52 protein-coding genes (1 of these 52 running past the window's edge) are annotated in these 56,082 nt (G+C 64.7%); 29 read left to right on the top strand and 23 right to left on the bottom strand.

From position 1 onward, the window contains the following. Positions 1–431: 431 nt before the first annotated feature. Positions 432–1,361 carry a 2-dehydropantoate 2-reductase gene (gene panE / locus AC0L3K_RS13465; RefSeq protein ID WP_219685575.1) on the top strand — a complete coding sequence of 310 codons (930 nt, stop codon included), beginning with the start codon at positions 432–434 and terminating at the stop codon, positions 1,359–1,361. Here panE and recG read toward each other — a convergent pair. Continuing rightward, positions 1,358–3,466 carry an ATP-dependent DNA helicase RecG gene (gene recG / locus AC0L3K_RS13470; RefSeq protein WP_354128245.1) on the bottom strand — a complete coding sequence of 703 codons (2,109 nt, stop codon included), beginning with the start codon at positions 3,464–3,466 and terminating at the stop codon, positions 1,358–1,360. The genes panE and recG overlap by 4 nt on opposite strands. A gap of 183 nt (positions 3,467–3,649) precedes the next feature. Between recG and AC0L3K_RS13475 the strand changes: the two genes are divergently transcribed. Next, positions 3,650–3,940 carry an FAD assembly factor SdhE gene (locus tag AC0L3K_RS13475; protein ID WP_009859479.1) on the top strand — a complete coding sequence of 97 codons (291 nt, stop codon included), beginning with the start codon at positions 3,650–3,652 and terminating at the stop codon, positions 3,938–3,940. Beyond that, a complete protein-coding gene (gene mfd, locus AC0L3K_RS13480) occupies positions 3,937–7,455 on the top strand; it encodes a transcription-repair coupling factor (protein WP_219685573.1) in 3,519 nt (1,172 codons plus the stop codon). Before AC0L3K_RS13475 ends, mfd begins: the two co-directional genes overlap by 4 nt. A gap of 111 nt (positions 7,456–7,566) precedes the next feature. Here mfd and AC0L3K_RS13485 read toward each other — a convergent pair whose 3' ends face one another. The 3 genes from AC0L3K_RS13485 to AC0L3K_RS13495 form a co-directional block, all read right to left on the bottom strand. Further along, positions 7,567–8,793: a hypothetical protein gene (locus AC0L3K_RS13485; RefSeq protein WP_007590861.1), complete on the bottom strand. Its 1,227-nt coding sequence runs from the start codon at positions 8,791–8,793 to the stop codon at positions 7,567–7,569. 85 nt (positions 8,794–8,878) lie between these two features. After that, positions 8,879–10,381 (bottom strand): class I adenylate-forming enzyme family protein, encoded by a 1,503-nt coding sequence (locus tag AC0L3K_RS13490; protein ID WP_219684368.1) that lies wholly within the window; start codon positions 10,379–10,381, stop codon positions 8,879–8,881. Between the two features lie 4 nt (positions 10,382–10,385). Then, on the bottom strand, positions 10,386–12,254 hold the full coding sequence (locus AC0L3K_RS13495; protein ID WP_219684371.1) for an extracellular solute-binding protein: 1,869 nt from the start codon (positions 12,252–12,254) through the stop codon (positions 10,386–10,388). Between the two features lie 259 nt (positions 12,255–12,513). On the opposite strand from AC0L3K_RS13495, the gene AC0L3K_RS13500 reads away from it, so the two are divergent. Then, positions 12,514–13,317, top strand: a complete 804-nt coding sequence (locus AC0L3K_RS13500; protein ID WP_219684367.1) for an invasion associated locus B family protein — start codon at positions 12,514–12,516, stop codon at positions 13,315–13,317. Between the two features lie 77 nt (positions 13,318–13,394). Here AC0L3K_RS13500 and hspQ read toward each other — a convergent pair whose 3' ends face one another. After that, positions 13,395–13,727, bottom strand: coding sequence for a heat shock protein HspQ (gene hspQ / locus AC0L3K_RS13505; RefSeq protein WP_007590865.1), 333 nt, complete (start codon positions 13,725–13,727; stop codon positions 13,395–13,397). Positions 13,728–13,833: 106 nt separating this feature from the next. Here hspQ and AC0L3K_RS13510 point away from each other — a divergent pair, with 106 nt between their 5' ends. After that, a complete protein-coding gene (locus AC0L3K_RS13510; RefSeq protein ID WP_219684366.1) occupies positions 13,834–14,787 on the top strand; it encodes an AEC family transporter in 954 nt (317 codons plus the stop codon). Positions 14,788–14,794: 7 nt separating this feature from the next. On the opposite strand, the gene AC0L3K_RS13515 is transcribed toward AC0L3K_RS13510, so the two are convergent. Further along, complete coding sequence (locus AC0L3K_RS13515; protein ID WP_219684365.1) at positions 14,795–15,979, bottom strand: UbiH/UbiF family hydroxylase; 1,185 nt, start codon at positions 15,977–15,979, stop codon at positions 14,795–14,797. Between the two features lie 87 nt (positions 15,980–16,066). Between AC0L3K_RS13515 and pcsA the strand changes: the two genes are divergently transcribed. The 3 genes from pcsA to AC0L3K_RS13530 all read left to right on the top strand — a co-directional run bounded on the left by pcsA (position 16,067) and on the right by AC0L3K_RS13530 (position 18,615). Then, complete coding sequence (pcsA, locus tag AC0L3K_RS13520) at positions 16,067–16,834, top strand: phosphatidylcholine synthase (protein WP_219684364.1); 768 nt, start codon at positions 16,067–16,069, stop codon at positions 16,832–16,834. Further along, positions 16,831–17,565 carry a TerC family protein gene (locus AC0L3K_RS13525; RefSeq protein ID WP_219684363.1) on the top strand — a complete coding sequence of 245 codons (735 nt, stop codon included), beginning with the start codon at positions 16,831–16,833 and terminating at the stop codon, positions 17,563–17,565. The genes pcsA and AC0L3K_RS13525 overlap by 4 nt, the downstream gene beginning before the upstream one ends. Positions 17,566–17,640: 75 nt before the next feature. Beyond that, complete coding sequence (locus AC0L3K_RS13530) at positions 17,641–18,615, top strand: quinone oxidoreductase family protein (RefSeq protein ID WP_007590887.1); 975 nt, start codon at positions 17,641–17,643, stop codon at positions 18,613–18,615. A gap of 97 nt (positions 18,616–18,712) precedes the next feature. On the opposite strand, the gene AC0L3K_RS13535 is transcribed toward AC0L3K_RS13530, so the two are convergent. Next, entirely contained in the window at positions 18,713–19,909 is a 1,197-nt protein-coding gene (locus AC0L3K_RS13535; RefSeq protein ID WP_219684362.1) for an acetylornithine transaminase, read from the bottom strand. Positions 19,910–20,312: 403 nt separating this feature from the next. Between AC0L3K_RS13535 and AC0L3K_RS13540 the strand changes: the two genes are divergently transcribed. The 3 genes from AC0L3K_RS13540 (at position 20,313) to AC0L3K_RS13550 (ending at position 22,193) form a co-directional block, all read left to right on the top strand. After that, a complete protein-coding gene (locus AC0L3K_RS13540) occupies positions 20,313–21,260 on the top strand; it encodes a hypothetical protein (protein WP_219684361.1) in 948 nt (315 codons plus the stop codon). Between the two features lie 125 nt (positions 21,261–21,385). Beyond that, complete coding sequence (locus AC0L3K_RS13545) at positions 21,386–21,817, top strand: MerR family transcriptional regulator (protein ID WP_219684360.1); 432 nt, start codon at positions 21,386–21,388, stop codon at positions 21,815–21,817. Beyond that, entirely contained in the window at positions 21,750–22,193 is a 444-nt protein-coding gene (locus tag AC0L3K_RS13550) for a carboxymuconolactone decarboxylase family protein (RefSeq protein WP_007590895.1), read from the top strand. Before AC0L3K_RS13545 ends, AC0L3K_RS13550 begins: the two co-directional genes overlap by 68 nt. 77 nt (positions 22,194–22,270) lie before the next feature. Here AC0L3K_RS13550 and rimO read toward each other — a convergent pair whose 3' ends face one another. Then, on the bottom strand, positions 22,271–23,596 hold the full coding sequence (gene rimO / locus AC0L3K_RS13555) for a 30S ribosomal protein S12 methylthiotransferase RimO (RefSeq protein WP_354128242.1): 1,326 nt from the start codon (positions 23,594–23,596) through the stop codon (positions 22,271–22,273). 111 nt (positions 23,597–23,707) lie between these two features. Here rimO and AC0L3K_RS13560 point away from each other — a divergent pair, with 111 nt between their 5' ends. The 5 genes from AC0L3K_RS13560 to AC0L3K_RS13580 all read left to right on the top strand — a co-directional run bounded on the left by AC0L3K_RS13560 (position 23,708) and on the right by AC0L3K_RS13580 (position 29,528). Continuing rightward, the gene (locus AC0L3K_RS13560) at positions 23,708–24,298 is read left to right on the top strand and encodes an ANTAR domain-containing response regulator (RefSeq protein WP_007610503.1); all 591 of its coding nucleotides are present in this window, start codon (positions 23,708–23,710) and stop codon (positions 24,296–24,298) included. Then, positions 24,295–25,458: a CmpA/NrtA family ABC transporter substrate-binding protein gene (locus tag AC0L3K_RS13565; RefSeq protein ID WP_219684357.1), complete on the top strand. Its 1,164-nt coding sequence runs from the start codon at positions 24,295–24,297 to the stop codon at positions 25,456–25,458. The genes AC0L3K_RS13560 and AC0L3K_RS13565 overlap by 4 nt, the downstream gene beginning before the upstream one ends. A 331-nt stretch (positions 25,459–25,789) precedes the next feature. Further along, complete coding sequence (locus AC0L3K_RS13570; protein WP_219684356.1) at positions 25,790–27,571, top strand: NirA family protein; 1,782 nt, start codon at positions 25,790–25,792, stop codon at positions 27,569–27,571. Next, complete coding sequence (locus tag AC0L3K_RS13575; protein WP_219684355.1) at positions 27,568–29,175, top strand: sulfite reductase subunit alpha; 1,608 nt, start codon at positions 27,568–27,570, stop codon at positions 29,173–29,175. Before AC0L3K_RS13570 ends, AC0L3K_RS13575 begins: the two co-directional genes overlap by 4 nt. A 200-nt stretch (positions 29,176–29,375) precedes the next feature. After that, positions 29,376–29,528: a hypothetical protein gene (locus AC0L3K_RS13580; protein WP_007590908.1), complete on the top strand. Its 153-nt coding sequence runs from the start codon at positions 29,376–29,378 to the stop codon at positions 29,526–29,528. Positions 29,529–29,631: 103 nt separating this feature from the next. Here AC0L3K_RS13580 and AC0L3K_RS13585 read toward each other — a convergent pair whose 3' ends face one another. The 3 genes from AC0L3K_RS13585 to pxpB are packed head-to-tail and all read right to left on the bottom strand — an operon-like array spanning position 29,632 to position 32,200. After that, a complete protein-coding gene (locus tag AC0L3K_RS13585) occupies positions 29,632–30,402 on the bottom strand; it encodes a LamB/YcsF family protein (protein ID WP_219684353.1) in 771 nt (256 codons plus the stop codon). 32 nt (positions 30,403–30,434) lie between these two features. After that, on the bottom strand, positions 30,435–31,472 hold the full coding sequence (locus AC0L3K_RS13590; RefSeq protein ID WP_219684352.1) for a 5-oxoprolinase subunit C family protein: 1,038 nt from the start codon (positions 31,470–31,472) through the stop codon (positions 30,435–30,437). Further along, positions 31,469–32,200, bottom strand: a complete 732-nt coding sequence (gene pxpB, locus AC0L3K_RS13595; protein WP_354128241.1) for a 5-oxoprolinase subunit PxpB — start codon at positions 32,198–32,200, stop codon at positions 31,469–31,471. Before pxpB ends, AC0L3K_RS13590 begins: the two co-directional genes overlap by 4 nt. 248 nt (positions 32,201–32,448) lie before the next feature. On the opposite strand from pxpB, the gene AC0L3K_RS13600 reads away from it, so the two are divergent. Beyond that, entirely contained in the window at positions 32,449–33,147 is a 699-nt protein-coding gene (locus AC0L3K_RS13600) for a ribonuclease activity regulator RraA (RefSeq protein ID WP_007590912.1), read from the top strand. 25 nt (positions 33,148–33,172) lie between these two features. Then, positions 33,173–33,577: a (R)-mandelonitrile lyase gene (locus tag AC0L3K_RS13605; protein ID WP_007590914.1), complete on the top strand. Its 405-nt coding sequence runs from the start codon at positions 33,173–33,175 to the stop codon at positions 33,575–33,577. Positions 33,578–33,714: 137 nt separating this feature from the next. Here the strand turns inward: AC0L3K_RS13605 and AC0L3K_RS13610 are convergent, their stop codons facing one another. From AC0L3K_RS13610 to AC0L3K_RS13620, 3 genes are all read right to left on the bottom strand, one after another. Further along, positions 33,715–34,065, bottom strand: a complete 351-nt coding sequence (locus AC0L3K_RS13610; RefSeq protein WP_007590916.1) for a hypothetical protein — start codon at positions 34,063–34,065, stop codon at positions 33,715–33,717. Positions 34,066–34,245: 180 nt separating this feature from the next. Beyond that, entirely contained in the window at positions 34,246–35,142 is an 897-nt protein-coding gene (locus AC0L3K_RS13615; RefSeq protein WP_219684348.1) for a DUF2147 domain-containing protein, read from the bottom strand. 172 nt (positions 35,143–35,314) lie between these two features. Beyond that, a complete protein-coding gene (locus tag AC0L3K_RS13620; protein ID WP_219684347.1) occupies positions 35,315–36,097 on the bottom strand; it encodes a transporter substrate-binding domain-containing protein in 783 nt (260 codons plus the stop codon). 138 nt (positions 36,098–36,235) lie between these two features. Here AC0L3K_RS13620 and AC0L3K_RS13625 point away from each other — a divergent pair, with 138 nt between their 5' ends. Continuing rightward, positions 36,236–36,733: a DUF1993 domain-containing protein gene (locus AC0L3K_RS13625; RefSeq protein WP_473366238.1), complete on the top strand. Its 498-nt coding sequence runs from the start codon at positions 36,236–36,238 to the stop codon at positions 36,731–36,733. 33 nt (positions 36,734–36,766) lie between these two features. On the opposite strand, the gene AC0L3K_RS13630 is transcribed toward AC0L3K_RS13625, so the two are convergent. The 6 genes from AC0L3K_RS13630 to AC0L3K_RS13655 all read right to left on the bottom strand — a co-directional run bounded on the left by AC0L3K_RS13630 (position 36,767) and on the right by AC0L3K_RS13655 (position 42,933). Then, positions 36,767–37,282: a hypothetical protein gene (locus AC0L3K_RS13630; protein WP_007590921.1), complete on the bottom strand. Its 516-nt coding sequence runs from the start codon at positions 37,280–37,282 to the stop codon at positions 36,767–36,769. 183 nt (positions 37,283–37,465) lie between these two features. Then, positions 37,466–38,455 carry a hydroxyacid dehydrogenase gene (locus tag AC0L3K_RS13635; RefSeq protein ID WP_219684345.1) on the bottom strand — a complete coding sequence of 330 codons (990 nt, stop codon included), beginning with the start codon at positions 38,453–38,455 and terminating at the stop codon, positions 37,466–37,468. A 33-nt stretch (positions 38,456–38,488) separates the two neighbouring features. Then, positions 38,489–39,589 (bottom strand): ABC transporter ATP-binding protein, encoded by a 1,101-nt coding sequence (locus AC0L3K_RS13640; protein ID WP_219684344.1) that lies wholly within the window; start codon positions 39,587–39,589, stop codon positions 38,489–38,491. A 6-nt stretch (positions 39,590–39,595) separates the two neighbouring features. Then, positions 39,596–40,507, bottom strand: coding sequence for a carbohydrate ABC transporter permease (locus AC0L3K_RS13645; RefSeq protein WP_219684342.1), 912 nt, complete (start codon positions 40,505–40,507; stop codon positions 39,596–39,598). Beyond that, the gene (locus tag AC0L3K_RS13650) at positions 40,507–41,445 is read right to left on the bottom strand and encodes a carbohydrate ABC transporter permease (protein WP_219684341.1); all 939 of its coding nucleotides are present in this window, start codon (positions 41,443–41,445) and stop codon (positions 40,507–40,509) included. The genes AC0L3K_RS13645 and AC0L3K_RS13650 overlap by 1 nt, the downstream gene beginning before the upstream one ends. A gap of 147 nt (positions 41,446–41,592) precedes the next feature. Then, positions 41,593–42,933: an ABC transporter substrate-binding protein gene (locus AC0L3K_RS13655; protein ID WP_007590930.1), complete on the bottom strand. Its 1,341-nt coding sequence runs from the start codon at positions 42,931–42,933 to the stop codon at positions 41,593–41,595. Positions 42,934–43,410: 477 nt separating this feature from the next. Here AC0L3K_RS13655 and AC0L3K_RS13660 point away from each other — a divergent pair, with 477 nt between their 5' ends. Both AC0L3K_RS13660 and AC0L3K_RS13665 read left to right on the top strand, forming a co-directional pair. Next, positions 43,411–44,196: a Spy/CpxP family protein refolding chaperone gene (locus AC0L3K_RS13660; RefSeq protein WP_007590931.1), complete on the top strand. Its 786-nt coding sequence runs from the start codon at positions 43,411–43,413 to the stop codon at positions 44,194–44,196. 111 nt (positions 44,197–44,307) lie between these two features. Next, entirely contained in the window at positions 44,308–44,685 is a 378-nt protein-coding gene (locus tag AC0L3K_RS13665) for a response regulator (protein WP_007590941.1), read from the top strand. A 62-nt stretch (positions 44,686–44,747) separates the two neighbouring features. Here AC0L3K_RS13665 and AC0L3K_RS13670 read toward each other — a convergent pair whose 3' ends face one another. The 3 genes from AC0L3K_RS13670 to glk all read right to left on the bottom strand — a co-directional run bounded on the left by AC0L3K_RS13670 (position 44,748) and on the right by glk (position 46,361). Continuing rightward, entirely contained in the window at positions 44,748–44,903 is a 156-nt protein-coding gene (locus tag AC0L3K_RS13670) for a hypothetical protein (RefSeq protein WP_007590942.1), read from the bottom strand. Between the two features lie 143 nt (positions 44,904–45,046). Next, positions 45,047–45,250: a hypothetical protein gene (locus AC0L3K_RS13675; RefSeq protein ID WP_007590943.1), complete on the bottom strand. Its 204-nt coding sequence runs from the start codon at positions 45,248–45,250 to the stop codon at positions 45,047–45,049. A 139-nt stretch (positions 45,251–45,389) separates the two neighbouring features. Then, entirely contained in the window at positions 45,390–46,361 is a 972-nt protein-coding gene (gene glk, locus AC0L3K_RS13680; protein ID WP_219684339.1) for a glucokinase, read from the bottom strand. Between the two features lie 256 nt (positions 46,362–46,617). Between glk and pncA the strand changes: the two genes are divergently transcribed. The 8 genes from pncA to AC0L3K_RS13720 all read left to right on the top strand — a co-directional run. Further along, positions 46,618–47,256 carry a bifunctional nicotinamidase/pyrazinamidase gene (pncA, locus tag AC0L3K_RS13685; protein WP_219684337.1) on the top strand — a complete coding sequence of 213 codons (639 nt, stop codon included), beginning with the start codon at positions 46,618–46,620 and terminating at the stop codon, positions 47,254–47,256. A 16-nt stretch (positions 47,257–47,272) separates the two neighbouring features. After that, positions 47,273–48,388, top strand: coding sequence for an alpha/beta fold hydrolase (locus tag AC0L3K_RS13690; protein WP_473366226.1), 1,116 nt, complete (start codon positions 47,273–47,275; stop codon positions 48,386–48,388). Positions 48,389–48,537: 149 nt separating this feature from the next. Continuing rightward, the gene (locus AC0L3K_RS13695; RefSeq protein WP_473366227.1) at positions 48,538–50,571 is read left to right on the top strand and encodes an NAD(+) synthase; all 2,034 of its coding nucleotides are present in this window, start codon (positions 48,538–48,540) and stop codon (positions 50,569–50,571) included. A 14-nt stretch (positions 50,572–50,585) separates the two neighbouring features. After that, on the top strand, positions 50,586–50,972 hold the full coding sequence (locus AC0L3K_RS13700; protein WP_007590950.1) for a GrlR family regulatory protein: 387 nt from the start codon (positions 50,586–50,588) through the stop codon (positions 50,970–50,972). A gap of 109 nt (positions 50,973–51,081) precedes the next feature. After that, complete coding sequence (locus AC0L3K_RS13705) at positions 51,082–52,362, top strand: DUF1236 domain-containing protein (protein WP_007590951.1); 1,281 nt, start codon at positions 51,082–51,084, stop codon at positions 52,360–52,362. A 456-nt stretch (positions 52,363–52,818) separates the two neighbouring features. Beyond that, a complete protein-coding gene (locus tag AC0L3K_RS13710) occupies positions 52,819–53,634 on the top strand; it encodes a sugar phosphate isomerase/epimerase family protein (RefSeq protein WP_007590953.1) in 816 nt (271 codons plus the stop codon). A gap of 30 nt (positions 53,635–53,664) precedes the next feature. Continuing rightward, positions 53,665–55,302, top strand: a complete 1,638-nt coding sequence (locus tag AC0L3K_RS13715; RefSeq protein ID WP_007590955.1) for an ABC transporter substrate-binding protein — start codon at positions 53,665–53,667, stop codon at positions 55,300–55,302. A gap of 3 nt (positions 55,303–55,305) precedes the next feature. Next, positions 55,306–56,082, top strand: partial view of an ABC transporter ATP-binding protein gene (locus AC0L3K_RS13720; protein ID WP_007590957.1) — the 5' portion only. It continues 207 nt past the right edge of the window; the window shows 777 of its 984 coding nt (coding positions 1–777); it begins with the start codon at positions 55,306–55,308; its stop codon lies beyond the right edge, outside the window.

Below are 56,082 nucleotides of genomic sequence, written 5' to 3' on the forward strand. Positions count from 1 at the left end.
CGCGCCCCCAACCCCGCGCCCGCCCGTTCGGGGCGCGGTGTGTAGCCGTTGCGAGGTGCTCGGCCGGGCGGGCGGCGGGGGGGTGGGGGGGTGGGCGCCCCCCCCCGCCGCCCCCCCCCGCTCCATGCCTATCGGAAGGGCACCTAAAGTGTGATGGCAAATGGTCAGGAAACCGAGATCGAAACACTCCGCATCGTCATCGCGCGTTACAGCGCGCCGCAATGATTGGAATTCGATCTGCGATCTCCATCAGGGCCCGCGGTCAATGGCCGCTTCTCGAGGCCGTATACATGACCGCTCCCCGATCCGTTTGCCGAAGCATCAAAAGCCCTTGCCGAGAGGGGGCCGTCCATACATGACGGGAAGGAGACGGCGCGTGGCCCATCTGTTATTCTTTGTGCGGAAGCGGTCACTCCGCATTGGGAGTTCGAATGAGAGTACTTGTGATCGGCGCGGGAGCGCTCGGAGGCTATTACGGAGCTCGCCTGGTCCGAGCCGGCGGCGACGTGACCTTTCTGGTGCGGGCCGGGCGGGCGGAGCAATTGCGGCGGAATGGATTGCAGGTCGTGAGCCCGCATGGCGACTTCGCCGTGCAGCCGAAGGTCATCCTGGCCAACGATCTCAAGGAAACGTTCGACGTCGTGCTCGTCGGGGTGAAATCCTACTCGCTCGACGATGCGATGGTCCAGTTTGCCCCGGCGGTCGGCGCCAACACGATGATTTTGCCGATCCTCAACGGCTTGAAACATGTCGACGCCCTGACTGCGCGGTTCGGTGCGAGATGCGTCCTCGGCGGGCTCGCGAATGTCAGTGCCGGGCTCGATGCGGATGGCCGTGTCGTTCAGTTCATGGCCAATCAGACGATTGTCTTCGGGGAGATCGAGGGTTCGCTGAGCGAGCGTGTGCTTGCCCTGGAGACGCTGCTGCACGTGCCCGGTATCGACGTGCGCGCCAGCGAAGCGATCATGCAGGACATGTGGGAGAAATTCGTCCAGCTCAGCACGCTCGCCGGCATCACCTGCCTGATGCGCGCGAGCATCGGAGACATTCTGGCCGTGCCGAACGGCGAGCAATCCATCTTCCGGCTGTTTGCCGAATGCTGCGCCGTCGCGACGGCCTCAGGTTTTGAGCCGCGAGCGCCTTTCATCGAGTTTGACCGAAAACTGTTTACGACCCCAGATTCCCCGCTCAAGGCCTCGATGCTGCGTGATATCGAGCGCGGCTCGATCACCGAGGCGGAGCATATCCTCGGCGATATGGCCAACCGGGCCCGTGCACTCGGCATCGACACGCCGCTGCTGGATCTCTCCCGGGCGCATGTGGCGGCCTATGAGATTGGGCGGCAACGAGCGGCCAGCTAACCCGCTCCGATCAGCGGGATCGCTTCATCCCGCTCATACAGATACAGCAGGCATCGCAGCGCCTCGCCGCGCTCGCCCTTGAGTTTCGGATCGTCCTTCAGGATGCGCAGCGCCTCGTCGCGGGCCTGCGTGATGAGCTGGCCGTGCACCTCCGAGCGGGCGATGCGGTAGCCGGGCAGGCCGCTCTGGCGCACGCCGAGCACATCGCCTTCGCCGCGCAGCTTCAGATCTTCCTCGGCGATGCGAAAACCGTCGGTGGTCTCGCGGATCACCTTCAGTCGCGCCTTCGACATTTCGCCGAGCGGCTCGGAGTAGAGCAGCAGACAGGTCGAGGCCTCCGAGCCGCGCCCGATGCGGCCGCGCAATTGATGAAGCTGGGCGAGGCCAAAGCGTTCGGCGTTCTCGATCACCATGATGGTCGCCGCCGGCACGTCGACACCGACCTCGACCACGGTGGTCGCGACCAGCAGCCCGATCTCGTGGGCGGCGAACTGGCCCATGACGCGGTCCTTCTCGGTGCCCTTCATCTGGCCGTGGACAAGGCCGACGCGGTCGCCGAAACGCTTCTGGAGGCTTTCGAAGCGCTTGGTGGCATTGGTTAGGTGCTCGGTGCCCTCGGCCTCGGATTCCTCGACCAGCGGGCAGATCCAGTAGACCAGCTTGCCGGATTCGAGCGCGCGGCCGATGCTGTCGGTGACCTCGCCGAGGCGGCTCATCGAGATGGTGCGGGTTTCGATCGGCTGGCGGCCGGCCGGCTTCTCCCTGAGCTCGCTGATGTCCATGTCGCCGAAATAGGTCAGCACCAGCGTGCGCGGGATCGGCGTGGCGCTCAGCACCAGCACGTCGACGGCCTCGCCCTTTGAGGTCAGCGCCAGCCGCTCGCGCACGCCAAAACGATGCTGCTCGTCGACGACCGCGAGGGCGAGATCGCGAAAGATCACGTCGTCCTGGATCAACGCATGGGTGCCGACGAGCAGGTCGATCTCGCCGGCTTCGAGCTGTGCCAAGAGTTCCCGCCGCTCCTTGCCTTTTTCGCGGCCGGTGAGGATCGCGACCCGCATGCCCGCACGCTCGGCGAGCGGCGCGATGGTCTTGATGTGCTGGCGCGCCAGGATTTCGGTCGGCGCCATCAGGGCGGCCTGCTTGCCGACCTCGGTGACGGCAGCGGCGGCGAGCAGCGCGACCACGGTCTTGCCGGAGCCGACGTCGCCCTGGAGCAGACGCAACATGCGCACCGGCTGTTGCAGATCGCTCGCGATGGCGGCTGCCGCGTCGCGCTGGGAGGACGTCAGCGCATAGGGCAGGGCGTCGATGATCTTGTTGCGGAGGTGCCCGTCGCCGGCGTTGCGCACGCCGGCCGGGCGGCGCAATTGGGCGCGAATCAGGGCAAGGGCGAGTTGCCCGGCCAGGAGTTCGTCGAACGCGAGACGGGACCAGAACGGCTGGTCGGGCAGAATGTCGGTGAGCTCAACCGGCTGGTGCACGCGGGTGAGCGCCTCGGCGATCGGCGGGAAGCCGCAGCGGCGCAGCACCTCCGGGCTGATCCATTCCGGCAGTGCCGGCAGCTTCAGCAGCGCCTGCGCGACCGCGCGGCGCAGCGAGCCGAGTGCAAGGCCTTCGGTCAAGGGATAGACGGGATCGATGCCGGAGAGTTTGGAAATCGCCTCCTCGTCCAGCACCCGGTCGGGATGCACGATCTGCGGGATGCCGTCGTACATCTGGAGCGTGCCGGAGACGAAGCGCTTCTCGCCGATCGGCAGCAGCTTCTCGACATAGCCGGGCTTTGCGCGGAAGAACGTCAGCACGACGTCGCCGGTATCGTCGCTGGCGTAGACGAGGTAGGGCGCGCGCGCATTGCGCGGCGGTGGCGGGCGGTGGCGATCGACGGTGACCTCCAGCGTCACCATGGTTCCCTGCGCGGCGTCGCGGATCTTCGGCCGCGCGCGGCGGTCGATGACCTGGCTCGGCAAATGCAGCAACAGATCGACCAGCCGCGGCGTCTCATTGCGGCTGAGCAGATATTGCAGCAGCTTGTCCTGCTTCGGACCGACGCCGGGTAGGCTGGTCACGGGGGCAAACAGCGGATTGAGCAGGCTGGGGCGCATCAGGCGAACCTAGGATCGTTTTCGCTCGTCATGCCCGGCTTTATGCCCGGCATCCACGTGTTTTTTCGTGTCCCTGCGGCGGCAGCGGCCATGACAAATCGAGGGCTGACAGGGCCCGCCCGAGTGGCTATATCACCCCGGCCCGGCACGTCCGGGCTTTTGGCGTTTGACTGGAATTGAGACATGACGGGAACGACACGATCGAGCGACGGGCTGGACGACCGCCGCAAGCGGCTTCTGTTCCGCTGCTGGCACCGCGGCACGCGCGAGATGGACCTGATCCTCGGCCGCTTCGCGGATGCCGAGATCGGCAATCTGTCCGACGACGAGCTGACGCAGCTCGAGACCCTGCTCGAAGAGGCCGATCCCGACCTCTACGCCGCCATCACCGGCGACAAGGTGCTTCCCGCCGAAGTCATCGGCCCGCTGTTTGCGCGCATCAAGGCGTTTCCGATCGCGGACCGCGACGTATGAAGCAGGGGATGAAATCGCCGGCCGAGCTGCTCACGCCCGGCCGCGCGCTGACGCTTGCCAATGTCGCCGAGGGTGCCGAGGGCCTCGTCGTCTCCGATCTGGCGCGCGCAATCGCGGCGCGGCCGAAGAAGCCGGCCGTCAGCCTCGCGGTGATCTGCCGCGACGGGCCGCGGATGCAGCAGCTCGAACGTGCCTTGCAATTCTTCGCGCCCGATTTGCCCGTGCTGACCTTCCCGGCCTGGGACTGCCAACCCTATGACCGCGTCTCGCCGCATGGCGGCGTCCTCGCGCAGCGCCTGACGACGCTGGCACGGCTGGCGTCCCTGACCGGTAGCGACAAGCCGCTGATCGTGCTGACCACGGTGAACGCCGCCGTGCAGCGCGTGCCGGCGCGCGAGCTCGTCGCGGCGCAGGCGCTGTCGGTCGCGCCGGGCAACGTCGTGCCGATGGACACCATCATCGCCTGGCTCGAGCACAACGGCTACAATCGCTCCTCGACGGTGCGCGAGCCCGGCGAATACGCCGTGCGCGGCGGCATTCTGGACCTGTTTCCGGCCGGACTGGACCAGCCCGTCCGCTTCGACTTCTTCGGCGACAGCCTGGAATCGATCCGCACCTTCGATGCCGAGACCCAGCGCACGCTGCTCGACATGCGCGCGCTCGATCTCGTGCCGATCTCCGAATTCCAGCTCGTCACCGACACCATCCGCCGCTTTCGCATGGGGTATGTCGCCGAGTTCGGCGCGCCCGAGCGCGACGATGCGCTCTACGAAGCCGTCAGCGAGGGCCGCCGTCATCCCGGCATGGAGCACTGGCTGCCGCTGTTCCAGGACCGGATGGACACGCTGTTCGACTACCTGCAGGGTGCGGCGATCGCGATCGAGCCGCAGGCCGAGGACGCCATCCGCGAGCGCTTCAAGCAGATCCTCGACTATTACCAGGCCCGCCGCGATGCGATGGAGCATCCGGGCGGCGGCGCCATCTACAAGCCGCTGCCGCCTGACCGGCTCTATCTGACCGAGGAGGAGTGGGGCAAGCGCGAGAGCGGGATGCCGCTGGTGCGGCTGACACAGTTTTCGGTGCCTGCCGATGGTACCAGTGTGGTCGATGCCGGGGCACGCAAGGGCCGCGACTTCGCGCCGGAGCGCAATGATAACAAGGTCAACGTCTTCGAAGCCGTCGTCGCACATGTGCATGGGCTGCTGACAAGCCGCAAGAAGGTGGTCATCGCGCTCTGGACGGAGGGCTCGCGCGACCGCATGACCTCGATGCTGCGTGATCACAAGCTCACCCCTGTGACCAGCGTCAACAGCTGGCGCACGGTGCAGGCGACCCCGCGCAACGAGACCATGCTTGCCGTGCTCGGCCTCGAAAGCGGTTTCGAGACCGACGAGATCGCTGTCATCAGCGAGCAGGACATTCTTGGCGATCGCCTGGTGCGGCCGCGCAAGGCGAGCCGCAAGCTCGACAATTTCATCTCGGAGGTGACGAGCCTCGCCGCCGGCGACATCGTCGTCCACGTCGACCACGGTATCGGCCGCTTCATCGGCCTGCAGACGCTCGACGTCGCCGGCGCGCCACATGACTGCCTCGAGCTGCATTATGCCGCCGAGACCAAGCTGTTCCTGCCGGTCGAGAACATCGAGCTGCTGTCGCGCTACGGCTCCGACCAGACCTCGGTCGAACTCGATCGTCTCGGCGGCTCCGGCTGGCAGACGCGCAAGGCCAAGCTCAAGAACCGCATCCGCGAGATCGCGGGCGAGCTGATCAAGATCGCTGCCGAGCGCCACCTCCACGAGGCGCCGAAGCTGCCGGTGCAGCCGGGCCTCTATGACGAGTTCTGCGCGCGCTTCCCGTATGACGAGACCGAGGATCAGCTCGGCGCGATCGAGTCCACGCTGAAGGACCTCGAGCTCGGCCGTCCCATGGACCGGCTGATTTGCGGCGACGTCGGCTTCGGCAAGACCGAGGTGGCGCTGCGTGCCGCCTTCGCGGTCGCGCTCGAAGGCAAGCAGGTCGCAGTCGTGGTGCCGACCACGCTGCTCGCCCGTCAGCACCACAAGACGTTCACCGACCGCTTCAAGGGTTTCCCGGTGCAGGTCGCACAGGCCTCGCGCCTGGTGCCGGCCAAGCAGCTCAATCTGGTCAAGAAAGGCCTCACCGACGGTTCGGTCGATATCGTCGTCGGCACCCACGCGCTGCTCAGCAAGTCGATCAAGTTCCGCGACCTCGGCCTGCTGATCGTCGACGAGGAGCAGCATTTCGGCGTCACCCACAAGGAGCGGCTGAAGCAGCTCCGCGCCGAGGTGCACGTGCTGACGCTGTCGGCGACGCCGATTCCGCGCACGCTTCAATTGGCGCTCACCGGCGTGCGCGAGCTCTCGATCATCGCCTCGCCGCCGGTCGACCGTCTCGCGGTCCGCACCTTCGTCGCTCCGCACGATCCCCTGATGATCCGCGAGGCGCTGCTGCGCGAGCGCTATCGCGGCGGCCAGGCGTTCTACGTGGTGCCGCGCATCGACGACCTCGCCGAGGTCAAGGACTTCCTCGACAAGAACGTGCCGGAGATGAAGGTCGCGGTCGCGCACGGGCAGATGCCGCCCGCGGTGATCGAGGACATCATGACCGCGTTCTACGACGGCAAGTTCGACATCCTGCTGTCGACCACGATCGTGGAATCCGGTCTCGACATTCCCAATGCCAACACGCTGATCGTGCATCGCGCCGACATGTTCGGCCTCGCCCAGCTCTACCAGCTCCGTGGTCGCGTCGGCCGTTCCAAGCTGCGGGCCTATGCGCTGTTCACGCTGCCGGCGCAGCAGAAGATCACGGCGCAGGCCGAGCGCAGGCTCACCGTGCTGCAATCGCTGGAGACGCTGGGCGCGGGCTTCCAGCTCGCCTCGCACGACCTCGACATCCGCGGCGCCGGCAACATCCTGGGCGAGCAGCAGTCCGGCCACATCAAGGAGGTCGGTTTCGAGCTCTACCAGTCGATGCTGGAGGAGGCGATCGTCAACCTCAAGGCCGGCGTGTCCGAGCCCGCCGCCGATCGCTGGTCGCCGACGATCACAATCGGCATGCCCGTGCTGATTCCGGAGGACTATGTCGGCGATCTCTCGGTGCGGCTGTCACTCTACCGGCGGCTCGCCGACCTCGACAGCGAGGAGGAGATCGAGAATTTCGGTGCCGAGATGCGCGATCGTTTCGGCGTGCTGCCGGACGAGGTGCGCTATTTGTTCAAGGTCGCCGCGATCAAGGCGTTCTGCCGCCAGGCTAATGTCGGCAAGATCGATGCCGGTCCGAAGGGCGCCGTCATCGCCTTCCGAGACAATTCCTTCGCCCATCCCGATCGGCTGGTGAGCTTCATCCGCAGCCACGGCCAGGCCGCGAAGGTGCGGCCCGACATGAAGGTGGTGTTCCTGCAAGACTGGGAGACGCCGGAAGAGCGTCTGGCCGGCACCACCGAGATCATGCGCCAGCTGGCGCAGCTCGCGCAGAGCAAGAAGGCGGCGTGAGCGAGGTGCCGTAGGGTGGGCAAAGCGAAGCGTGCCCACCACCATCGTCAACTTTGGAAAGGGCACGGCGCAAGTGCGCCTTTGCCCACCCTACGGCAGCTCGCGAGGTAATTACGACGCCGCCCGCGACGCGTCGGCCGACAGCCGCCCAAGTAGCGACCTTGCCGTATCCGACGGCGACAGCGAATCCACCGAGACCACGGGATCGCTGCGCATTTCGTGCTTGCCGTTCGACGTGTGCCGCATCACGGCAGAGAGGCGGCGGGCGATCATGTGGGCGGTGCGGAAGTCGGTTTCGGCGAACACGACGATGACCGACCCGTCCTTCTGCGCCACGCCAAAATCCATCTGTCGCATCAGGCGGCTGAGAATGCGCGCGGCATCGAGCTGGGCGCGGGAATTGCCGGGATCGAAGGCGAAGCGTGCGACCGAGAGGCCGCCGCCGCGGGCCAGCGTCTGCTCGACCGCCTTGGCAAAATCGCGGGCAAAGGCCTCCACCGTGAGCAGACCGCTGCGCGGGTCGAGCCAGCCGCCGGCATCCATCGAGCGCAGCGTGCGGCTCAGCTGGGCTTCCATCGCGTGCTGGCGGATCAGGGGCAGCGCGTTGGCGGCGACCTTCGCCGGCTCGCCCGGGATCAGCTCGAGATTGGGCAAGTCATAAGCCTGCGTCAATTGATGCGCGGTGACGACCACGGGCAGGCTGCGGAAGCGAGTGTCCTCGGCGAGCACCGTGAGGAAGGCATCGGTCACGCGGGCGGTAAAACCTTCGGCGAGCACGACGCCGTCGAGGTCGCGGGTGTTGAGATGCTTGGCCGCGGCCTCGATCGAGAGCGCGCCGACGACGCCAATACGCTCGCCTAGCGCAACGGAAAGCGCGGGGTAAGCCGCGCCGCGACCGATCAGAAGCACCGTAGCATCGCGAACGGGATCAGCGTCCGGCAGCGCGACTTTCACCTCGGGCAGCCGGCGCAGCACCGTGGCATGAAGCGTGCGAATCCGTAGCGCGGCGCGAAGCCGTGCGATCAGGCGTTCGGAATGGCCGGCGCGCGAGGAGGAGAAGGGCAGGGCGTTGTGCGGGAGCGCGCCCGCCGCATCCAACGCCACGAAGGGAAGGTAAGGCGATTGCTCGGCGATCTTCCTGGCGAGCAGCGCCAGATGCGGCTCGTGCCCGGCATCCATCGCGGCGAGAACAACGGCCGGCTGCACCTCTTCGACCGCGCGCGTCGCGCCGGCCCAGCCGGTGTCGATCACGGGGAAGAATCGCGCCTCGTCCAGCGCCGCGATGAAGGCCGGCCGCTCGCCATTGGACACAAACAGGATCGGGCCGGCCTGGGACATCGAGAGACTCTGATCACGCGACAGGTGCCGCGCAATCTAGTCCGGCCGCCTTAATGCAGCGTCAATGGAACGGTCGAAATGACCCTCAACCCGGTCCGGAACGGTCGCGAAAAGCTTCGACCATCAGGGGGTTAAGCCCGAGTTCACTGAGCGCCTCGCGGGCGCGGGCATTGTCCTGGGCTCGGCCCGCGAGCCGGTGACCGGAGAGTCGGTCGGGCAGCGCGGTCAGCAGGGCGCCCTGGCCGAGCCGGCGGGCCCATTCCTGGAGGTCGTTGGAGAGGAAGCGGTAGCCGCCGACGGCCATGATCCCTGAGGGCGGCGCGGTGATGCAGATCGCGCCGCTGGGGCGGTCGAGCCGCGCGGCATAGCCGGTATCGACATAGTCGCGTGGCGGCTGCGCGATCAGGGTGTCGCCGGCCGGCTGTGGCGGGGCGTAGGCCGCGATCGGCACCATCGGGCCGCGCAGGCCGAGCGTGCCCTTCGGCGTCAGCAGAATCTCGCCGGCGATCGATGAACCCGACTGCTCGCGTGGCGCGCCGTGCGGTCCCGGCATCACCGGTACCGGCATGCCGTCCTCGCCACGCCGGGCGCCGAACAATCCGGCCTCGCCGAACAGATAGACGTCCGTGAACGGCGCGTGCGGCGCGATCCATGCCTCGCTCGCCGCCACCTGCTCGGGCGCGCGCCACAGGCCGATGACGTTGCGCAAGGTCGGCATCCGCGCCGCCAGATCGGAATCGCCGAGCCGCTGGGCAAATTGCGCCGGTGCGATCAGCACGTCGCATTCGTGCGCGTTGATCTGCTGCTCCAGCACGTCGTTCTCGAACGGATGATGCAGCGCCAGCGTACCGCCGCACAGCAGCCACACCGCGAGCGAGGAGGCGAGCCCTGCGAACGACATCGGCGTGAACGCCGCCATCACGGTCGCGCCCTGCCTGACGTCGGCTTCCAGCGACATCGCGAGCCCACCGGCGATCAGGCTGAAATGCGGTCGCGGCACCGGACGAAAGCCTTCCGCGGTAACGTCGAAGGAGATCATCGCCGCCTTGCGGCCATCCTGAATCACGGCGCGCGAGGTGCCGGGCGGACGGGCCTGCACGTCGTCGAGCGAGGCCATGCCTTCGGGCAGGTTGGTGCCGAAGCCGCAGACATGGCGAATCGAGAAGGCTTCCGCGGCCGCATGCATGGCGAGATCGGCATAGCTGACGCCGTCGACCGTACTCATGGTGACGATGGCGCGCGCCGCGGTGCGGTTGAGAGCGGCGGTCAGTTCGGCATGGCGCCAGAGCAGCGGCAGCACGGCAACGACGAGGCCGGCGCGATGGGCGGCGAGAACGGTGAGCACGAACTCGACCGTATTCGGCAGCTGGATGGCGATGACGGAATTGGCCGGCAGGCCCGATTCGACGAAATAGGCGGACAGCGCCTCGATGGCCGTGTCAGCCTCGGCATAGCTCATCCGCCGCGGCTGGTGCCCGGTCACGCGGAACTTGTTCAGCGGGTCGAGCAGGGCAGTCGCGTGCGGCTGCCGCATCAGCGTGCGCTGAAACAACGTGTCGAGCGTCGGCGATACGGCTGGCTGGTTCACGGCGTCACTTTGCTTGATCAGCTTGCGGCTGCCCCTTCGACCACCAGGTCTCCGGCAAATAGCCGGACAGCGAGGTGGCCTCTGGCCGTTCTATCCGATTCCAGCGCGCGATCCATTGCTCGGATACGTTAAACAGGGGGATTGTATAGAAACCGGAGATCAAAGCGCGATCGAGCGCCCGTACCGCGGATACGAAATCCGTATGTTCACGGGCTTCCAGCAGTGCGGCGATCATCGCATCGACCGCGGGATCCCGGGCCCCCATGTAGTTGCGGGTGCCCGGATTGTCGGCGGCAGCGCTCCCCCAGTAGAAATATTGCTCGTTGCCGGGCGACAGCGACTGGTCCCAGCGGTTCTGGATCATGTCGAACTCGTAGGCGAGCCGGCGCTGGTCGAACTGCACGGGATCGACCGATCGCACGCTCGGCTCGATGCCGGCGCGCCTGAGGTCGCGCTGGAACGCAAGCGCGACGCGTTCCTGGTCGCGGGTCGTGACCAGGATCTCGAAGGTGAAGGGCGCCTTGGTCGCGCGGTTGTGCAGCACAGTGCCGTCGAGATCGTAGCCGGCTTCCGACAACAGCTTCAGGGCCGCGCGTAGCGTGGTCCGGTCGCGGCCCGAACCGTCGGTCACCGGCAGGCGGTAGCTGCCGTCCATGATGTCAGGCGGAATCTGCGCGGCGAACGGCTTGAGCAGCTCGCGCTCGCGCGTATCGGAGGGATGGCCATACGCTGACAGGTCCGAGCCGGCAAAATAGCCGGCGACGCGCGAGTAGAGGTTGAAGAAGTAGTTGCGGTTGACCAGCTCGAAATCGAACAGCAGCGTCAAGGCTTGGCGGACGCGGATGTCGGCGAAGATGGGACGCCGCGTGTTGAACACCAGAAATTCGGAAGGTTGCGGCACGCCCGGCTTGAAGGTGTCGCGGATCACGTCGCCATTCTTCGCCGCGGGAAAGTCGTAGCCGTCATGCCAGCGCAGCGGCTCGTGCTCGATGCGGAAATCATAGAGGCCGCGCTTGAAAGCTTCGAACTGGCCGTTGGCCTCGCGAAAATAGTCGAGCCTGATCTCGTCGAAATTGTAGAGCCCGCGATTGATGGGGAGGTCACGGCCCCAATAGTCGGGATTGCGGGTGAGCGTCACGCTGGCACCGGGCCTCACCGCGGTGACGCGATAGGGGCCGGAGCCGACCGGACCCGTCAGCGTCGTCTCCTCGAAAGCCGCGACGTCGACCGCGTGTTTCGGCAGGATCGGCATCAAGCCGAGGATCAGCGGCAGTTCGCGGTCATTGGCCCCCGCAAGGTCGAAGCGGACGGTGAGGGGATCCGGCGCCTCGGCGCTTGCGACCTTGCCGTAATATTGCCGGTGGTTGGGGCGGCCGTGGTCGCGCAGCAGCTGCCAGGAGAACAGCACGTCCTCGGCGCGGACCGGCTTGCCGTCGGAGAAGCGGGCGCGGGGATCGATGTGGAACGTGACAAAGCTCCGCTCGTCATCGGTCTCGACCGATCTGGCGAGCAGGCCGTAGAGCGTGAACGGCTCGTCATTGCCGCGCGCGAGCAGGCTCTCGATCACGTAGTTCCGCATCTGCTGCACGGCCAGTCCCTTGACGATGAAGGGATTGAGGCTGTCGAAGGTGCCAAGAACGCCCCAGGTCAGCCGGCCGCCTTTGGGGGCATCAGGATTGACGTAAGGCATGTGGGTGAAATCGGCAGGCATCGCCGGCTTGCCGTGCATCGCGATGGCGTGGGCCTCCTCTGCCCCCGCGCCGCTTGCCGGGAGCCCCAAGGCGAATGAGACCCCCAAGCCGAAAGCCAGGGTGCAGAGGCGGACGCAAAGACCTTCAGGGCGGCCCTCGAGAAGGCGCTGGAACATGAACATCTGCACACGTTGATTCGAGGACCGCGGGCCTGAATCCTATCACAGGGATTTTCCCGGGGGCGCACGCCGGCGCGCGGCCAAAGACGCTTGTCGGCATTGATCTTTTCGTCGGCCACGTTAAGAAGGCACGCAATCGCGCACGAGCGCCGAGCCGTCACTTATCCGCCTCATTTGACGGGGAGAGAGCCGCGCCCAAGGCGGCCAGGTTCGGTGCGTCGAAGCGGTTCGGGCACTTCCCGTTTAGAAAGGGTTTTCCGCAATGAATTTCCGTTACTTGGCCGCGTCCGTCCGGCCGCGCGGGCGACTTCTCGCCTTGTTGACGGCGACGGCGTTGGCCGTGCCGTTTGCCGCCGAGGCTCAGGCGCCAGCTCCGGGCGCGCCCGCGCCCAAGGCGGCTCCGAAGGCCGCTCCGAAGGCTGCCCCAAAAGCGCCGGCGCCGGCCGCTCAGGCACCCGCCCAACCGGCACCCGCCCAAGGCGCTCCGGCGCAGCAGGGCGCGGCCCAGCCGGCCGATCAGCAGATCCAGCTGATCTATGCCCCCTGGACCAAGTTCTGCCTCAAGGGCCAGGACGCCAACGCCAAGCAGGTCTGCTTCACCGGCAAGGATGGCCGTATCGAGTCGGGCCAGCCGGTCATCGCGGCCGTCATCATCGAGCCCGAAGGCGAGCCGAAGAAGATCCTGCGCGTGACGCTGCCGCTCGGCATGCAGCTGGTGCACGGCACCCGCATCATCGTGGATAACAATCCGCCGTTGCAGAGCCCGTATGTGATCTGCTTCCAGAACGGCTGCATGTCCGACTACGAAGCCACGCCCGAGTTCATCAACAACATGAAGAAGGGCCAGAACCTCGTTGTTCAGGCGATCAATGCCAACGGCGCGCCGCTGACGCTGCCGCTGCCGCTCGCCGGCGAATTCCAGAAGGCCTATGACGGTCCGCCGACCGATCCGAAGGTGTTCGAGGAAACCCAGAGGAAGCTGCAGGAAGAGCTCCAGAAGAAGGCTGAAGAGCTGCAGAAGAAGCAGCAGCAAGCGCCTGGCGCCGCTCCGGCCGGACAGAAGTAATCAGCGATCAATCCCGCACATGAAAAAGGCGCTCGGTTCGAGCGCCTTTTTTGCTGGCCAGTTGGTGGCGGCGAAACTCAGTTCAGCGATGGATTCCGCGGGCGGTAACCGCCGGTCTTGTCCTTGACGAAGATCTCGGCGACCTGGGAATGCCGGACCGGCTCGCCGGAATCGTCCGGCACGAGATTCTGTTCGGAGACATAGGCGACGTATTCCGACTCCGAGTTCTCCGCGAGCAGGTGATAGAACGGCTGGTCCTTGTGGGGCCGCACCTCCTCGGGGATCGACAGCCACCACTCCTCGGTGTTGTTGAATTCCGGATCGATGTCGAAGATCACGCCCCGGAACGAGAAGATCCGGTGGCGCACGACCTGTCCGATCTGGAATTTGGCGGTCCGCGCTTTAATCATTCCCCGTCGATAGACCAGGATTGTGGCCGATGCTAGTGCCCTGATCTGGAATTAACCCGCGGTTGCGGGGCAGATAACCCCCCAATCTTCAGAAAACACTTCATCAATGGTCGATATCCTCAATCTGGCTCTACCTTATTTCGGCTTAATCTTCGTTGGATTCGCCTGTGGCAAGGTCAAATCGCTTCCGGAATCGGGCCTCGCCTGGATGAACTTCTTCCTGCTCTATGTGTCGCTGCCGGCACTGCTGTTTGCGATCATGTCGAAGACGCCGTTCTCGGAATTGAACAACCCGCCATTCCTGGTCGCGACCACGCTGTCGACCGTTGCTTCGTTCACACTCGCGCTGGTCGTCGGCAAGGTTCTCGGCGGGCTGACGCTGCGCGAGGCGACGCTCGCCGGGCTCTCCGGCGGCTATGGCAATATCGGCTACATGGGACCGGGCCTGGCGCTCGCCGTGCTCGGGCCGAAGGCCTCGGCGCCGACTGCGCTGATCTTCTGCTGCGACAGCATCTTTCTGTTCACGATCGTGCCGCTGCTGATTGAGCTCTCCGACCGCGATCATCCCTCGATCGTGCATGCCTTCGGCGTCGTGCTGAAGCAGATCGTGCTCAACCCGTTGATCATGTCAGCCTGTTTTGGCGCGGCCTTCGCATCGCTGCATATCGAGATGCCGGTCGCGCTCGATCGCACCATCACCTTCCTCCAGAACGCAGCCGCCCCGACCGCGCTGTTCGTGCTCGGCGTGACCGTGGCGCTCCGTCCGTTCGATCGGGTCCCGTGGGAAGTGCCGGGCGTGATCGCGATCAAGCTCCTGATCCACCCGCTCGCAGCTTTCGGCCTGATGCTGGCGTTCGGCCCGTTCGCGCAGCCCTGGGCCGCGACCGCCGTGCTGATGGCCTCGCTGCCGCCGGCGTTGAACGTGTTCGTCATCGCCCGGCAGAACGACGCCTGGATCGAATCCGCCTCCGTCGCAGTGCTCCTTGGGACCTTTGCGTCCGTTGTCACGCTGACCAGCGTGATGTGGGCGATCCAGACCGGGCGGCTGGCGTTTCCTTGAGCGGCGGTTACTTCCGCCAAGTCGGCGTCAGCCCCTCGCGCATGGCGAAGCGGCGCAGCGGGCCGATCGCGCCAAGCAGGTGCATGCCGACCGCGCGGACAGGCTGGAGCGGCAGGAAATCGTTGAGCAGCGAGCGGTTGGCGATGTCGATCGCAAAGGTCCGGCTCAGGATGTCCGGGCGCCGGGCCCGGTCGTAACGCTTGAGCACGTCGGGCGCGCCGGGATCCTGGCCCGATGCGATGGCCTCGCCTGCGAGCCTCGCAATGTCGGCGGCATCGCGAAGGCCGAGATTGAGGCCCTGGGCGCCGATCGGGGGAACCACATGGGCGGCTTCGCCGACCAGCGCGATGCGGTCGCGACCAAAGGATTTTGGACGTTCGATCGCCAGCGGGAACAGATGGCGGCCCGGCTCGACCGTCATGCGTCCGAGGATCGAATGCGACTGCTTCTCGATCGCGGTGGACAATTCCTCGTCGCTCAGGCCGCGAAGTCGCTCTGCGTCCGCAGGCGCCGAGACCCAGACGATGCTGGAGCGATCGCCGGGCAGAGGCACGAACACGCAAGGGCCATGCGGGGTGTGGAACTCGGTCGAGACGTTGCGATGGGGCCGCGCGTGGCCGACATTGAAGGTCAGCGCCGTCTGGGTCAGCTCGCGCCGCGTCACCGCGATGCCGGAGGCTTGGCGGCACAGCGAATGCCGGCCGTCGGCGCCGACCACGAGGCGGGCCGAGAGAAATTGCGCAGCCGCGGTGCGGATCGCGACGTCATCGGCTTCGATGACGACAGTTTCGGCCTCGTCGTCGAAACGGACGACATCGGGCAGTTCGGCCGCGCGCGCCTCCAGCGCCAGCATCAGCGAGCGGTTGTCGATATTGTAACCGAAGGCATCGAGGCCGATTTCGTGGCAGGAGAACCGGACCTCGGGGCTGCGAAACAGCCGGCCGGTGTCGTCGACGAGCCGCATGATTTCAAGCGCGGCCGCCTTGTCCTTGCAGCGCGGCCAGACGTCGAGGCTCTCCAGCAGATCGACGGAGGCACCGAGTAGCGCCGTGGTGCGATTGTCGGCATAGGGCACGCGACGCGCCACCAGTGCGGTCCGTGCGCCTGCCTGCGCCAATGCGATGGCTGCGCCAAGTCCCGCCGGTCCGCCGCCGATCACGGCCGCGTCAAAAAGTGTCGATGCATCTGTCATGGAACGACATTTGACACGCCCCGCGGCAAATTCAAGCCCACTGATATTTCCCTGATTTTATGACGAATTGTGCGACCGGGCGACGCAATGGCTTATGTGCAAACCGGTGTCATTCTGATAGCAGAAGCCATGGAAAGCCAAGAGGATTCCCTGAAGCCCAGGCCCGCGATCCGCGCCGCTGCCTTCTCGGTGCACATCTTCACCGCGTTCGGTGCGGCGATCGCGCTGCTGGCGATGCTTGAGGCCGTGCGCGAGCACTGGGCGGCGATGTTTCAATGGCTGGGCGTCGCCCTCATCATCGACGCGATCGATGGGCCGATCGCGCGGCGGCTCAACGTCAAGGACGTGCAGCCGAACTGGTCGGGCGACGTGCTCGATCTCGTGGTCGATTTCGTCACCTACGTCTTCGTGCCGGCCTATGCGATCGTGGCCAGCGGCTTGCTGCTGCCGGTCGCAGCACCCTTGCTCGGCGTCGCCATCATCGTCACCAGCGCATTATATTTCGCCGATCTGCGCATGAAGGCGGAGGACAATCATTTCCGCGGTTTTCCGGCGCTGTGGAATGCGGCGGCGTTCTATCTGTTCCTGCTGCACTGGTCGCCGCTGCTCTCGACGCTGCTGGTCGCGGCCCTGGTGGTGCTGACCTTCGTGCCGTTCCACGTGCTGCATCCCGTGCGCGTCGTGCGGCTGCGTTGGCTGACGATGTCGCTGATCGCGATCTGGGCTCTGCTCTCCTTCTACACGCTGCAGATGGACTTTCGCGTCGGCACCGGCGTGACTGTCGCGCTCTGCGCGATCGCGCTCTGGATCAGCTTTAGCGACGCATTGATACGGCTGACAAGATCCTTCGCATGATGCACCTGTTGACCAGCCCCGAAGCCTGGGCCGCGCTCCTCACCCTGACCGCGCTCGAGATCGTACTCGGCATCGACAACGTCATCTTCCTGTCGGTGATCGTCTCGCGCATTCCCGAGAAGCAGGCGCACCGCGCCCGCCAGATCGGGCTGGCGCTGGCGCTGATCTTCCGCATCATCCTGCTCAGCCTCCTGGTCTGGCTGATCGGCCTGACCGCGCCGGTGTTTTCGTTTTCGGGTTACGGCTTCTCCTGGCGCGACCTCATCCTGATCGGCGGCGGCCTGTTCCTGATCGCGAAGGCGACGCACGAGATTCATGGCGAGGTCGAAGCCGATGACGGCGAGGGCGACGAAAAGTCCCCTCGTAACGCTTTCTTCTGGGTCATCGTCCAGATCGTGATCATCGACATGGTGTTCTCGCTGGACTCGATCATCACCGCGATCGGCATGGCGCAGGACCTCGAGATCATGATCGCGGCCGTCGTGATAGCCTGCCTGATCATGTACATTTCGTCGGGGCCGGTGTCGCGATTCGTCGCGGAGCACCCGACCACGAAAATGCTGGCGCTGGCCTTCCTGGTGCTGATCGGCGTCGCGCTGGTTGCGGACGGATTCCAATTCCACATCCCGCGCGGCTACATCTATTTCGCGATTGCGTTCTCGGCGGCGGTCGAGTTCTTCAACGTGCTGGCGAAACGCAACCGCAGGAAAACGGCCAAGCCGTCGGTCTAGGCATTCCAGCCGGCGTCGAGTTGACAAGGCGAGCGCGATGTCTTTCGCTGGCCCGCCAGAAGAGGAGGTCAGGTGATGACCAAAGCCGTCCGTGTGCACAAGGTCGGAGGCCCCGAAGCCCTGGTCTATGAGAGCGTCGATGTTCCGGCGCCGGGCCCCGGCGAGGTGCGCATCCGCCAGCATGCCGTCGGCCTGAACTTCATCGACGTCTATTACCGCACCGGCCTCTACAAGGCGCCGGGGCTGCCCTTCATCGCCGGCAACGAGGCCTCGGGCGAGGTTCTCGCAGTCGGGCCGGGCGTGACGAATTTCCATCCGGGCGACCGCGTCGCCTACTACCACAATCTCGGCGCCTATACCGGGGAGCGCAACATCCCCTGGGAGCGGCTGGTCAAGCTGCCCGACCACATCACCCACGAGCAGGGCGCCGTGCTGATGCTGAAGGGGTTGACGGTCTGGTATCTCCTGCACAAGACCTTCAAGGTCGAGCCCCATCATCGCGTGCTGATCCATGCCGCGGCGGGCGGCATCGGCCTGCTCGCCTGCCAATGGGCGAGGGCAATGGGCGCCCACGTCATCGGCACCGTCGGCTCGCGCGAGAAGGCTGCGCTTGCCGAGGCCAATGGCTGCGACCATGTCATCCTCTACAACGAGGAAGACTTCGTCGCGCGCGTCAAACAGATCAGCCGCAACGAGGGCTGCGACGTGGTTTATGACGGTGTCGGCAAGGCGACGTTCCCGGGCTCGCTGTCCTGCCTGAAGCCGCGCGGGATGTTCGTCTCCTTCGGCAATGCCTCAGGCCCGGTGCCGCCATTCTCGATCGCCGAGCTCAACACTCACGGCTCGCTGTTTGCGACCCGGCCCAAGCTCAACGACTATATCGGCACGCGCAAGGAATTGCTGGAAGGCGCCGACACGCTGTTCGCCGCCGTCATCAACGGCAAGCTGCACGTGCCGATCAACCATGCCTACGCGCTCAAGGACGCCGCCAAGGCGCATATCGATCTCGAAAGCCGCAAGACCACCGGCGCGTCGATCTTGAAGCCGTAGCTCGCCGTCATTGCGAGCGAAGCGAAGCAATCCAGAATCTTTCCATTGAGGCAGTCTGGATTGCTTCGTCGCTTCGCTCCTCGCAACGACGAACGCGTCACGCCACGCGCCGTGCCGCGCCTGCCCTGGTCAAAATCCCGTCCAGACAATCGATCATCTCGGCGATCTCGGCCCGCGTGACGTTCAGCGCCGGCATGAAGCGCAACGTGTCGACCTGCGGCGCGTTCAGCAGCACGCCGGCCTCGAACGCCTGCGCGACGATGCCGGGCGCGATCGGCAGCTTGAGGTCGAGCGCGAGCAGGAGGCCGCGGCCACGCACTTCGCCGAGCCCATGCCGCGCCGAGACCTTCTGCAATTCGCTTTCGAGCAGCAGCCCGGTTTCGGTCGCCGTCTTCAGGAACTCCGGCTTGTTGACCTCGTCGAGCACCGCGAGCCCCACCGCGCACATGATCGGGTTGCCGTTGAACGTGCCACCCTGGTCGCCGTGCTCGAAGCAGGCGGCGCGGTCGGTCGCGAGCAGCGCCGCGAGCGGCACGCCGCCGCCGATGCCCTTGCCGAGCGTCATGATGTCGGGGGCGATGCCGGTGTGCTCGTAGTGGAAGAGCTTGCCGGTCCGGCCCATGCCGGTCTGGATCTCGTCGAAGATCAGGAGGAGGCCGTGCGCGTCGGTGAGGGCGCGCAACTCCTGCAAGAACTGATCGGTCGCCGGCCACACGCCTGATTCACCCTGGATAGGCTCGAGCATCACAGCGACGGTGTTGTCGTTGATCAGCTTTTCGACCGACGCGATGTCGTTGAGCTTCGCCTTCTTGAAGCCGGCGACCTTCGGCTCGAACAGCGGCTCAAAGGCCTTCTTGCCCGAGGCCGACATCGTCGCCAGCGTGCGGCCGTGAAAGCTGCCTTCGAAGCTGATGATCTCGAATGCGCCACCTCTGTGGATGCCGCCATATTTGCGCGCGAGCTTGATCGCGCCCTCGTTGGCTTCCGCGCCGGAATTGGCGAAGAACACCTGGTCGAACGCGCTGTTTGCGACCAGTGCCTGCGCGAGCTTCAGGCTGGGCTCGTTGTAGAAGGCCGGGCTCGGCGTCAGTAGCCGCTTGGCCTGCGCGGCAAGCGCGTCGGCGATCGCGGGCGGGGAGTGGCCGAGGCAGTTGACGGCCCAGCCCTGCACGAAATCGAGATAGCGCTTGCGGTTGTCGTCCCAGAGGTAGGAGCCGGCGCCACGGACGAACACGGCCTTGGGCCGAGCGGTGATGTCCATCAACGCGTCATACGGATGGGTGGCGTTGGTCATGTCGAACTCCTCTGGAGGCGGGGGAAAAGGGCGCGCGAACAGCAAAAAGGCCGCACCTTGCGGGTGCGGCCTTCTCGAAAACTTACGCTGAATTCAGTGCTTCAGCGGCGTCGTCGGACATGGCGCACCCTCTCATCGTCGCGGGAGCGACGGCGGAGCATTTCGGTGCGCTGATGGGTCCGAGCGTTGATCATGGTGCGCGGCAATACATGCGAAAGGTGGGGCTTGTCAAGCGGGCGCTTTACAAACCACACGCGCAGCGTGCATGGGGCAGGTGAGAGATGCGCGCCTGGAAACCATTATGTCTCTAGCGCGTTTGTGATCACAGGACGCGAATTGGCTCGAACCGAACGCATGACGGTTCGGACCAAGAGGGGCGGGACCAACCAGATAGTTTTAAACCTTGTCCGACACGCCTTATCCGATCGACCTCGACAGCATTCGCGGCGCGTTTCCGCCGGGCATCGAGGCGCCGTCGCTGTTGCTGGACTTCGCCGGCTGGTTGGAGGGGCGCCCCTGGGGCAGCGTCGGCTGCTTCTCCTTGCAAGGCCAATTCTCCGATCACGCTCCGATTGTCGACGGCAGTCCCTTGCGCGACAGGTTTTCGCTGTTCATGCGGTTGCCGGATGGCTCGGCTGTTGGCGGCTGGTATGGCGCGGGTCTCGACCGTGACAATCCGCCGATCGTGGGGCTTGGGTCCGAGGGCGATTACGAGCTGCTGGCACCGAGCCTCGATGGCCTGCTCGCAAAACTGACGTCGCAACAATTCGACAAGGCCTGGAGCGATCTGAAGCCGCACGACGAAGTCGAATGCCAGACGGTCGAGCTTGCGCAATGGCTCACCGGACGGCTGAGCGGGGAGATGGCGGCGCCCGATGACGATCCGTCGGAGCTGCCCGACTTTCGCGGTTTCATGGAAAAATGGAGCCGGGATCGCGAAGACTACTGGGCCAATCATCGCTTGATGGCCGAACTCGGCTGGCGCCTCGCCGCGCATCTACCGAAGGGCAAGAAGCCCTGGGATAGGACGAGCTTCGAGATCGCGATCGTCGGCAGGCAATACCAGGCGCGTGTCCTGACGGGCGGACCGCAACCGTTCGAGGAAGCCGCCTCGATCGAGTCCCTGCTGCGCGATCTGCGCGAGGAGATGCGCCGCGCCCAGCCCGAACTCGGGCTGTGGTACGCGATGAAATTCGGCCTCTATGCCGACGGCCGCGTCATGCCCAACTTCGAATACGATGTGCGCCCGACCATCGACGGCGAGCCTGCGAAGCTGTCGGAGGCGCAAGCCGATCTTGCCCGCGCGCCGCGGCCGGAGCGCTGGGTGCCGAAATGGCTGGCGGAATCTTGAAGCCCGGATTGCCGCGACGCTGCCGCCCCGCCGGCGCGCCGAAATCTTTGCACCTTCGATCCCCCTTGACTTAGAGCGCGCTCGAAGGGGTATCTGTAGGCGCGTCAGTACGAGAACGGGCACACATGAAGATCGGCGACCTCGCAAAACGAACCGGCCTGTCGACGCACACGCTGCGCTACTACGAGCGCATCGGGCTGCTGCCATACGCCGACCGGGATCGCTCCGGCCAGCGTGACTTTGACGCATCGATCCTCACATGGATCGAATTCCTCGGTCGGCTCAAGACCACGGGAATGCCGATCCGGGACATGTTGCGTTACGCGGCGCTTCGTGACGAAGGCGACGCTACCGGCTCAAGCCGGCGGCAGATCCTGGAAGTCCACCGCGAACAGGTGCGCACGCAGATTGCCGAACTCCAGGAATGCCTGCTCGTCCTTGATACCAAGATCGCCGGCTATGCCAGCGACGAACAGAGGACGAAGGAAAATGACGCACGCCCAAACGCAAGACGAAAGCCGCTTCGATCGCGGACAGCGGGCCCTGTTACGCATTGACGGCAGAGCTGGTGAAGCGGTCGTCGCCTCACTCGCCGACATTGCTCCGGATTTCGCACGATACGTGATCGAGTTTCCGTTCGGCGACATTTACTGCCGCCCGGGCCTCGGCCTGCGCGATCGCGAGATCGCGACGATCGCCGCGCTGACGGCCCTCGGAAATGCCGCGCCTCAGCTCAAGGTGCATCTCGAGGCGGGTCTGAACGTCGGGCTGTCTCGCGACGAGATCGTGGAGGTCATCATGCAGATGGCCGTCTATGCGGGCTTCCCGGCGGCGCTGAACGGGCTGTTCGCAGCCAAGGAAGTGTTCGCCGCACGTGACGAACAGCAGGCGTCGGGAGAAGCGAACGGCGGGCGTGATGTTGCCGTAGCTTAGCGACGGCTCGCTCCCTCTCCCGCTTGCGGGAGAGGGAGCGGAGAGTTCGTCGCTGCACTGACCGCGACAGCGGAAGATCAGAATCCCGCGACGCTGCCGTGCAGGTCGTATTGGTCGGCGCGTTCGATCTTGGCGGTGACGATCTCGCCGACGCGCAAGGGGCGGCGGCTCGACAGGTAGACGGCGCCGTCGATCTCCGGCGCATCGGCCTTGGAGCGGCCCTTTGAGACGGTCGGGCCGACCTCGTCGATGATGATCTGCTGGCGGGTGCCCACCTTGCGCTTCAGCCTGCGCGCGGAGATTTTCTGCTGGCGCGCCATCAGCGCGTTGTAGCGCTCCTGCTTGATCTCTTCCGGCACGGGGTTCTCGATCGCGTTCGCGGTCGCGCCGGCGACCGGCTCGTACTTGAAGCAGCCGAGCCGATCGATCTCGGCTTCGTCCAGCCAGTCGAGCAGATAGGCAAAGTCCGCGTCGGTTTCGCCGGGGAAGCCGACGATGAAGGTCGAGCGCAGAGCGAGATCGGGACATTGCTCGCGCCAGCGCTTGATGCGCGCCAGCGTCTTGTCCTGCGCCGCCGGGCGCTTCATCGCCTTCAGCACCTCGGGGCTTGCGTGCTGGAACGGGATGTCGAGATAGGGCAGCACCTTGCCCTCGTTCATCAGCGCGATGACCTCGTCGACATGCGGGTAGGGGTAGACATATTGCAAGCGGACCCAGGCCCCTAATTCGCCGAGCTCGCGCGCGAGGTCGATAAATTTGGCGCGGACCTGGCGATCCTTCCACGGGCTCTCGGCGTATTTCAGATCGACGCCGTAGGCCGAGGTGTCCTGCGAGATCACCAGCAGCTCCTTGACGCCGGCGTCGACCAGGCGCTCGGCCTCGCGCAGCACGTCGTTGGCCGGACGCGAGACCAGGTCGCCGCGCAGCTTCGGAATGATGCAGAAGGTGCAGCGGTTGTTGCAGCCCTCGGAGATCTTCAAATAGGCGTAGTGCCGCGGCGTCAGCTTGATGCCCTGCGGCGGCACCAGATCGAGATGCGGATTGTGGGCGGGCGGCAGCGCGCGATGCACGGCGTCCAGCACGCTCTCATATTGCTGCGGGCCGGTGATGGAGAGCACGCCGGGATAGGCCTGCTCGATCTGCTCGGGTTCCGCGCCCATGCAGCCCGTCACGATCACCTTGCCGTTCTCGGCCATGGCCTCGCCGATCGCCGAGAGCGATTCCTGCTTGGCGCTGTCGAGGAAGCCGCAGGTGTTGACGATGACGATGTCGGCCCCGTCATGCTTGCGGGCGAGCTCATAGCCCTCGGCGCGCAGGCGCGTGATGATGCGCTCGGAATCCACCAAAGCCTTGGGGCACCCGAGCGACACGAAGCTGACCTTCGGCGCAGCCGTCTGATCCATATCCAAATCTGCCTGATTGACAGGGTTGAGCTAGTCCCAATTGCCCATAATTACAACCCTTTGCATGGCCGGCGGGCATGCTATGGATGAATCACTGGTGGTGAGTGAGCAATGAGCGCCGAACAGTCGCCCAAAATCGTGATCGTCGACGAAAGCCCGATCCGGGCTGCGATCCTCGAGGAAGGGTTGCGGGAGGCCGGATTCACGCAGATCGTTCATATCAGCGAGATGCAAAGCCTGCTCGCCCGTATTTATGCGGTCGACCCCGACATCATCCTGATCGACCTGGAAAACCCCAGCCGCGACGTGCTGGAAGCGATGTTCCAGGTCAGCCGCGCCGTGAAGCGGCCGATCGCGATGTTCGTCGACCAGAGCGATTCATCCTCGATCCAGGCCTCGGTCGAGGCGGGGGTCTCCGCCTACATCGTCGACGGGCTGAGGAAGGAGCGCATCAAGCCGATCCTCGACCTCTGCGTGTCGCGCTTCAATGCCTTCGCGAAACTCCAGGAGGAGCTGGAGCGTACCAAGTCGCAGCTCGAGGATCGCAAGGTCATCGAGAAGGCCAAGGGCATCCTGATGAAGGTGAAGGGCCTGACCGAGGACGAGGCCTATGTGCTGCTGCGCTCCACCGCGATGCGCGAGAAGAAGAAAATCGGCGAGATCGCCCAGTCGATCATCACCGCGTCGGAGATGCTGAAATGACCACTCCCCTCCGCATCGGGTTCATTCCGCTGGTCGATGCCGCAGCGCTGATCGTTGCCGTCGACAAGGGATTTGCCGCGGCCGAAGGGCTCGAGGTCGAACTGGTCCGCGAGGTCTCCTGGTCCAACGTCCGCGACAAGCTCAATATCGGCTTGTTCGACGCCGCGCACCTGCTCGCGCCCGTCGCGATCGCGTCCTCGCTCGGTCTCGGGCATGTCAAGGTGCCGATCGCGGCGCCCTTCAATCTCGGCATCAACGGCAACGCGATCACGGTCTCGCCGGCGCTTCATGCGGCACTGATGGAGGAGATCGACGGCGACCGCTTCGATCCGCTCGCCACGGCAAAAGCGTTGGCGCGTGTGGTCGCCAAGCGGCGCAAAGCGGGGGCCGACCCGTTGACCTTCGGCATGACCTTCCCGTTCTCGACCCACAATTACCAATTGCGGTTCTGGATGGCGGCGGCCGGCGTCGATCCCGACGAGGACGTGCGGCTGGTGGTGCTGCCGCCGCCCTATATGGTCGACAGTCTCGCCAATGGGCATGTCGATGCGTTCTGCGTCGGCGCACCTTGGAATTCGATCGCGGTCGATCTCGGGATCGGCCACATCCTGCATTTCGTCTCCGACATCCTGGCCCATGCGGCGGAGAAGGTGCTGGCGCTCCGCCAGGTCTGGGCCGACAAGAATCCGGACGTGGTCGCCAGCCTGGTGCGCGCGGCGGTGAAAGCCGCCGAGTTCATCGAGCATCCGGAAAACCGGACCGAAGCGGCGCAGATCCTGGCGCAGCCCGAGCGGATCGGTGTCGATGCCGAAGTCATTCAGCGCACCCTCACGGGACGCCTCAAGATTTCGCCCGACGGCACCTTTCGCGAGAGCGGCAGCTACCTTCTGGTGGGACGCGAAGAAGCAGGGCGTCCCGATCCGGTCCAGGCCGCCTGGCTCTATGCCCAGATGGTGCGCTGGGGGCAAACGACGCTGACGCCCGATGGGGTCAAGACGGCTATGGCCGTCTTCAGGCCCGACCTCTACGACGGCGCCCTCGGCCGCCGGCCGCCCGCTCAAGCCCCCGCGGCATTCGGCGCATTCGCCGGCCCCGCCTTCGATCCCGCCAATATTCGGGGGCATCTCGAAGCCTTCGCGGTAGGCCGCTGGAAGGTGTGATTCGGGCCTGCACCGTTTTTGAGCGCCGGAGATCCGAGTCTAAATTTTAGGCCGACTGCTCGAATTTCGTAAGAGCTCCAGAGCCCTGAGTTCCCTTTTGCGCTCTTAATTGCTTGATACGACACACATTTTCATTTCGTCGAAGCTGGCACGCAACTTGAATGTTGCAGTGCGGCCAGCCTGTCACAGATGCCTGCTGCGCCAGTCCCCAGCAACGAAGCTGATCGGACCGTTGGGTGCACAGCCGGCTCTCGAGCCAGCCGAGCTCCTCGCGGGTCGTGCACTTTCCGTCGATACCACCCAGGTGGCCGCAGGAGCTTCGTTACTGACCATGAAACTCGACACCGTCTCAGTCGACTTTACCGACGACCAGAAACGCTATCTCGAAGGCTTCACGACCGGTCTGCAGATCAGTCGCGTCGGTCGCGGTCTCGGCGGCGGCGCCGGCAAGGCGAACGCCGAGCCGACCGGTCCCGATGCCGTGCACATCAAGGCGCAGGACAAGGTCATCGCCGCGGGCAAGAAGCTCGCCGACCAGGAGAAGGTCAAGCGCGACGAGCATCCCTTCGATGCGTATCCGCGTCTCCGCCAGCAGGCGCTCGACAATACGCCGCCGAGCCCGGCGGACAATTTCCGCTGGCGCTATTACGGCATCTTCTACGTCGCGCCGACGCAGGACTCCTACATGTGCCGTCTGCGCATTCCGAACGGCATCATGAAGCATTGGCAGCTGACCGGCCTTGCCGATCTCGCCGATGAAACGTGCGGTCCCTACAGCCACGTCACGACGCGCGCCAACCTGCAGCTTCGCGAGATCCCGCCGAAGAACGCCGTGAAGCTGATCGAGGGCATTCAGGACCTCGGCCTGTGCTCGCGCGGCTCCGGCGCCGACAACATCCGCAACGTGACGGGAACGCCGACGGCGGGCATCGATCCGCAGGAGCTGATCGACACACGGCCTTATGCGCGCGAGTGGCACTACCACATCCTGAACGATCGCTCGTTGTATGGCTTGCCGCGCAAGTTCAACGTCGCCTTCGACGGTGCCGGCAGGATCGCCGTGCTCGAGGAGACCAACGACATCGCTTTCACGGCGGTCGAGGTGAAGGACGGCTTCGGCGTCGAGCCCGGGACCTGGTTCCGCCTCGGCCTCGGCGGCATCACCGGCCACAAGGACTTTGCCAAATATTCCGGCATCGTCGTGAAGCCTGAAAACGCGACCGCCGTTGCCGACGCCATCGTGCGCGTCTTCATCGAGCATGGCGACCGCACCAACCGCAACAAGGCGCGGTTGAAATACGTGCTCGACGCCATGGGCCATGACGGTTTCCTCAAGCTCGTCGAAGAGCGGCTGAAGACGCCATTCACGCGCGTGCCGGAAGAGGCGTTTGCGCCGCGACCGGCCGCGGACCGCATGGCGCATATCGGCGTGCACAAGCAGAAGCAGAACGGCTTGAACTGGATCGGCGTGTCGCTGACGCTCGGCAAGATCAGCTGCGATCAGATGCGGGGCCTCGCCAAGGTGGCGCGGGACCTCGGCGACGGCGAGATCCGTCTGACCGTCTGGCAAAACCTGCTGATATCAGGGGTGCGCGACGAGAATGTCGAACTCGCCATCGCGGCGATCAAGCAGATCGGGCTTGCGGTCGAGGCCTCGCATATCCGCGCCGGCCTGATCGCCTGCACCGGCAACGCCGGTTGCCGCTTTGCCGCCTCCAACACCAAACGCCACGCTGCCGAGATCGGCGACTGGTGCGAGCCGCGCGTCGAGATGGACAAGCCGGTCAACATCCACGTCACCGGCTGCCACCATTCCTGTGCCCAGCACTACATCAGCGACATCGGCCTGATCGGGGCGCGCGTGCCGGTGAACGACGAGGACACTGTCGAGGGCTATCATCTCTTCACCGGCGGCGGGTTCGGTCCTGACGCCGACGTCGGGCAGGAGGTCTACCACGACCTCAAGGCCGAAGACGCGCCGAAGACGGTCGAAGGGTTGCTCAAGGCCTATATCGCCCATCGCTCGTCTCCCGACGAGACGTTCCTGTCCTTTGCGCGCCGCCACGACGGCGAGACGCTGCGCAAGCTTGCCGATGCCGAGGTGTCTTCATGAACCAGATCAGCCCTCCACCCAAACTCGACATCATTCCCACGAGTGCCCCGTTCTCCGACGCGCAACGCTCCTGGCTGAACGGCTTCTTTGCCGGGCTGCTGTCGCCTGACGCGGCCACGCCGCTGTCGGCGGAGCAGGGCGCCGCCGTCATGCAGGCTGGTGATGGTGACGACGGTGAAGCGCCTTGGCACGACCAGACCATGCCGATCGCCGATCGGATGAAGCTCGCCGAAGGCCGTCCCGTGCGGCGCAAGATGATGGCGGCGATGGCGCAGCAGGATTGCGGGCAGTGCGGCTACAATTGCCACGACTATTCGGAGGCGATCGCGAGCCGCAGTGAAGCGCGGCTCAACCTTTGTGTCCCCGGCGGCAAGGAAACCGCGCGGATGCTGAAGTCACTACATGAAGAGCTGGACAAGGCGCCGGCGGCCAAGCCGGCTGACAAGCAAGACGCTGTGGCGGCCCCCGCCGTGACCGTGACGATCGCCGAGCCCGGCCGCTCGCGCGACAACCCTGTTGCGGCGACCTTCCTGTCGCGCCGTCTTCTCAACAAGGGAAAGTCGGAGAAAGAAACCTATCACGTCGAGTTCGATCTCTCCGAGAGCAAGCTCGACTATGTCGTCGGTGACAGTTTTGGCGTGTTCGCGCGCAACGAGCTCGGCCTCGTCGACCAGGTCATCGCGTTGCTCGGCGCCTCCCACACCACTGAGGTCAACGGCAAGACGCTGCGCGAGGTGCTGATCGACGACGTCTCGCTGTCGCCGGCGCCCGACACGCTGTTCGAACTGATCTCCTTCATCACTGGCGGCGCGCAGCGCGAGAGGGCGCGGGCACTGGCGCAGGGCGAGGATCCCGATGGGGATGCCGCCACACTCGACGTCATGGCGGCGCTGCAGAAGTTCTCGGGCACGCGGCCGCATCCCGAAGCCTTCGTGGAGGCGCTGGAACCGCTGCAGCCGCGGCTCTATTCGATCTCGTCGTCGCACAATGCGACGCCTGGAAAGCTGTCGCTAACGGTCGATTCCGTGCGCTACGTGATCGGCAAGCGCAAGCGTATCGGCGTCGCCTCGACTTTCCTCGGCGAGCGCATCGCGGAGGGCGAGAAGCTCAAGGTCTATGTGCAGAAGGCGCATAATTTCGGCCTGCCGCAGGATCCGAAGACGCCGATCATCATGATCGGCCCCGGCACCGGCATTGCACCGTTCCGCGCCTTTCTGTTCGACCGCAAGGCGACCGGTGCGCCCGGCAAGAACTGGCTGTTCTTCGGCCATCAGCGCAGCGATTGCGACTTCTTCTACCAGGAGGAGCTCAACGCGATGAAGACCTCGGGCCTGCTCACGCGCATGTCGCTGGCGTGGTCGCGCGACGGCGAGAAGAAGTTCTACGTGCAGGACCGCATGCGCGAGGTCGGCCGCGAGCTGTGGACGTGGCTTGCCGAGGGGGCGCATCTCTACATCTGCGGCGATGCCAAGCGCATGGCCAAGGACGTCGAGCGCGCGCTGGTCGATATCGTCGCCCAGTTCGGGGCGCGTTCGACCGACGAAGCCGTCAGTTTTGTCGCCGAGCTCAAGAAGACGGGCCGGTTCCAGGCTGACGTCTACTAGCTGTCATCTCACCGTCATCCGAGTCAGTTCCAACTGGCTCGGATTTGAACGAATAAGATTCTCGGAACCTGCACGCAGGGAGAATTTGCTCCTGCGCTGCGGGGTCTTCAGAGAACCTGCATCGCTATTTCCGCGGGACTCTTGCCCGCCACCCCGGTTGATCCCTCATAATCCCGCAAATGGGGCGTTGGAGATCGACCATGCGCGAGCTATCGGCGGAAGCCAGGCTGCACTTCTACGCGCGCTCGCTCTCGCGGCGGACCGGGGCGAGTGTGCATCATGCCGCGATGTACAGCGCCTTCGCGGTCATCGCCGCCATCGTGTTCGGCACGCTCTCGGTGCACCCGTTCTGATGACCCGCGTAGGGTGGGTTAGCCGAAGGCGTAACCTACCAACTTCGTTCCGCATGCGCTGAGCCAGGGTGGGTTACGCTTCGCTAACCCACCCGGACCAACCTCACGCCCCGCGCCTGAACGGCGCGACCTCGATCCCTGCGTCCTTCAAAGCCTGCCGCAGACCGCGCGCGATCTCGACCGCGCCGGGCGTATCGCCGTGGATGCACACCGTGTCGGTTCGCATCTTGATGACCTTGCCCGTGACCGAAACCACCGCACCGTCCTGCACCATGCGCACCACGCGGTCGGCGATCGCCTTGGCGTCATGCAGCACCGCGCCCTCCTTCTTGCGCGAGACGAGATTGCCGTCGTCCTCATAGGCGCGGTCGGCGAACACCTCATGCACCATCGGCAGATTGGCGGCTTCGCCGGCCTTCACCAGCTTCGAATTGGCGAGCACGACAAAGATCAAGCCGGGATCGACCGCCTTGATGCCGGCCGCGATCGCCTTCGCGGTCATATCGTCCTCGCAGGCGACGTTGGAGAGTGCGCCATGCGCCTTCACATGCGTGACCTTGTGGCCGGCTGCGGTCGCGATCGCCTGCAGCGCGCCGATCTGGTAGGCGACGAGGTTCTCGATCTCGGAGGCCTTCAGGCCCGCGATCGGATGGCGGCCGAAGCCATGCAGGTCGCGATATCCAGGATGCGCGCCGACCGAGACGCCGCGCGCCTTCGCCAGCTCGACCGTCCGGCGCATGATATCGGGATCGCCGGCGTGGAAGCCGCAGGCGACGTTGACTGAGCTCGCCAGTTCGATCATCGCGGCATCGTTGCCCATCTCCCACGCGCCAAAACCTTCGCCGAGATCGCAATTGAGATCGATCGTCTTCATGGGCTGCTCTCCATCTCTGGTCGTCTTGTCGTTTACGGCTCGGCTGCGACCTGCCAGGTCCCGGCGTCGACGGCACTGACAGCATAGCCCGCGACGTTGGCATCGCTGAGCGCTTCGATGTTGAGCGCGACGGTGTCGGCGGAGCGCAGGCGATCGGACAGGTTGCGGATCAGTTGCGAGAATTTCCTTGCCTCGTCCTGCGCCTCGGCCATGCTGACGGCCTTGAAGCGGAACGCCGTTCCTGCGGAGGTCTGCGCGAGACGGCCGACATCGGCCGTGATCACGGTCGCGATCTTTGGGTAGCCGCCGGAGGTGCCGCGATCCATCATCAGCGCGATCGGCGCGCCGTTGCCGGGCACCTGGATGCTGCCGTTGACCGTGCCGTCGGAGACGATGTTGTGGCCGTGCAGATGCTTGATCGCGGGACCTTCCAGCCGGTAGCCCATGCGATCTGACGTCGCCGAGATCTTCCACTCGCTGTCGAGGAACAGCGCCTTGTTGGCGTCGTCGAATTCGTCGTCCTGCGGTCCGAGCAGTACGCGAATCGGACCGCTCGATGGCTTCGGCAATTCGATACGCAGTTCCGGTGCACCGCTTGCGGCATCGACGGTGAATTCGTCGCCGGCCTGCAACGGGCGCGGGTAGGGGCTGCCGAGACCGGCACGGGCGTTGACCGCGAGACTGCCGAACACCGGCTCGCCCTTGATCCCGCCTTCGATCGCCAGATAAGTGAACGCACCGCCGCGAGCAAAACCCAGCGTCAGCGTCTCGCCGTCCTTCAGCGTCACCGATGTGTCCATGGCGACTGGACTGCCGGCGACGTCCGCATTGCGCGGCGCGCCTGAGATCGCGACGCGCACGGCACCGTCGCGCGCGGTGAACGAGGCGCCGAACGGGCCGACCTCGACAGCGGCTGCAAACGGTTCGTTGCCGACAAGCGTGTTCGCTGCCGCGAGCGAGAGGCGGTCCATCGCTCCGCTGACCGTCAGGCCATAGCGTTGCGCGCCATGGCGTCCGCCGTCCTGGACCGAGCTTGCGGGCCCGATGCTGGCGATCACGAGCCGGCTCATGCGATCACCTGCTCGGCAATGATCTCGCCGGCCTCGGCGGCGCGGTCCTGTTCCTCGAACGTCTTGTGGTCGATGGCGAAAAACGTCACGCGATCGCCGGGTTCGGTGAGGAAGGTCGGATTGCGGTGGAGCTGATAGGTCCGCACCGGCGTGCGGCCGAGCAGGTGCCAGCCGCTCGGGGCTGCCAGGCACTGGATTCCGGCCTGGATGCCGCCGATCGAGATGGTGCCGGCAGGCGTCAGCAGCCGCGGATTCTGCCGTCGCGACATCTGCAGGGATTTGTCGAGGCCGCTGAGATAGGACCAGCCCGGCGTGAAGCCGATCATGGCGACCTTATAGTCGCCGGCGACGTGGCGCGCGACGATGTCGTCGGGTGTGGTGTTCAGCGTCTTCGCGACGTCCTCGAGGTCGATGCCGTGCTCGCCGCCATAGGCGACGGGAATGCGCCAGCGGCGCGCCCTGGTGGCCGGCGGCAGCGGCTGGCTGGCGAGCGCGAGCAGCTTTTCGCCAAGTGCGTCGAAGCCGATCCTGCCGGGATCGTAATGCACCAGCAGCGAGCGATAGGTCGGCACGGACTCCGTGATGCCATCGATCGGGCTTGCTGCGAGCGCCTTGTCGAGCGCCAGCACGCGCTGGTTCGCGTCGTCGTCGATGGTACGGCTGAACTCGACCGTGACGGCGCTGTCGCCACTGGGCAGAAGGCGGGGCGGGGGAAGCGTCGCGGACATGGGCTGTCGAAATCGGGCTTCTGGAGATACGCGGGCTCGGCCTTGAGCTCCGCTTGTTCCTGCTTCGCGTAAATGCGCCCGCAAGTCCAATAAATTAATGCAGGGGGAGGCGATAAAGCCTTGTTATCGCGACGCATAACTGCGCTGCGGCCCTGCATGATTGGTAGCTTGTTGGCCCTTGACGCAAGGCCCGCACCCCGCAAGATGCGCGCGTTCTTTCCCGCCCATCCCGGAGCTCGTCTGTTTCCATGTCGCTGTCCCCCGAAGCCCGCAAGACCCTCGCCGGCATCACCACTGCTACCATCACCACGGTCCTGCTGAAGAAGGGCCTGCGCAACATCTGGATGCGCGGCGCGCGTCCGCTGCGCCCGGGTCTGCCGCGCCTGGTGGGACCGGCCTTCACGCTGCGCTTCGTGCCGGCGCGCGAGGATCTGGCGACGCCGGAATCCTGGTCGTCGCCGATCTCGACCCGCACCGCGATCGAGGCGATGCCGGAGGGCTGCATCGCCGTGGTCGATGCCATGGGCATCACCGACGCCGGCATCTTCGGCGACATCCTGTGCGCGCGCATGATGAAGCGCGGCGTCACCGCACTCGTCACCGACGGTGTCGTGCGTGACGTCGAGGGCGTGCTCGGCACTAATCTGCCGGTCTGGTGCGACGGCTATGCCGCGCCGCCGTCGGTTGCCGGCCTGACCTTCGTCGGCTGGGGCGAGCCGATCGGCTGCGGCGGCGTTGCGGTGTTCCCGAACGACATCGTGGTCGCCGACCAGGACGGCTGCGTGCTGATCCCGCAGGCGATGCTCGAACACGTGCTCAATGAGGGCGTCGAGCAGGAGCGGATGGAAGCCTGGATCGTCAACGAGGTGAACAATGGCGCGGTGCTCCCGGGCCTCTATCCCATGAACGCCGAGACCAAGGCGCGCTACGCCGCAAGCAAGAAGTAATCGGTAAGGAAACGAGGTAAATCCAATGGACATCACTGTAGCAGGCACGCGGCCGACACGCCGTGCGCCCGGGGAACACTTCACCGGCACCGTGTGGCAGGACCCCGTGATCATGGCGCCCGCCCCGGCGCGGCTGAACTGCTCGCGCGTCTCGTTCGAACCGGGCGCGCGCACCAACTGGCACCACCATCCGCTCGGGCAGACGCTCTATGTGATTTCGGGAGTCGGCCGGGTCCAGTCCAAGGGCGGGCCGATCAGGGAGATCCGTCCCGGCGACACCGTCTGGATTCCACCGGGCGAGCTGCACTGGCACGGCGGGTCGCCGACGAACGGCATGACCCACATCGCCATGCAGGAAGCGCTCGACGGCGTGTTCTCGACCTGGTTGGAGCCGGTGACCGACGCGGAGTATGGGGCGGCCGTCGGCTAGCCTCCCGGACAAGACGCATCGCTACAAGGCGATGCGGCGTCGATCCGGGACCCAGAGATTTGGGACCCACGAAGAACGTTGGGTCCCGGCTCTGCGGAGCAGCGTTGCACGCTGCACCGCGTCCGGGACACAGCACCCTACATCCGCTCCGCCGTCCACGTGCCCGTGCACATGCTGCCGCGCCAGGTGCCGGAGCCCGAAGTGCCGCTGAGCCGGCCGAAGCCGACGGCGCGCTTGATGCCGGTGCTCAAGGTAACGTTGATGCTGCCGGCATCTGCGACGCGGCCTGACGCCGTCACCATTGCGCTGCTCGAGGCGATCTGACCGTTGTTGATGCCGATGGCGACGGTCGAGCCGTTACCGCAGGTCTCGCTCGACGACGAGATGCGGACATTCCATGCGCCGTCGAAAGTGCTGGCGCTGGCCTGCGCGGCCGGCAACGCGATGACGATGATTGTGGCGAAGAGAGCCTTGCGAAATCCGTTCATGACACGCCCCTAGGGTTGATCATGCGGGATCGTGTCACGGACGCGGAACCGGCGATGTGAGGGTTGTCACGCGCGCGACGGGCTCTGTGATGTCGCGCACGTCGCAATCGATTTGACGACAAAAGCAAAAGGGACCCGCGCTGCGGGCCCCCTTGCGTCGGTCAGAGTGTCGCCCCGAAGTCAGTTCACCCGCGTCCAGGTCTGGCCGCCGCAGAACATGCCGCCGAAGGCGCAGCCCTGCACGCGCAGGCGATCGGTGCCCTTCAGCGCGATGGTTGAATCGTAGGTCGAGCCGGAGTTCGGATCGAGGATGCGGCCGGACCATTTTGGGTCCTTGTTCTGGTCCTTGCCGGGCTTCATGTTGATCAGAACCTGCTCGCCATTCTGGTTCGATTTCGAATCGACCGAATAGCCGCACAGATTGCTGCCGCATTGCTCGATCCGGACCTTGCCTTCCTTCTCCTCGGTGAGCCAGACGCCGAGCGGTGAATTGAGATCGCGCGTGGGTGCGGTTGCAGGAGCCGGCGGCGCGACGGCAGCCGACTGAGCAGGCGCAGGCGGCGGAACGGGAGGCGGAGACGGCGCCGGAGGCGCGGCTGCGACGGTCGGGGCGGGCGGTGGAGGCGGTGCGGGCGGTACTGCGGCCACCGTCGGGGCAGCACTTGGGGCCGGCTGAGGCGGCGGCACAAGCGCGTCTTCCGCCGGAGCATTGTTTGCCGTGGTGGCGGGAGGTGCCGGCGGGGCAGGAGGCGCGACGGCCACGGGAGCTTGGACGGGAGCTTGGACAGGGGCCTGCTCGGCCGCCGGGGGCGCGGTGACCAGTGCTGGATTGGCCGGCGGCTGCGGGTCAACCTTGGCTTGTTGCGGTGCCTGCGGGTCCGCTTTCGGAGCCCCCTTGGCATCGGTCTTGGCCTTCTTCGCCTTGCCCTGGCCGGTGTTGTCGTAGACGCCGGGGATTTGCACCGTGCCGCGGTCGGGATCGATGCGGATGGTGTGCCCGCCATAGTCGAAGGTGTACTGCGCCTGCGCAGCGGTGCTCGCCAAAAGGAATGCGGCCGTGGCCAACAGCTTCCTCATTTCGCATCTCCTGAAACAGGTGGTCCCCAAACCGACGCTTACGCCCCGGTTTGATCGCAAAAAGTGACCTAGATCACTGTCACGGTATGAGTCGTGCTTTCTCCGTTTCGGGTTCAATAGCACCGGAGCCGGTCCAAAGTTTGGCCGGCACAAGCGACTGGAGGACGCGGCCCTAATCGAACCAGGTGGCGTAGATCTTCTTGTAGCTGCCGTCCTGCATCGAAATGTGCAGCCATTGATCGACGAACGCCTTCAGCGCCATGTCGCGCTGGAGCCAATAGGCCTTCTCGGAGAAATCGAACGGATTTTCGGGATGCACCGCGCAGAGCACGCCTTGATGCTGCTTTTGCTGGTAGCGCGTCTCGGAGGCGTCCGTCATCATCAGGTCGGCATTGCCCTTGGCGATCTCGTCGAAGATCACGGTATTGTCCGGGAAGACTGTGATGTCGGCGTCCTTGATGTTGGCACGCGCGAAGCGCTCGTTGGTGCCGCCGGGATTGACGATGACGCGGGTGCCCTTCTTGTCGATGTCGGTGATGCTCTGGTATTTGCCGACATCGGCACAGCGCGCGATCGGCGTCTTGCCCTCGCGCATGATCGGCGTGGAGAAGAAGCCCTTCTTCTGCCGGTCCAGCGTGACCGAGACGCCGCCCATGGCGATGTCGAACTGATCGGCCTCGAAATCCTTCATCAGCTTCGGCCAGGCCGTCGGCACGAATTCGACCTTGACGCCGAGCGCCTTGCCGAGCGCCTCCGCCATGTCGACATCGAAGCCGTTGAACTGCTGCGTCGTCTTGTCGAGATAGGTGAAGGGCTTGTAGTCGCCGGTCATGCCGACGCGCAAAGTGCCGCGCTTGACGATCTCGTCGAGGCGGGACGGCGCCGCCTGCTGTGCCTGGGCCGAAAGGTTTGCCAGCAGGACCACGGCCAAAGTCGCCAGAATTCGACTGGTCATTCGAACGATCATCTCTTTTCCACCCATGCCCAAGCTGTCATTGTGCAGCTCTCGATGCCTGTCTTGAGGCTTGGATTTAGACCAGATGCCCGTCGCTGGCGAGGCGGAAGTGAAGGGAATTTTGAAGTGACGATCTCGATGTATGACGCCTCGGTCGGACTCTTCGTGCCGTATCTGCGCAACCTGTCCGCACTGCTCGACAAGGGCGTTGCCTATGCCGAAGCGCGGAAGTTCAATCCGGCCGTCCTGCTCGGCATGCGCTTGGCACCCGACATGTACGATCTGGCGCAACAGATCGGTGAGGCCTGCCGCCACGCCACGGTCGCCGCGGCCTTGCTGGCCGAGCAGGAGCCGGTGACGCTGCCGGTGCTGGAGCACGACATGGCCGGGCTCCAGGCCCGCATTGCGACGTCAATCGAGTTCATCGAAAGCCTGCCGCGCGCGGAGATCGATGCTGCGGCGGAACGGAACGTCTTCTTCAGGCTGAAGAACGGGACCGAGTTGCCGTTCACCGGGCGGACGCTGCTGCTGACCTTCAGCGTCCCGCAGTTCTTCTTTCACGTCACGACAGCCTACGACCTGTTGCGGCACGCAGGCGTCGAGCTCGTGAAGAAGGATTATCTCGGACGACGATAGGCCGAACCGGCATCCACGTCGCGCGAAAACGCGCTAGGCTTCGCCCTTGCGCTCGTAATCGGCGAGCGAGCTGCGGCCGGCGATTTCGCTGCGCAGCTCTTCGAAGCGCCGATGGGCCTCGTCCTCGTGCGCGTCGACGAAATGCACCGCGGCTTCGCCGGTCATCGGGCCGCTGACCACGGGCACGGACTGCTCGCCGATGGTCTCGTGGACGTAGAACTGGCCGTCATCGCCGCGATGGACCGTCCATTTCAGACGGATGGCCACCATCGGCCCGGGGCCGACCTTGCTGTAGCCGTCGGCATCGGTGTGCTCCGGCACCAGGGGCTGCTCCTCGACCACCGGATGCTCATCGACCGTCAGGTGCTCGTCGACGAACGCGTGCTCGTCCGCGACCCCATGCTCACCGGCAACCACCATTTCGGTCACGGTGACGGTCTCGGTTTCGCGCACGGTCTCGGTCTCGCGCACGACGAGGACGGGTTCAGGGTGCTCCAGGATGCTGGCAATGGTCGCCAACGCGTGGTCGGTCGGGTCGATCTCTGACAAGGGTCCATCCTCCAGCTCGACGCGGCCGGCAAGTCTGTCCCACTGCCGCCGCGGCCGGACCTATTACGCGGGTTTGATTAAGGCTGAGTGAGGGCTCGATCTGCACCAAAATGGGACTCATTCTGGCGTTCCGAAGGCGGGCGGACTGATCGTCCGCCCAGAAGAACCGCCCGGAAGACCAGCTCAGCCCAGGACATCCTGATTGATGATGTTCTGCCGGATGGGATCGCCGTCCAGCACACTCAGGATGTTGCGCGCGGTCTGCTCGCTCATCCGGCTCACCGCCTCGACCGTGACGCCGGCGACATGCGGGGCCATGATGACGTTGGGCAGCGCGAACAGCGCGTTGCTGACCGGCGGCGGCTCGACCTCGAACACGTCGATGCCGGCACCGGCGAGCTTGCCCGAGACCAGTGCGTCATACAGCGCCGCTTCCTTCACGATGCCGCCGCGCGCGGTGTTGATGAGATAGGATTTCGGCTTCATCCGGCCGATCCTGTCAGCATCGAACAGGCCGACGGTCTCCGGCGTCTTCGGGCAGTGGATGGTGACGAAATCGGCGTGCGGCAGTGCGGCATCGAGATCGGCGACCGGCTCGCAGCCGGCTGCCTTGATCTCCGCGGCTCCCTTGTAGGGATCATAGACCTGCACATTCATGTCCATCGCCAGGCAGCGCTTGGCGGTGCGGGTGCCGATGCGGCCGAAGCCGACGATGAGGACGGTCTTGCCGTACAGATCGAACGGCAGCATGCCGAGGCGCTCGGCCCATTTGCCGTCCTTGACGCAGGCGTGCATCTCCTGCGCGCGTTTGGCCAGTGTCAGCATCATGAACAGCGCCTGCTCGGCGACCGAGGGCGAGTTCGCGCTGCCCGCGACCATCAGCGGCACCTTGCGGCGGGAAAGGGCTGGGACGTCGACGGCGTCGTAACCGACGCCGATCCGGGTCACCACCTTCATGTCCTTTGAAGCTTCGAGCTCGGTCTCGCCGAAAGCGGTGGCGCCGAGCGCCACGCCATGGACCGGCGCGTGGCTCTTCAGCAGCGCTTCGAAGTCCTTGGCGGAGATCAGGTTCGGAAACTCGATGAGCTCGATGTCATCTCGCTGGGTGAGGAGGGCGCGGGCGCCTTGCGACAAAGTTTGCGTGACAAAGATTTTCTTCTTGTTGGTCGACATCGTCCCTACCTGCGCGAGTTTCTTGGCCGGCCGTCACAAGACGACGCCGGTCGCCTCGTTTAGCAGGTGCATATTGTTGAGGTCCATTGCCAAACGCATGGGTGCCCCGTCCTTGGCGCCCGCATTGGGATCGACGCGGCCGCAGACGGGCGTGCCTTCCAGTCCGAAATAGACCAGCGTCTCCATCCCCATCGGCTCGGTGACGTCAAGCACGGTGTCGAAGGTCTCGACACCCGGCTCCAGATGCGCATGCGATTCCGTGAGATGTTCGGGACGGATGCCGAGCAACAGGTTTTCAGATCGAGGCAGTGCGCTGTAACGGGCGGCGCGGGCCGGCGGCAACGGGAATGAGATGCGGTCCGTCAGGCGGATGTTGAGCTTGCCGCCGACCTCCTCGAGCCGGCACGGAATGAAGTTCATCGCCGGCGAGCCGATGAAGCCCGCGACGAAGCGCGTCGCCGGCTTGTGGTAGAGCTCGTTCGGCGTGCCGATCTGCTCGATCCGACCCTTGTTCATCACCACCACGCGATCGGCCAGCGTCATCGCCTCGACCTGGTCGTGGGTGACGTAGACCGTCGTGGTTCGGACCTTCTGGTGCACCTTCTTGATCTCGATCCGCATCTGCACGCGCAGCTTGGCGTCGAGATTGGACAGCGGCTCGTCGAACAGGAAGACTTTCGGGTTGCGCACGATGGCCCGCCCCATGGCGACGCGCTGGCGCTGGCCGCCGGAGAGCTGCTTCGGCTTGCGGTCGATCAGGTCGGTGATGTCGAGGAGGCGGGCGGCCTCGGTCACCCGCGCCTTGATCTCGGCCTTGGGATAGTGCTTGAGCCGCAGCCCGAATGACATGTTCTCCGCAACCGTCATATGCGGATAGAGCGCATAGTTCTGAAACACCATTGCGATGTCGCGGTCCTTCGGCGGCACGTCGTTGACGACGTCCCCGCCGATCATGATGTCGCCGTCGGTGATGTCCTCGAGCCCTGCGATCATCCGCAACGTCGTCGACTTGCCGCAGCCGGAGGGGCCGACGAGCACGATGAACTCATGATCGGAGATGTCGAGATCGATGCCGCGCACCGCCTCGACGTCGTCGTAACGCTTGACCACCTTCCGCAGCGCAACCTCAGCCATAAGACATCAACCCTTTGTCGCGCCGGCGGTCAGGCCGGCAATGTAATAGTCCATCAGGAAGGCGTAGATGACCAGCGGCGGGGCAGCGCCAAGCAGCGCGCCGGTCATGATCTGACCCCAGTTGAAGACGTCGCCCTTGATCAGCGTGGTGGTGATGCCGACCGGCAGCACGAGCTGGTCGATGGATGTCGTGAACACCAGCGGATAGAGGAACTGCGCCCAGGACACGGTGAAGGCGAAGATGGTCGCTGCGATCAGGCCGGGCAGGGCAACGGGGATGAAAATCCGCGTCAGGGTCTGCAGCCAGGAGGCGCCGTCGATCAGAGCCGCCTCGTCCAGCTCCTTCGGGATCGAGGCGAAATAACCGATCATGATCCAGGTGCAGAACGGCACGGTCAGCGTCGGATAGATGAACACCAGCACGTACCACCGGTTGAGCAGGGGGATGCCGGTGAACTCCTGGACGGTCGCGAGCACCTTGAACAGCGGAATGAACAGAAGGCTGTCCGGAATGAGATAGGTCAGGAACACGCCGGTCGCGAGCGTCGCCGAGCCCCAGAACTTCATCCGCGCCAATGCAAACGCCGCCGGAATGCTGATCAACATCGTCACGATCACGACCACGATCGAGATCATCGACGAATTCCAGAAGAATCGCAGGAACTGGTTCGAGGTCAGTAGCTCGACATAATTCGAGAGGGTCGGATGAAATACCCACCACGGATTGGTGGCGGCCGAGATCTCCGCGCTGCTCTTGAGCGAGGTGATCAGCATGTAGATCGGCGGGATCAGGAAGAAGATCGCAAACAGCACCAGGAAAAAGTAGGACCAGCGCAGCGCCCAGGTGCGGTCGCGGCTCATGCTTCGAAGCTTGACCTTGCGTGTCGGTCCGGCCTTGTCGATTGCGAGCGTGCTCATCAGGCTTCGTTCCCACGTTTGTTGACATCGCGCAGGATGAAGACCGCTGCGACGGCGAGGATCGGCACCATGAACAGCGAGACGCAGGCGCCGAGCGGAATGTCGCTGCTCTGGATGCCGACCTGGAACGCCCAGGTGGCGAACAGGTGCGTCCGGTCGAGCGGACCGCCGGAGGTGAGGATGCGCACGATGTCGAAATTGGCGAAAGTGACGATCAGCGAGAACAGCGTGGTGATGGCGATGATGTTGCGCATCATCGGCAAGGTGATGTGCCAGATCTTCTGCCACCAATTGGCGCCGTCGATTGCTGCGGCTTCGTAGAGCTGATCGGGTACGGATTTCAACGCGGCCAGGTACATGATCAGGAAGAACGGCGCGCCGTACCAGACGTTGACGAGGATGACGGAGAAACGCGCCCAGAAGGTATCACCGAGCCACGGGATGGGACCGATGCCGAAGAACGAGAGCGTATAGTTGAAGGCGCTGTAGGAGGGGTCGAACAGCCACAGCCATGCCAGCGTGCTCATCGCCGGCGGGATCACCCAGGGCACCAGCAGCATGCCGCGCCATTTACGTTGCTTCTTGCCGGGAATGTTGTGGACGAAATGCGCGACGATGAAGCCGATCAGCGCTTTGAAGACCACGGCGGTGATCGCAAAAATGCAGGACTGTCTCACCACCATCCAGAACGTTTCGCGCTTGAACAGAAAGGTGAAGTTGGTGAGGCCGACGAATTTTGTCATCGCCTTGTTCAGCGTCGCCAGGTAGACCGAGTAGAAGGCGGGATAAAGTACGAGCAGGGCGATCAGGAGGATCAGCGGCAGCGTCAGGAAGAACGCTACGGTCGATTTCCGTCCCATTGCATTGCGCAGGCTCGCCCGTTTGCGCGGGCTCGCAGCTCGAGCGGGACGGCCTTGCTCAACGACGACATCGGCCATGAATTTAGCCTCTTTGCAGGACACCTAGCAGGATATCTGGAACGGCGAAGCCGGCGCAGCCGTCGGCTTCATTCGGCAAGCGGATCGAGCGAGGGGTGCCTCGGCGGCCCACGCCCGAAGCGTGAACCGCCATGGCACATACCCGGCTCAGGTCCGCATGAAGCCTTCGCACTCGCCCTCGGCCCAGGCGAGCGCGGTTTCCAACTTCTCTCCTTGTGCAAAGCGCAGCGCCATCTTGGTCAGCGTCGCCTGGAAGTAGATCTGCTGGGCGATCTTCGGCGGCGCCGGAGACGCGGCGATCGACATCGTCTGCTGCTTGTAGGGATCCGGATAGTGGAAGAGTGTGCCCTTCGGCGGCCCTTCCTCGGCCCAAGTCTTGAACTTCGTCATGTTCGCGTAGGCCGGGAGATCGTACCCGCCGCTCGCCGCGACGAACTTCTCGATCGCCGCTGGCGAGGACAGGTGAACGAGCAAGCTCTTGGCCGCTTCCTTGTTCTTGCCAAAGGCCCAGACGCCCCAGAAGTATGGCAGGAAGGGCGCAAAACGGCCCTTCGGACCGGACGGGAAGCCGTGCGTCCAGCACTGTTCGGCGACTTGCGGTGCGTCGCGCTTGGCGACCGCCCAGGCGCTCGGCGGATTCAGGATCATCGCGCCGCGGCCTGAGATCAGCCATTTGTTGTTGGAGGCATCGTCCCAGGACGGCGCGTCGGTGGGCAGGACGGCGATCAGCTTCTTGTAGAATTCGAGCGCCTGCCGCACCGCGTCGGTCTTGACGGTGATATCGCCCTTGGCGTTGACGAGCTCGGCGCCGAACGACTGGAAGATCGCGCCGGCAGTGTCGACGCTGTCGGTGGTCTCGCCGAGACCGATGCCGAAGGGGAAGCCGGCCTTGTGGCAGGCCTCGGCCGCCTTCAGGAACGTCTCCATGGTCCAGTTGTCCGCCTTCGGCGGAGCGCCGACCGGATACATCTCCTGCACGTCGATGCCGGCGTGTTTCTTCATCAGATCTATGCGGGAGCAGGGGCCTTTGATCTGGCTTCCCGGCGTCGCGGGCACTGCGAGCCATTTGCCGCCCGACCGCCCGAGATATTTGACGGTGTCGTTCACCTCACCGTTCTGCTTGATGAGCGGCTCCATGACGTCGTTGAGCGGCTCGAGATTCTCGGAATAAGCGTGCGGCCACCAGCTCGGCATCTGGAGAATATCGTGACCGGACTTGGCCTGGGCTTCGGCCGCTGCGGTCAGCTCGATCTTCTTGTTGTTGCTGGTGATGTAGTCGATCGAAACCTCGACCTTCTCCTTCTCGCCCCATTCCTTGACGAGAGCGGTCGAGGCATCGTTGGCGCCGGGCACCCAGTGGTCCCAGAAGCCGATCGAAAGTTTGCCGGCAGCGTAAGCGCCCCGGACATAGGGCGCCGCGATCAGCGCCGTGGAGGACATTGCAGTGGCAGCCACAAATTGACGTCGCGTCAGTGTCTTGCGTGACATCTCGTTTCCTCGCTTGGGTGTTTTATTGTTCTGGCGTTTCCTCTGAACTCTTCCGAGTTCTGCGTTCTTTTTGAAAGTTTCTTGTTCGACGTTTCTTATTGATGCCGTCGGCTTCGAAGGCAAATTGGTAGCGCGATCAGATCATGATTGATTGCGTCTGTCGAGAAAACCGAACGACTTGCGCCTAGAACTAACGTTGTGTCCGGGAAGGTGGCAGTGCCCTCGATGTCCTGCGCAGGCCATGAACCACGATCGGTCATTTTGCGACGCACACTTTGCGCCGACCTGCCCGGCCGATGCATGCGCAATTACGCCGCAGTTTCGAATAAGCCTGCATAAGCGCCTCGGGCCAAACACTTTTCGGGCGTGGATAGCAATTGTCGGTGGCTAGACCTCGAAGCGGTGAAAACGATAGAGTTGCAACTGGCGAGTGGTTCTCACCCCCAACAGCCTAATCAGATCGAGATGGAGACCAGAATGATCAACCCGGCGCCGCTCGCGCGGCTTAACCTGCGACGATGGTTCGCGCTGGGGTCCGTTTTCGTGTTGCTGCTCGGCGCAGCCGCGGTGGCGAACGCTCAAGGCCTGGTCAAAGGGGTTCAGGAAGGAGCGGCGGCCGGGAACAAGGCGGCAGGTCCGGTCGGCGGCGTGCTTGGCGGCGCGATCGGCGGTGTGGTCGGCGTTTTCACCGGCGTGCTCGGCGTTGGCAATAATGGCAATCAGGCGCCTGCAGCCAAGGATGCGAGCAAGGACGCAAGCAAGGATGCGGCCAAGGACGCCAAGCAGGGCGCCGGCAAGGACAAGGATGCCAAGAGCGCCAAGGCGGGCAAGGGCGCCAAGGCGAGCAAGGAGGCGAAGAACGCTCCGCAGGATGTCACGGTCCTGACCCAGACCGGCGCGCCGCAATTGACCGCCGACCAGATCGTCACCAACAGCGACTCCTATATTGAGCGGATCAAGACCGAACTGAACCTCACGCCCGAGCAGGAGAAGCACTGGTACGGATTCTCGAGCGCCATGCACTACCTCGGGCATAACGGTGCTGAGCGGCTCAACCTGCGGGTTGCGCGCGCCAAGCGGGATCCTCCCGACGACATCGTCGAGCAGATGCGCAACGAGGCCCAATTTCTCATCGACCGCGCTGCCGACCAGCGCAATGTCGCCGACGCCGCCGAACCCCTCTATTCGAGCCTCGATGACAAGCAGAAGCAGGTCTTCGTACAGGAGATGGTGCGGCTCAGCCACGAACGAGGACTGGATTGATCAAGTTGAATCGGATCGGGCGTGTCCGAATTAACGGCCCCCGCCACGAATTCGTGAATCCTCTTCGCGATTCGGTTATGATTAGCTTTGGAAGCTGATGGCGGGGTTGATATGGCGGACGGACTCTCCGTTTTCCTGGTCGAAGACGAGACGTTGATCCGGATGATGATGGCGGACATGGTGGAGGAACTCGGCCACCACGTCGCCGCGGAAGCGGACAATGTGCGGGACGCCAGTGCTTTCGCCATGACCGCGCAGTACGATCTTGCGATCCTCGACATCAATCTCAAGGGCGTCTACGTCGATCCGGTCGCCGACCTGATCGAGCGTCGCGGCAAGCCGTTTTTGTTCGCCACGGGCTACGGTCCGGAGCTGCTGCCGTCCTTGCTCCGACGGCGGCCGATCCTGCGCAAGCCGATTTCGATCGATCAGCTCAGGGCGATGATCGATTCGATGTTTCCGGAAGCGGCAGCTAAGACGCCGCACTGAGACCAAAACAAAAATGGCCGCCCGTCAGGGGCGGCCACTTCGCGACGGAATCCGTCGCGGTCTCACATCAGGCCGGCGCCGAGATCGATGCCGCGCGCCATCAGGCCGAACGAGGCGACCAGGCCCGTGCAGCAAAACAGCAAGATGGTCTTGAATGAAGAATCGGCCAAACGGGTTTCGATGGTGGCCGGCATCGCGGCGATCGAAATCATGCTCATGTTCATTCCCCCCTTTGTTGCCCCTGAATTGGATCAGGTGGGGGGACTCCTAGAGCAAAAAGTTTGACGCGAGCTTTCGAAGGATCGTTAACGAAATGGCAATTGATGCCGCGTTTGCGGGCACCGTAGCGCAATCACTCGTTTCACTGGCGCCCGTTCTTTAGCACGGTAGCGATGGTGTGGGCCGTCATGGCGGCGCGGTCCGAAGCGCGCTGGGCGGCGAGGCGGTCACGCGCCTTTTCCTCGATCAAGAGCTCGATCAGGGCCAGCCGCTTGCCATCGTCGTCCGCCTCGAGCAGCAGGCGGTGATAGCGGTGATAGTCGAAACCCAGATCCTGCTTACGCATGTCACGCCCCCGCAACTACGCCACACACAAGCCAGGATTGTTTCTCATCCGGGACGTGCGCGCAAGCACGATCCCGCGTCGCGCGCGCGTGCTCGTTAATCAGCTGTGAATTACTGGGCGCGAACGGAGGCGCGCGCCGTTAAGGCTGGTTGTGCTCGGCGAACATCTTGAGGCCGAGGAAACTCGCATCGGGTTTGGTGACCAGCCGGGTCGGGATGTTGCGCAGATAATCCTGGAAGCGTCCCTTGGCTTCGAAGCGCGCCCGGAATGCGGAAGCTGCAAGGAAGTCGGGAAAGCGCGGCACGATTCCGCCGGCGATATAGACGCCGCCGCGTGCGCCGAAGGTCACCGCGAGATTGCCCGCGACCGAGCCGAGAATGGCGCAAAACATCTCCAGCGTCTTGCGGCTGAGCTCGCAACTGCCTTCCAGGGCGGCCTTCGTGATGGCGGCAGCATCGCGATGCGGCACCTGAGCGCCGTCAATCTCGGCCAGCGCCTCGTAGAGGCTTTGCAGGCCGGAACCGGACAACGCGCCACGCTCGATGGAGACATGGCCGAGGCGTCGGCGCATGCAGGCGATGACGCGTTCCTCGCGCTCGTCCTCCGCCGGCAGGGTCGCGTGGCCGGCCTCGGTGACGACAGCCAGTCGTGCGCCATGGCGCTCGACCAGGCAGGAAACGCCAAAGCCGGTTCCGGGGCCAACCACCAGCAACGGCTCTCCGGGAAGGCCATCTTGTCTGCCGAGCGGGATCAGGTCGGCGGGCTGCAGGGCGGGCAGGGACCAGGCCACCACCTCGAAATCGTTGAGCACATGGACGCTGTCGAAGCCGAAGGCCGGCTGGAGCTCGTTGCCGTCGATGACCCAGGGGCTGTTGGTCATGACGCAGCGGTTGTTGGTCACCGGGCCCGCCACGGCCAGCACGGCCCTTGGGGGCGGTAGGCCGTGGCAGCGACGCGCGAGAACATCGGCAATGGCTTCCCGGACGGTCGGGAAGTCTGCCACTTTGACGTAGTCGATCGGTCCGGTCTGGTCGCCCTGACTGAGCGCGAAGCGCGCATTGGTGCCGCCGATATCGGCGAGAAGAATCTGTCCTGTCTTGCCGATGGTCATGTGCGTATGGCTGCCGCAGCCCTTCCGGCTGCGGGAACCGCTTCCTCCGCTCTATCCGATCGCAAGACGCGAACGGCTGTCAGAATCCGTCCCCGGGTGGATCTAGTCAACACGTATCAGCCCAAACCGTTGCATCCCGGTCCCGACGGGGTGCATTCGCGCATATCGCCGCACCTTGTCGGTGGTTGCGAAGCAGCGCGGGAAGATCGACACTGGCGGCGTGGCCTTCGGCGCCGGTCGCGCGGGATGGCCTGGAATGGACCTTGCGATGAAGATTTCCGACCGCGACGTGCTCCTGGTCATCGACGTGCAGAACGATTTTTGCACGGGCGGGGCGCTCGCCGTGCCCGGCGGCGAGAAGGTTGTCCCCGCCATCAATCGGATCGCCCAAAAATTCGCCAATGTGGTGCTGACCCAGGACTGGCATCCCCGCGATCATGTCTCCTTTGCCCCGAACCATACGGGCAAACAGCCGTTCGAGACCATTGCGCTTGACTATGGCGTCCAGGTGCTCTGGCCGAGCCATTGCGTGCAGGGCACGGCCGGCGCTGAATTTCATCGCGATCTCGACGCCACTCGCGCAAATCTCGTGGTGCGGAAGGGGTTTCGGCGCGGCATCGATTCCTATTCGGCGCTGTTCGAGAACGACAGGAAAACGCCGACCGGCCTGCTCGGATATTTGCGCGAACGCGAGTTGAACACCGTCTTCGTCGCCGGCCTCGCGTTCGATTTCTGCGTCCGCTTCTCGGCGGAGGATGCCCGCAAGGCGGGGTTCGAGGTCGCAGTCATCGAGGACGCCTGCCGCGGCATCGATCTCGACGGCTCGGTGGCCGCGACCCATCAGAGTTTTCGGGAGCGCGGTATTTCGCTCGTCAGCTTCGAGGCCTTCCTGTGAGGACCGTGAGATAGCCATGGCGGAGAAGACCGGCAAACAGCAGCGCGCACCGGGCCCGGTCCCGGATGACCCGCTGCTGTGGCCGTTCGCAGCAGCTCGGCTTGCCATGGACGCCTGCTTCGGATGGCTCGACCGCGGTCCGCCGGAGCAGGCCGACAGCAGTCTGCCGTGGACCACGCCCAACTCCGTCGCGCTGGAGCTTGCGACCATGCGCCTGCGCGATTGCACGCGAACGGGCTCCGGCCTCCCGGCACTGGTCTGCGCGCCCTATGCGCTGCACCGGGCCCTGATCGCCGACTTCGCGCCCGGCCACAGCGTGGTGCAGTCCCTGCAAAATGGCGGCATCGACCGGGTCTATCTCACCGACTGGCGCTCGGCCGCACCCGACATGCGCTATCTCTCGATCGACAGCTATCTCGGCGATCTCAACGTCGCCGTCGACGAGATCGGCGCCCCGGTCGATCTCGTCGGCCTGTGCCAGGGTGGCTGGCTGTCGCTGCTCTATGCGGCGCGCTTTCCCGCCAAGGTGCGGCGGCTGGTGCTGGCAGGCGCGCCCGTCGACCTCTCGATCGAGTCCAGGCTGTCGCAGCTCGCCCGCAACGCGCCGGAGATGATCTATGACCAGCTCGTCGCCCGCGGCGGCGGCAATGTCAGCGGCGAGGAGATGCTGCGTGTCTGGTCGAAGGCGCCGAGCTGCGACGACATCGCGACGGCGCTGCAGAGCGACCTCTCCGGCGAGGAAGGTGCGGCGCTGCTGGCACGCTTCGAGCGCTGGAACGCCGAGCCTCTCAATCTGCCCGGCACCTATTATCTCGAGATCGTCAACTGGATCTTCCGAGAGAACCGGATCGCGCGCGGCCAATTCACGGCACTCGGCCGCGTGATTGATCTGAAGGACGTCAAGGCGCCGGTCTTCCTGCTGGCCGGGCTCGATGACGACGTCGTGCCGGCTGCGCAGGCGCTCGCCACCGCCGGTTTGCTCGGCACACCGCCGGCCTTCGTTGCGGCGGCCTCCGAGCCCAGCAACCATCTTGGCCTGTTCATGGGGGCGCGGACCCATGGCCATGCCTGGCCCCGGATCGCCGAATGGCTGTGCGACGATCTGCCCGGCATGCTGGTGCGCAGAGCCTGACACCGCCTCCAAGGGCCGGGCGCCGGGCAGCGAAGCTGCAAATCCGTTATGCATGCCGTCGAATGGCCTGCACGGGGCCATGTCGATGGGTTAAATGGAGTCCAGAGCTGGCGGAGGCCGGTCGCGACGAGACAAAGGGACTGTGCTCGATGAGTTTCCACTCGATCTATGCCCACGGATTTGCGCGCGTGGCGGCCTGCGTCACCACCTCTCATGTGGCCGATCCCACGGCCAACGCGACGGCGGTTCTGGCGGCGGCGAAGGACTGCCACGAACAGTCAGTGGCGGTTGCCGTGTTTCCGGAGCTGTGTCTGTCCGGCTATGCGATCGAAGATCTTGTGAAGCAGGATCCGCTGCTCGATGCGGTCGAGCGCGGGCTTGTGGCCATCGTTGAGGCATCCTCGGCCCTGATGACCATCCTGATCGTCGGCGCGCCGTTGCGCTTTGGCAATCGCATCTACAATTGCGCGGTCGTCATCCATCGCGGCAAAGTCCTCGGCGTCGTGCCCAAGAGTTACCTGCCGACCTATCGCGAATTCTACGAGGGACGGCATTTCGCCTCCGGCGCCGGCATCGTCGAAGAGATGGTCGCCTTTGGCGGGCTGCATGCCCCTTTCGGCGTCGACCTGCTGTTCGCGGCCGAGGACGTCCCGGGCCTGACCATCGGCGTCGAGATCTGCGAGGACATGTGGATCCCGGTGACGCCGGCTTCCGAGCTCGCGCTCGCGGGCGCGAGCGTGCTGATCAATCTCTCGGGCAGCCCGATCACGATCGGCCGCGCCCGCTCGCGCGCGCTCTTGTGTCAATCGACTTCGGCCCGCTGCCTCGCGGCCTATGTCTATTCCGCGGCGGGGGCAGGGGAATCGACCACGGATCTTGCCTGGGACGGCCAGACCTCGATCTACGAGAACGGCGTGCTACTGACCGAGGGCGAGCGGTTCCGCCAGGGCGGCCAGATCACGCTGGCCGACGTCGATCTTGACCTGCTCAGGCAGGAGCGCGCACTGATGGGAACCTTCGACGACAACCGCCGGCAGCGCGAGGCCTTCTTCCGGAAAGTGACTTTTACCCTGAAGCCGCCGGCCGCCGATATCGGCTTCCTGCGCAAGGTCGAGCGCTTTCCGTTCGTGCCGAGCGACGAGAGCCTGCTCGAGCAGGACTGCTATGAGGCCTACAACATTCAGGTCGCGGGCCTGGTCCAGCGTATGCGCGCGACAGGCACCAAGCGCGTCGTCATCGGCGTCTCGGGCGGGCTCGATTCCACCCACGCTTTGATCGTCGCCGGCAAGGCGGTCGATTTGCTTGGCCTGCCGCGCGAAAACATTCTCGCCTACACCATGCCGGGCTTTGCCACCGGCAGCGAGAGCAAGACCAATGCGCTGGCGCTGATGAAGGCGTTGCAGACGAGTTGGCAGGAGCTCGACATTCGCACCACGGCGACGCAAATGCTGAAGGACATCGGCCATCCCTTCGGCAAGGGCGAGAAGGTCTACGACGTCACCTTCGAGAATGTGCAGGCGGGCCTGCGCACGGACTATCTGTTCCGGCTCGCCAATCATCACGGCGGCATCGTGATTGGCACCGGCGATCTCTCCGAGCTCGCGCTGGGCTGGTGCACCTACGGCGTCGGCGACCAGATGGCGCATTATAACGTCAATGCCGGGGTGCCGAAGACGCTGGTTCAGCATCTGATCCGCTGGGTGATTGCTTCCAAGCAGTTCAGCGACGACGTCAACCAAACGCTTGGATCGATCCTGTCGGCGGAAATCTCGCCGGAGCTGGTTCCGGCCGAGCCGGGCGAGAAGCCACAGAGCACGGAAGCTTCCGTCGGTCCCTACGAGCTCCAGGATTTCAACCTGTTCTACACGCTGCGGTTCGGCATGCGGCCATCCAAGATCGCGTTCATGGCGCTGCAGGCCTGGAAAGACGTTGCTCAGGGCGAATGGCCGCCGGCATTCCCGACCGATAAGCGCAAGGCCTATGACCTTCCCGAGATACGCCGCTGGCTGGAGGTGTTTCTGCGCCGCTTCTTCGCTTTCAGCCAGTTCAAGCGCTCGGCGATGCCGAACGGCCCCAAGGTTTCGGCCGGCGGCTCATTGTCGCCGCGCGGTGACTGGCGCGCGCCGTCGGATTCGAGCGCGGCGGCGTGGCTTGAAGATCTCGAACGGAATGTGCCGGTTTGAACGGGAGATGAGCGATGTCGGCCGGCGATGAGCCCGAGCAGGGCGCCAACCCACAGAAGGTCCTCAACGGCCTCTACATCTTTGAGATTGAGATGCGCGACGGCAAGCGCGGCCAGGCCAAAGGCGTCGTCGTGCTCTGCGATGGCCGCATCATGGGCGGTGACAGCTATTTCTATTACACCGGCAGCTACACCTTCCGGAACGGGAAATGGCGCGGCGACATGACCGTCAATCAGCACACCGAGGCCGTCGGCAAGCCACTCGCGTTCGGCGGCAGGGAAGTGACCTGCGGCTTTTCGGGCGACTACTCCGCCGACGGCGCCGAGGTCGAAGGCATGGCGCTGGTTGGCAAGACCAGCGTGACATTCACGGCGCGGCTCACGCTGAAGGACCCGATGTGAGACCCGCCTGAGATGTGAGACCGCGTGATCAGCCCTCGTTCCTGATCAGGAACCTTCGCACCCACAGAACGTTCGCGTCTGTTGTTGCGAATTTCCGAGGAGAGGGACCATGCGCAAGCACTTGATGTTATCGACCGCAGCTATCGGACTGATGCTTGCTTCCGGCTTCGCCTACGCCCAGGCGCCCGGTGAGCGAAGGGACGAGCCGAGACGGACCGAGGAGCCGGCGAAAGGCGCCGCACCGCAACACGGCGGCGGCCAAGAGCGTGTTCAGGAGCGTGCTCAAGAGCGCGCGCAGGGCGCCCAGGAACGATTGCAGGGCGCGGGCCGCGAGGAGAAGGGCGGCGCTGCCAGGCAGGACGCGAGTGACGATAAGCGCCAGCCGGCCAGTTCTGCCGAGCGCAACCAGCCGAAATCGAAGGATCAGGCGCAAGAATCCCGCGAGCCCTCGCGCGATCGCAACCGCGATGCCGAGAGCACGAAACCCGGACGCGACAGCAAGAGCAGTGCTGAGACGAAGCAGGACAAATCCGCGCAGCAGAAATCAACGGCAGAGTCCGAGAAGTCCAAGTCAGGCACGTCTAGCCAGCAGAACGAGCGCACGGGTGCCGCAGCCAACCAGAACGAGCGCAACCAGACCCAGCCGCCGCGCAACGCGGCCGAGCAGCAGCCGCCGGCGCAGCAGAACAACCGGCCGGCCACCGCGACCGACACGAACCGGACGGCCCCGACCAACAATGCGCAGAGCGCACCTGCCAGTTCGGGCACGCAGACCAACCAAGCCAACCAGACCACGCAGACCAACACGCAAGCCAATCAGCAGGCGCAGGTAACCTCCGAGAAGCAGGTGCGGATTTCTGAAACGGTGAGCCGTGCACGCCTGGCGGAGCCGGAGCGCAATCTGAACATTTCGATCCGGGTCGGCGAGACCATTCCCTCGCGCGTGCGCCTTCACAGGCTTCCGCCCGAGATCGTCTCGATCGAGCCCGAATATCGCGACTACGAATATTTTGCGACCGGCGATGACGTCGTCATTGTGGAGCCGCGGACGCATCGCATCGTGAGCCAGGTGCCCCGCGATCCGTCGCGAGCACGTGCGCAAATGAGCGGCGGCACCTCATCGGGCATGGCTGCGGCAGGAGGGAGCGCGGCCGGGGGCAGCAATGTGAACTGCCAGATCATGCGGCGTGACGCCTCGGGCAATGTGGCCCAGGCAGAGCCCTCGACCGTAGGCTCGACCGCGCGAACCGATTCTCTGAGCGTGACTGTCCAGATGCCCGGCGGCGGCTCGTCCGCGCCGATCGCCCTCGGCGCTCCCGCGGGCAACATCGTGGTGGCGACGCAAGGGCAGGGCGACTGCACGGTGACGATCGAGCCCCAGACGCGCTAGCGCCCGTGTCGGCATAACGACGCCAAAACGACTTCGCGCCGCACGGCTGATCAAGCCGGCGGCGCGAAATCACGTTCAATCTAGAAAGTCCCGAGGTCCGGAGTGCCTAGGAGTCCGGACCTCGTAACCTTGCCCCAGCCTTTGATCCCCCCGCCCCATGTGGTCCCCCAACCCCATGTTGCGCGATCAGAGGGTGATGCCCTTGGAAGGCCGCCGATCGATGTCCCGCGATGTACGCGACATCAGAATAGGATTCCATTCCGGATCACTACGGATTTCATCGCACTTGATCCGAGCGCGGATGCATGCGTCTGCACTCGCCGCTGCCTGAATTCGATGCACGCGATCGCGGGGATGTCCACATCTCCTCAGCGCTGCGGAACCTGCATTTCACCGGCCTGTCATTGAACTGGTCTAGCGCTGCTCCCGTCATTGTTGACGGCCGAGGAGCAAGCCATGTCGAAGCCGGTACTGGGCGCCGCATTGTCCATCAAATCGATCCCTGCGCATCGCGACTGGCTTCTCGAACGGCAGCGCGATCTCGAAATTCAGGATTTTTTTCGCGCGGACTTGCTCGACGGCGACTGGCGAAGTGCTGCTAGCGAAATTAAGCAGATGCTCTCAGGTCACACCGGCCGGCTCGGCATCCACGGACCGTTCTGGGGCTTCGCGATCGGTAGCCACGACCCGATGATCCGCCAAGTCGTGACGAAACGCCTGCTTCAGGGCCTCGAAGCCGCCGAGTTTCTCGGCGCGACGCAGATGGTGATCCATTCGCCATTCACGACCTGGGACCACAACAACCTCGACCTCTATCCAGATAATCGCGGCAATCTCGTCGAACGCGTCAAGGCGACACTCGCCGAGGTGATCGTGCGCGCCGAAACCATCGGCTGCGAGATCGTCATCGAGAACATCGAGGACAAGGATCCGCGCGATCGCGTGCGTCTCGCCAAGGCGCTCGAAAGCAGCAAGGTGCGCGTCTCCCTCGACACCGGCCACGCCAACTACGCGCACATCTCCACCGGCGCGCCGCCGGTCGACTACTATGTCGAGACCGCCGGCGACATGCTGGCGCATGTGCATCTCCAGGATACCGACGGCTTTGCTGACCGGCATTGGGCGCCGGGCGAGGGCAACATCCCGTGGATCGCCGTGTTCCGCGCGCTGGGCCGGCTGACCTCAAACCCCCGACTGATCCTCGAACTTCGCAACCACGACGACGTCCGCGCTGGCGCAGCCCATCTGGCCGCGCTCGGTCTCGCCGAATAGCCGACAAAAAAACCGGCAGGGGTTATCATCATGAGCAAGCTCACGCGCCGTACCATCCTGAAGTCCGGCAGCATTGCCGCAGGCACGCTGCTGCTGCCGCGCTTTGCGATCGGGCAGGCCGACAACCGTCCCTCGGTCACCATCGCGGTGCAGAAGGTGACGAATTCGAACGTGCTCGACGTGCTGCGCGAGCAGTCCAATGTCGGCGAGCGGGTGTTCTTCTCCTCGATCTGGGAAGGCCTGATCTCCAAGAACTGGCGCGGCAGCCTTGAGGCCGTGCCGGGGCTTGCCACCGAGTGGCGCCGTATCGACGACCAGACCGTCGAGGTGAAGCTGCGCCAGGGCGTCAAATTCCACAATGGCGACGAGCTGACGGCGGAGGACGTCGTCTTCACGTTCAGCCGCGAGCGCATGTTCGGTGAGACCGAGGCCAAGAGCCGCAGCACCATCCAGGCCTTTGAGAAAATTCCGACGCCGCGGCCGGGCAAGGAACTGCCGCCGGACGTTCCGGCGGTTGCACGCCGGATCTGGCCGGATCTCGTCCGCGTCGATGCCGTCGATAAATACACCGTGCGCTTCTACAACGCGACGCCCGACGTCACGATCGAGGGTCGGCTGTCGCGCTACGGCTCAGATATCGCGAACCGCCGCGCCTGGGCTGAATCCGCGAGCTATCTCGACTGGGCGCGCAAGCCTGTTACCACCGGGCCCTACAAGGTTGTCGAACTCAAGCCCGACGTGTCGCTGACGCTGGAAGCCCACGACGAATATTGGGGCGGCCGTCCACCGCTCAAGCGCATTCGCTTCCTCGAGGTCCCGGAGGTCGCGAGCCGCATCAACGGGCTGCTGTCGGGCGAGTACCAGTTCGCCTGCGACATCCCACCGGACCAGATCGCGGGCATCGAGAAGAACGCGACCTTCGAAGTGCAGGGCGGCACCATCCTCAATCATCGTCTGACCGTATTCGACAAGAACCACGCCCAGCTCGCCAATCCGCTTGTAAGGCGCGCCTTCACCCATGCGATCGACCGCCAGGCGATCGTCGACAGCCTGTGGGCCGGTCGCACCCGCGTCCCGAAGGGCCTGCAGTGGGAGTTCTACGGCGACATGTTCAATGCCGATTGGAACGTGCCGGCCTACGATCCCAAGCTGGCGCAGGAGCTGCTGAAGCAGGCCAACTACAAGGGCGACCCTATTCCGTATCGCCTGCTCAACAATTACTACACCAACCAGGTCGCGACCGCGCAAGTGCTGGTCGAGATGTGGAAGTCGGTCGGTCTCAACGTCCAGATCGAAACCAAGGAGAACTGGTCGCAGATCATGGAACGTGCGCCGACGCGCGCGGTCCGCGACTGGTCGAACTCGGCCGCCTTCAACGATCCCGTATCGTCGCTGGTTGCCCAGCACGGCCCCAACGGCCAGCAGCAGCAGATCGGCGAGTGGACAAATGCCGAGCTGAACACGCTCTCGGAGTTCCTGGAAACCTCGATCGATCGTGCCGCCCGCAAGAAGGCGTTCCGCCGCATGCTGGAGATCGCCGAGCGCGAAGACCCGGCCTATACGGTGCTGCACCAGAACGCGACCTTCACGGCCAAGCCGAAGTCGATCAAGTGGAAGGCGTCGCCCGCCTTCGCGATGGATTTCCGCGCCGGCAATTTCGAGGCCTGATCGGTGGCGCCGCTGATCAGCATCAAGGACCTCAGCGTCGCCTTCCACGGCGTGCCAGTCCTGCGCGGTGTCGATCTCGCCTTGCACAAGGGCGAGGCGCTTGGCCTCGTCGGCGAGTCCGGATCGGGTAAGTCGGTGACGTGGCTTGCGGCCCTCGGCCTGTTGCCGCGGAATGCCCGCGTCTCGGGCTCCGTTCGTCTCGACAGTCGCGAGATCCTCGGTGCGCCCGCCGCCGAGCTCGACCGTATCAGGGGCGGGCGCGTCGCCATGATCTTCCAGGATCCCGCGAGCGCACTCAATCCCGTGCTGACCATCCGCAAGCAGCTCTGCGAGTCCTTGGCGCTGCATCGCGATATCTCGGGTGGCGCGGTGAAAGCGGAAGCGCGGCGGCTGCTCGATCTGGTCGGCATTCCCGACGCGACGCGCAGGCTCGAAGCCTATCCGCACGAATTTTCCGGCGGCCAGGTCCAGCGCATCATGATCGCGATGGCGCTCGCCGGAAATCCAGACCTGCTGATCGCGGATGAGCCGACTACGGCGCTCGACGCCACGATTCAGGCGCAGATTTTAGAACTGCTCTCGACTATCCGCCGCGAGATGGGCATGGCGATGGTCCTGATCAGCCACGATCTCGGCGTGGTCGCGGAAAACTGCGACCGCGTGGCCGTGATGTATGCGGGCCGCATTGTCGAGGAGGCGCCGGCGAACCAGCTATTCGCCGATCCCGTCCATCCCTATGCGCAGGGCCTGATCGGTGCGCTGCCGCCGCTCGACGGACCG

The organism is Bradyrhizobium sp. MI1.10, from assembly GCF_055811035.1.

Excerpts from the sequence above, each read along its gene's own strand:
- pcsA (WP_219684364.1), top strand. The coding sequence starts at position 16,067 with ATGGCTTATGTGCAAACCGGTGTCATTCTGATAGCAGAAGCCATGGAA.
- AC0L3K_RS13525 (WP_219684363.1), top strand. The coding sequence starts at position 16,831 with ATGATGCACCTGTTGACCAGCCCCGAAGCCTGGGCCGCGCTCCTCACC.
- AC0L3K_RS13690 (WP_473366226.1), top strand. The coding sequence starts at position 47,273 with ATGGCGGAGAAGACCGGCAAACAGCAGCGCGCACCGGGCCCGGTCCCG.
- AC0L3K_RS13710 (WP_007590953.1), top strand. The coding sequence starts at position 52,819 with ATGTCGAAGCCGGTACTGGGCGCCGCATTGTCCATCAAATCGATCCCT.
- AC0L3K_RS13705 (WP_007590951.1), top strand. The coding sequence starts at position 51,082 with ATGCGCAAGCACTTGATGTTATCGACCGCAGCTATCGGACTGATGCTT.
- AC0L3K_RS13560 (WP_007610503.1), top strand. The coding sequence starts at position 23,708 with ATGAGCGCCGAACAGTCGCCCAAAATCGTGATCGTCGACGAAAGCCCG.
- recG (WP_354128245.1), bottom strand. The coding sequence starts at position 3,466 with ATGCGCCCCAGCCTGCTCAATCCGCTGTTTGCCCCCGTGACCAGCCTA.
- AC0L3K_RS13580 (WP_007590908.1), top strand. The coding sequence starts at position 29,376 with ATGCGCGAGCTATCGGCGGAAGCCAGGCTGCACTTCTACGCGCGCTCG.
- mfd (WP_219685573.1), top strand. The coding sequence starts at position 3,937 with ATGAAGCAGGGGATGAAATCGCCGGCCGAGCTGCTCACGCCCGGCCGC.
- AC0L3K_RS13570 (WP_219684356.1), top strand. The coding sequence starts at position 25,790 with ATGAAACTCGACACCGTCTCAGTCGACTTTACCGACGACCAGAAACGC.
- rimO (WP_354128242.1), bottom strand. The coding sequence starts at position 23,596 with ATGGATCAGACGGCTGCGCCGAAGGTCAGCTTCGTGTCGCTCGGGTGC.
- AC0L3K_RS13515 (WP_219684365.1), bottom strand. The coding sequence starts at position 15,979 with ATGACAGATGCATCGACACTTTTTGACGCGGCCGTGATCGGCGGCGGA.
- AC0L3K_RS13495 (WP_219684371.1), bottom strand. The coding sequence starts at position 12,254 with ATGTTCATGTTCCAGCGCCTTCTCGAGGGCCGCCCTGAAGGTCTTTGC.
- AC0L3K_RS13535 (WP_219684362.1), bottom strand. The coding sequence starts at position 19,909 with ATGACCAACGCCACCCATCCGTATGACGCGTTGATGGACATCACCGCT.
- AC0L3K_RS13700 (WP_007590950.1), top strand. The coding sequence starts at position 50,586 with ATGTCGGCCGGCGATGAGCCCGAGCAGGGCGCCAACCCACAGAAGGTC.
- AC0L3K_RS13635 (WP_219684345.1), bottom strand. The coding sequence starts at position 38,455 with ATGTCGACCAACAAGAAGAAAATCTTTGTCACGCAAACTTTGTCGCAA.
- AC0L3K_RS13485 (WP_007590861.1), bottom strand. The coding sequence starts at position 8,793 with ATGTCCCAGGCCGGCCCGATCCTGTTTGTGTCCAATGGCGAGCGGCCG.
- AC0L3K_RS13670 (WP_007590942.1), bottom strand. The coding sequence starts at position 44,903 with ATGAGCATGATTTCGATCGCCGCGATGCCGGCCACCATCGAAACCCGT.
- AC0L3K_RS13675 (WP_007590943.1), bottom strand. The coding sequence starts at position 45,250 with ATGCGTAAGCAGGATCTGGGTTTCGACTATCACCGCTATCACCGCCTG.
- AC0L3K_RS13545 (WP_219684360.1), top strand. The coding sequence starts at position 21,386 with ATGAAGATCGGCGACCTCGCAAAACGAACCGGCCTGTCGACGCACACG.
- AC0L3K_RS13695 (WP_473366227.1), top strand. The coding sequence starts at position 48,538 with ATGAGTTTCCACTCGATCTATGCCCACGGATTTGCGCGCGTGGCGGCC.
- panE (WP_219685575.1), top strand. The coding sequence starts at position 432 with ATGAGAGTACTTGTGATCGGCGCGGGAGCGCTCGGAGGCTATTACGGA.
- AC0L3K_RS13715 (WP_007590955.1), top strand. The coding sequence starts at position 53,665 with ATGAGCAAGCTCACGCGCCGTACCATCCTGAAGTCCGGCAGCATTGCC.
- AC0L3K_RS13600 (WP_007590912.1), top strand. The coding sequence starts at position 32,449 with ATGTCGCTGTCCCCCGAAGCCCGCAAGACCCTCGCCGGCATCACCACT.
- AC0L3K_RS13620 (WP_219684347.1), bottom strand. The coding sequence starts at position 36,097 with ATGACCAGTCGAATTCTGGCGACTTTGGCCGTGGTCCTGCTGGCAAAC.
- AC0L3K_RS13590 (WP_219684352.1), bottom strand. The coding sequence starts at position 31,472 with ATGAGCCGGCTCGTGATCGCCAGCATCGGGCCCGCAAGCTCGGTCCAG.
- AC0L3K_RS13665 (WP_007590941.1), top strand. The coding sequence starts at position 44,308 with ATGGCGGACGGACTCTCCGTTTTCCTGGTCGAAGACGAGACGTTGATC.
- AC0L3K_RS13530 (WP_007590887.1), top strand. The coding sequence starts at position 17,641 with ATGACCAAAGCCGTCCGTGTGCACAAGGTCGGAGGCCCCGAAGCCCTG.
- hspQ (WP_007590865.1), bottom strand. The coding sequence starts at position 13,727 with ATGATTAAAGCGCGGACCGCCAAATTCCAGATCGGACAGGTCGTGCGC.
- pxpB (WP_354128241.1), bottom strand. The coding sequence starts at position 32,200 with ATGTCCGCGACGCTTCCCCCGCCCCGCCTTCTGCCCAGTGGCGACAGC.
- AC0L3K_RS13475 (WP_009859479.1), top strand. The coding sequence starts at position 3,650 with ATGACGGGAACGACACGATCGAGCGACGGGCTGGACGACCGCCGCAAG.
- AC0L3K_RS13650 (WP_219684341.1), bottom strand. The coding sequence starts at position 41,445 with ATGGCCGATGTCGTCGTTGAGCAAGGCCGTCCCGCTCGAGCTGCGAGC.
- AC0L3K_RS13510 (WP_219684366.1), top strand. The coding sequence starts at position 13,834 with ATGGTCGATATCCTCAATCTGGCTCTACCTTATTTCGGCTTAATCTTC.
- AC0L3K_RS13640 (WP_219684344.1), bottom strand. The coding sequence starts at position 39,589 with ATGGCTGAGGTTGCGCTGCGGAAGGTGGTCAAGCGTTACGACGACGTC.
- AC0L3K_RS13660 (WP_007590931.1), top strand. The coding sequence starts at position 43,411 with ATGATCAACCCGGCGCCGCTCGCGCGGCTTAACCTGCGACGATGGTTC.
- AC0L3K_RS13605 (WP_007590914.1), top strand. The coding sequence starts at position 33,173 with ATGGACATCACTGTAGCAGGCACGCGGCCGACACGCCGTGCGCCCGGG.
- AC0L3K_RS13615 (WP_219684348.1), bottom strand. The coding sequence starts at position 35,142 with ATGAGGAAGCTGTTGGCCACGGCCGCATTCCTTTTGGCGAGCACCGCT.
- AC0L3K_RS13500 (WP_219684367.1), top strand. The coding sequence starts at position 12,514 with ATGAATTTCCGTTACTTGGCCGCGTCCGTCCGGCCGCGCGGGCGACTT.
- AC0L3K_RS13550 (WP_007590895.1), top strand. The coding sequence starts at position 21,750 with ATGACGCACGCCCAAACGCAAGACGAAAGCCGCTTCGATCGCGGACAG.
- AC0L3K_RS13585 (WP_219684353.1), bottom strand. The coding sequence starts at position 30,402 with ATGAAGACGATCGATCTCAATTGCGATCTCGGCGAAGGTTTTGGCGCG.
- AC0L3K_RS13575 (WP_219684355.1), top strand. The coding sequence starts at position 27,568 with ATGAACCAGATCAGCCCTCCACCCAAACTCGACATCATTCCCACGAGT.
- AC0L3K_RS13655 (WP_007590930.1), bottom strand. The coding sequence starts at position 42,933 with ATGTCACGCAAGACACTGACGCGACGTCAATTTGTGGCTGCCACTGCA.
- pncA (WP_219684337.1), top strand. The coding sequence starts at position 46,618 with ATGGACCTTGCGATGAAGATTTCCGACCGCGACGTGCTCCTGGTCATC.
- AC0L3K_RS13565 (WP_219684357.1), top strand. The coding sequence starts at position 24,295 with ATGACCACTCCCCTCCGCATCGGGTTCATTCCGCTGGTCGATGCCGCA.
- AC0L3K_RS13625 (WP_473366238.1), top strand. The coding sequence starts at position 36,236 with ATGTATGACGCCTCGGTCGGACTCTTCGTGCCGTATCTGCGCAACCTG.
- AC0L3K_RS13610 (WP_007590916.1), bottom strand. The coding sequence starts at position 34,065 with ATGAACGGATTTCGCAAGGCTCTCTTCGCCACAATCATCGTCATCGCG.
- AC0L3K_RS13645 (WP_219684342.1), bottom strand. The coding sequence starts at position 40,507 with ATGAGCACGCTCGCAATCGACAAGGCCGGACCGACACGCAAGGTCAAG.
- glk (WP_219684339.1), bottom strand. The coding sequence starts at position 46,361 with ATGACCATCGGCAAGACAGGACAGATTCTTCTCGCCGATATCGGCGGC.